This window comes from Bradyrhizobium centrolobii, assembly GCF_001641635.1.
GTDB lineage: Bacteria > Pseudomonadota > Alphaproteobacteria > Rhizobiales > Xanthobacteraceae > Bradyrhizobium > Bradyrhizobium centrolobii.
This window is the reverse complement of sequence record NZ_LUUB01000083.1, coordinates 1-48,265: the sequence shown is the minus strand read 5'-3', so window position 1 is coordinate 48,265 and position 48,265 is coordinate 1. Positions and strand designations below refer to the sequence as shown.

At 61.8% G+C, this 48,265-nt stretch carries 46 protein-coding genes and 6 pseudogenes; 28 read left to right on the top strand and 24 right to left on the bottom strand.

Annotated features, from left to right (window positions below; translation table 11 throughout):
- Both AYJ54_RS31405 and AYJ54_RS31400 read right to left on the bottom strand, forming a co-directional pair.
- On the bottom strand, positions 1-637 hold a 637-nt coding region (locus tag AYJ54_RS31405; RefSeq protein ID WP_063705240.1), incomplete at its 3' end, for an HAD family hydrolase.
- 94 nt (positions 638-731) lie between these two features.
- The gene (locus AYJ54_RS31400; protein WP_063705239.1) at positions 732-1,352 is read right to left on the bottom strand and encodes a histidine phosphatase family protein; all 621 of its coding nucleotides are present in this window, start codon (positions 1,350-1,352) and stop codon (positions 732-734) included.
- 616 nt (positions 1,353-1,968) lie between these two features.
- Between AYJ54_RS31400 and AYJ54_RS52890 the strand changes: the two are divergent.
- From AYJ54_RS52890 to AYJ54_RS31385, 3 genes and pseudogenes are all read left to right on the top strand, one after another.
- Positions 1,969-2,444, top strand: a pseudogene (locus AYJ54_RS52890) (trehalase-like domain-containing protein); the annotation flags it as partial.
- Positions 2,445-2,446: 2 nt separating this feature from the next.
- Positions 2,447-3,880, top strand: a 1,434-nt coding sequence (locus AYJ54_RS31390; RefSeq protein WP_210184082.1) for a glycoside hydrolase family 15 protein, incomplete at its 5' end; no start/stop codon positions are given.
- A 13-nt stretch (positions 3,881-3,893) separates the two neighbouring features.
- Positions 3,894-4,358: a HEAT repeat domain-containing protein gene (locus AYJ54_RS31385; RefSeq protein ID WP_063705235.1), complete on the top strand. Its 465-nt coding sequence runs from the start codon at positions 3,894-3,896 to the stop codon at positions 4,356-4,358.
- A gap of 53 nt (positions 4,359-4,411) precedes the next feature.
- On the opposite strand, the gene AYJ54_RS47985 is transcribed toward AYJ54_RS31385, so the two are convergent.
- Complete coding sequence (locus tag AYJ54_RS47985; protein ID WP_082905927.1) at positions 4,412-4,654, bottom strand: hypothetical protein; 243 nt, start codon at positions 4,652-4,654, stop codon at positions 4,412-4,414.
- Between the two features lie 125 nt (positions 4,655-4,779).
- Here AYJ54_RS47985 and AYJ54_RS47980 point away from each other — a divergent pair.
- Together AYJ54_RS47980 and AYJ54_RS31375 are read left to right on the top strand one after the other, a co-directional pair.
- Positions 4,780-4,890 (top strand): annotated as a pseudogene (locus AYJ54_RS47980) (universal stress protein); the annotation flags it as partial.
- Positions 4,891-5,429: 539 nt separating this feature from the next.
- Positions 5,430-5,897, top strand: coding sequence for a DUF992 domain-containing protein (locus AYJ54_RS31375; RefSeq protein ID WP_063705245.1), 468 nt, complete (start codon positions 5,430-5,432; stop codon positions 5,895-5,897).
- A gap of 276 nt (positions 5,898-6,173) precedes the next feature.
- Here AYJ54_RS31375 and AYJ54_RS31370 read toward each other — a convergent pair whose 3' ends face one another.
- From AYJ54_RS31370 to AYJ54_RS31360, 4 genes are all read right to left on the bottom strand, one after another.
- Entirely contained in the window at positions 6,174-6,599 is a 426-nt protein-coding gene (locus AYJ54_RS31370; RefSeq protein ID WP_063705232.1) for a hypothetical protein, read from the bottom strand.
- A 1-nt stretch (position 6,600) separates the two neighbouring features.
- A complete protein-coding gene (locus AYJ54_RS49950) occupies positions 6,601-6,789 on the bottom strand; it encodes a hypothetical protein (protein ID WP_136624053.1) in 189 nt (62 codons plus the stop codon).
- A 233-nt stretch (positions 6,790-7,022) separates the two neighbouring features.
- Entirely contained in the window at positions 7,023-7,256 is a 234-nt protein-coding gene (locus tag AYJ54_RS31365; RefSeq protein WP_063705231.1) for a YbdD/YjiX family protein, read from the bottom strand.
- Positions 7,249-9,336 (bottom strand): carbon starvation CstA family protein, encoded by a 2,088-nt coding sequence (locus AYJ54_RS31360; RefSeq protein ID WP_063705230.1) that lies wholly within the window; start codon positions 9,334-9,336, stop codon positions 7,249-7,251. The genes AYJ54_RS31365 and AYJ54_RS31360 overlap by 8 nt, the downstream gene beginning before the upstream one ends.
- Positions 9,337-9,738: 402 nt before the next feature.
- Here AYJ54_RS31360 and AYJ54_RS31355 point away from each other — a divergent pair, with 402 nt between their 5' ends.
- The 3 genes and pseudogenes from AYJ54_RS31355 (at position 9,739) to AYJ54_RS31350 (ending at position 13,912) form a co-directional block, all read left to right on the top strand.
- The gene (locus tag AYJ54_RS31355) at positions 9,739-10,275 is read left to right on the top strand and encodes a ParB N-terminal domain-containing protein (protein ID WP_063705243.1); all 537 of its coding nucleotides are present in this window, start codon (positions 9,739-9,741) and stop codon (positions 10,273-10,275) included.
- Between the two features lie 307 nt (positions 10,276-10,582).
- Positions 10,583-10,708 (top strand): annotated as a pseudogene (locus AYJ54_RS54110) (zinc-ribbon domain-containing protein); the annotation flags it as partial.
- A 12-nt stretch (positions 10,709-10,720) separates the two neighbouring features.
- Positions 10,721-13,912, top strand: coding sequence for an ATP-binding protein (locus AYJ54_RS31350; protein ID WP_063705228.1), 3,192 nt, complete (start codon positions 10,721-10,723; stop codon positions 13,910-13,912).
- Positions 13,913-14,196: 284 nt separating this feature from the next.
- On the opposite strand, the pseudogene AYJ54_RS31345 reads toward AYJ54_RS31350, so the two are convergent.
- Together AYJ54_RS31345 and AYJ54_RS31340 are read right to left on the bottom strand one after the other, a co-directional pair.
- Positions 14,197-15,982, bottom strand: a pseudogene (locus AYJ54_RS31345) (peptide ABC transporter substrate-binding protein).
- 283 nt (positions 15,983-16,265) lie between these two features.
- A pseudogene (locus AYJ54_RS31340) lies at positions 16,266-16,517 on the bottom strand (methylisocitrate lyase); the annotation flags it as partial.
- A gap of 55 nt (positions 16,518-16,572) precedes the next feature.
- On the opposite strand from AYJ54_RS31340, the gene AYJ54_RS31335 reads away from it, so the two are divergent.
- From AYJ54_RS31335 to AYJ54_RS31300, 8 genes are all read left to right on the top strand, one after another.
- Positions 16,573-17,523 carry an ABC transporter substrate-binding protein gene (locus AYJ54_RS31335; protein WP_245329169.1) on the top strand — a complete coding sequence of 317 codons (951 nt, stop codon included), beginning with the start codon at positions 16,573-16,575 and terminating at the stop codon, positions 17,521-17,523.
- A 67-nt stretch (positions 17,524-17,590) separates the two neighbouring features.
- Entirely contained in the window at positions 17,591-18,460 is an 870-nt protein-coding gene (locus AYJ54_RS31330) for a branched-chain amino acid ABC transporter permease (protein WP_063705225.1), read from the top strand.
- 20 nt (positions 18,461-18,480) lie between these two features.
- On the top strand, positions 18,481-19,443 hold the full coding sequence (locus AYJ54_RS31325) for a branched-chain amino acid ABC transporter permease (protein ID WP_063705223.1): 963 nt from the start codon (positions 18,481-18,483) through the stop codon (positions 19,441-19,443).
- The gene (locus tag AYJ54_RS31320) at positions 19,440-20,201 is read left to right on the top strand and encodes an ABC transporter ATP-binding protein (protein ID WP_063705221.1); all 762 of its coding nucleotides are present in this window, start codon (positions 19,440-19,442) and stop codon (positions 20,199-20,201) included. The genes AYJ54_RS31325 and AYJ54_RS31320 overlap by 4 nt, the downstream gene beginning before the upstream one ends.
- Positions 20,194-20,901, top strand: a complete 708-nt coding sequence (locus AYJ54_RS31315; protein ID WP_063705219.1) for an ABC transporter ATP-binding protein — start codon at positions 20,194-20,196, stop codon at positions 20,899-20,901. Before AYJ54_RS31320 ends, AYJ54_RS31315 begins: the two co-directional genes overlap by 8 nt.
- Before the next feature lie 34 nt (positions 20,902-20,935).
- The gene (locus AYJ54_RS31310) at positions 20,936-21,826 is read left to right on the top strand and encodes an NAD(P)-dependent oxidoreductase (RefSeq protein ID WP_201724283.1); all 891 of its coding nucleotides are present in this window, start codon (positions 20,936-20,938) and stop codon (positions 21,824-21,826) included.
- Positions 21,827-21,972: 146 nt separating this feature from the next.
- Entirely contained in the window at positions 21,973-22,929 is a 957-nt protein-coding gene (locus tag AYJ54_RS31305; RefSeq protein WP_161491921.1) for a Bug family tripartite tricarboxylate transporter substrate binding protein, read from the top strand.
- 8 nt (positions 22,930-22,937) lie between these two features.
- The gene (locus AYJ54_RS31300) at positions 22,938-23,738 is read left to right on the top strand and encodes an N-acyl homoserine lactonase family protein (protein WP_082905923.1); all 801 of its coding nucleotides are present in this window, start codon (positions 22,938-22,940) and stop codon (positions 23,736-23,738) included.
- Between the two features lie 366 nt (positions 23,739-24,104).
- Here the strand turns inward: AYJ54_RS31300 and AYJ54_RS47975 are convergent, their stop codons facing one another.
- The 14 genes from AYJ54_RS47975 to AYJ54_RS31230 form a co-directional block, all read right to left on the bottom strand.
- Positions 24,105-24,632, bottom strand: coding sequence for a hypothetical protein (locus AYJ54_RS47975; protein ID WP_082905922.1), 528 nt, complete (start codon positions 24,630-24,632; stop codon positions 24,105-24,107).
- A gap of 278 nt (positions 24,633-24,910) precedes the next feature.
- Positions 24,911-25,351 carry a hypothetical protein gene (locus tag AYJ54_RS31290; RefSeq protein WP_136624051.1) on the bottom strand — a complete coding sequence of 147 codons (441 nt, stop codon included), beginning with the start codon at positions 25,349-25,351 and terminating at the stop codon, positions 24,911-24,913.
- 248 nt (positions 25,352-25,599) lie between these two features.
- On the bottom strand, positions 25,600-26,574 hold the full coding sequence (locus tag AYJ54_RS31285; protein ID WP_063705207.1) for a tripartite tricarboxylate transporter substrate-binding protein: 975 nt from the start codon (positions 26,572-26,574) through the stop codon (positions 25,600-25,602).
- 24 nt (positions 26,575-26,598) lie between these two features.
- Positions 26,599-27,312 carry a GntR family transcriptional regulator gene (locus AYJ54_RS31280; protein ID WP_063705206.1) on the bottom strand — a complete coding sequence of 238 codons (714 nt, stop codon included), beginning with the start codon at positions 27,310-27,312 and terminating at the stop codon, positions 26,599-26,601.
- Positions 27,313-27,334: 22 nt separating this feature from the next.
- Entirely contained in the window at positions 27,335-28,075 is a 741-nt protein-coding gene (locus AYJ54_RS31275; protein WP_063705204.1) for an SDR family oxidoreductase, read from the bottom strand.
- A gap of 22 nt (positions 28,076-28,097) precedes the next feature.
- Complete coding sequence (locus AYJ54_RS31270) at positions 28,098-28,868, bottom strand: SDR family oxidoreductase (RefSeq protein WP_063705203.1); 771 nt, start codon at positions 28,866-28,868, stop codon at positions 28,098-28,100.
- 15 nt (positions 28,869-28,883) lie between these two features.
- Complete coding sequence (locus tag AYJ54_RS31265) at positions 28,884-29,264, bottom strand: carboxymuconolactone decarboxylase family protein (RefSeq protein ID WP_063705201.1); 381 nt, start codon at positions 29,262-29,264, stop codon at positions 28,884-28,886.
- A gap of 29 nt (positions 29,265-29,293) precedes the next feature.
- On the bottom strand, positions 29,294-30,532 hold the full coding sequence (locus AYJ54_RS31260) for an ABC transporter substrate-binding protein (RefSeq protein ID WP_063705199.1): 1,239 nt from the start codon (positions 30,530-30,532) through the stop codon (positions 29,294-29,296).
- Between the two features lie 35 nt (positions 30,533-30,567).
- Positions 30,568-31,803, bottom strand: a complete 1,236-nt coding sequence (locus tag AYJ54_RS31255; protein WP_063705197.1) for an ABC transporter substrate-binding protein — start codon at positions 31,801-31,803, stop codon at positions 30,568-30,570.
- A gap of 36 nt (positions 31,804-31,839) precedes the next feature.
- Positions 31,840-32,547 (bottom strand): ABC transporter ATP-binding protein, encoded by a 708-nt coding sequence (locus AYJ54_RS31250; protein ID WP_063705196.1) that lies wholly within the window; start codon positions 32,545-32,547, stop codon positions 31,840-31,842.
- Positions 32,534-34,306: a branched-chain amino acid ABC transporter ATP-binding protein/permease gene (locus tag AYJ54_RS31245; RefSeq protein ID WP_201724286.1), complete on the bottom strand. Its 1,773-nt coding sequence runs from the start codon at positions 34,304-34,306 to the stop codon at positions 32,534-32,536. Before AYJ54_RS31245 ends, AYJ54_RS31250 begins: the two co-directional genes overlap by 14 nt.
- A 2-nt stretch (positions 34,307-34,308) precedes the next feature.
- The gene (locus tag AYJ54_RS31240) at positions 34,309-35,244 is read right to left on the bottom strand and encodes a branched-chain amino acid ABC transporter permease (protein ID WP_063705192.1); all 936 of its coding nucleotides are present in this window, start codon (positions 35,242-35,244) and stop codon (positions 34,309-34,311) included.
- A gap of 112 nt (positions 35,245-35,356) precedes the next feature.
- On the bottom strand, positions 35,357-36,751 hold the full coding sequence (locus AYJ54_RS31235; protein WP_063705191.1) for an MmgE/PrpD family protein: 1,395 nt from the start codon (positions 36,749-36,751) through the stop codon (positions 35,357-35,359).
- Positions 36,752-36,781: 30 nt separating this feature from the next.
- Positions 36,782-37,675, bottom strand: a complete 894-nt coding sequence (locus AYJ54_RS31230) for an NAD(P)-dependent oxidoreductase (protein WP_063705189.1) — start codon at positions 37,673-37,675, stop codon at positions 36,782-36,784.
- 152 nt (positions 37,676-37,827) lie between these two features.
- On the opposite strand from AYJ54_RS31230, the gene AYJ54_RS31225 reads away from it, so the two are divergent.
- The 12 genes and pseudogenes from AYJ54_RS31225 to AYJ54_RS31175 all read left to right on the top strand — a co-directional run bounded on the left by AYJ54_RS31225 (position 37,828) and on the right by AYJ54_RS31175 (position 47,297).
- Positions 37,828-39,258 (top strand): MmgE/PrpD family protein, encoded by a 1,431-nt coding sequence (locus AYJ54_RS31225; protein WP_245329168.1) that lies wholly within the window; start codon positions 37,828-37,830, stop codon positions 39,256-39,258.
- 29 nt (positions 39,259-39,287) lie between these two features.
- The gene (locus AYJ54_RS31220) at positions 39,288-39,674 is read left to right on the top strand and encodes a carboxymuconolactone decarboxylase family protein (RefSeq protein WP_063705187.1); all 387 of its coding nucleotides are present in this window, start codon (positions 39,288-39,290) and stop codon (positions 39,672-39,674) included.
- 27 nt (positions 39,675-39,701) lie between these two features.
- Positions 39,702-40,511, top strand: coding sequence for an N-acyl homoserine lactonase family protein (locus AYJ54_RS31215; RefSeq protein WP_063705185.1), 810 nt, complete (start codon positions 39,702-39,704; stop codon positions 40,509-40,511).
- A 74-nt stretch (positions 40,512-40,585) separates the two neighbouring features.
- Positions 40,586-40,816, top strand: a pseudogene (locus AYJ54_RS52885) (GntR family transcriptional regulator); the annotation flags it as partial.
- Positions 40,817-40,834: 18 nt separating this feature from the next.
- Entirely contained in the window at positions 40,835-41,314 is a 480-nt protein-coding gene (locus AYJ54_RS31210; protein WP_245329170.1) for a GntR family transcriptional regulator, read from the top strand.
- A gap of 52 nt (positions 41,315-41,366) precedes the next feature.
- Positions 41,367-42,332 carry an ABC transporter substrate-binding protein gene (locus AYJ54_RS31205; protein WP_063705181.1) on the top strand — a complete coding sequence of 322 codons (966 nt, stop codon included), beginning with the start codon at positions 41,367-41,369 and terminating at the stop codon, positions 42,330-42,332.
- A 2-nt stretch (positions 42,333-42,334) separates the two neighbouring features.
- Positions 42,335-43,090, top strand: a complete 756-nt coding sequence (locus tag AYJ54_RS31200; RefSeq protein WP_063705179.1) for an ABC transporter permease — start codon at positions 42,335-42,337, stop codon at positions 43,088-43,090.
- The gene (locus AYJ54_RS31195) at positions 43,069-43,875 is read left to right on the top strand and encodes an ABC transporter ATP-binding protein (RefSeq protein WP_063705177.1); all 807 of its coding nucleotides are present in this window, start codon (positions 43,069-43,071) and stop codon (positions 43,873-43,875) included. The genes AYJ54_RS31200 and AYJ54_RS31195 overlap by 22 nt, the downstream gene beginning before the upstream one ends.
- A gap of 7 nt (positions 43,876-43,882) precedes the next feature.
- Positions 43,883-44,680: an ABC transporter permease gene (locus AYJ54_RS31190; protein WP_063705175.1), complete on the top strand. Its 798-nt coding sequence runs from the start codon at positions 43,883-43,885 to the stop codon at positions 44,678-44,680.
- Between the two features lie 9 nt (positions 44,681-44,689).
- On the top strand, positions 44,690-45,355 hold the full coding sequence (locus AYJ54_RS31185; RefSeq protein ID WP_063705173.1) for a polysaccharide deacetylase family protein: 666 nt from the start codon (positions 44,690-44,692) through the stop codon (positions 45,353-45,355).
- Positions 45,352-46,218, top strand: a complete 867-nt coding sequence (locus AYJ54_RS31180) for a fumarylacetoacetate hydrolase family protein (RefSeq protein ID WP_063705171.1) — start codon at positions 45,352-45,354, stop codon at positions 46,216-46,218. Before AYJ54_RS31185 ends, AYJ54_RS31180 begins: the two co-directional genes overlap by 4 nt.
- Positions 46,219-46,253: 35 nt before the next feature.
- Complete coding sequence (locus tag AYJ54_RS31175; protein WP_201724282.1) at positions 46,254-47,297, top strand: cobalamin-independent methionine synthase II family protein; 1,044 nt, start codon at positions 46,254-46,256, stop codon at positions 47,295-47,297.
- A gap of 325 nt (positions 47,298-47,622) precedes the next feature.
- Here AYJ54_RS31175 and AYJ54_RS31170 read toward each other — a convergent pair whose 3' ends face one another.
- Entirely contained in the window at positions 47,623-48,087 is a 465-nt protein-coding gene (locus AYJ54_RS31170) for a cupin domain-containing protein (RefSeq protein ID WP_063705167.1), read from the bottom strand.
- Between the last annotated feature and the right edge of the window lie 178 nt (positions 48,088-48,265).

The following is a 48,265-nucleotide window of genomic DNA, read 5'->3' as shown; positions in this document are numbered from 1 at the left end:
AGTCGAGCAGGTCTCCGATCCGGTCCACCGTCACGTCGGGTATGGCGAAGGAGGCGAGGGCGTTCGCGTCGTGGGCATATTGTCCTTGTCGGGGAAGGACGGTGGTGACGCGGTTGCCCCAGACCTCCTTGACCGCGGCAAGGATACGCGGCTTGTCATCAACTAGAACGTAGTGCAGCGCCGGATAGCGGGCCTCGACATCATCGAGCGCAAGCTCCTTGTGGATGTAGATCAGCACATGTGAGTTGACTGCCTCCGAAAGCCCGGAACGCTCAACCTTGCGGGGTTGAAAGACGACGTCGCCATCGGTGAGAAGGATGGTTGGGCCCCACTGACGTAGTCGTTCGAGCACGTCTAGGGATTCCGGATACAAACGATTGGCGAACGGGTAATCGACCAGGAATGACGACATGGACAACAGGTGCATGTCTTGCGGGTGTTCGACGCGATACCGCTGGAGCGCGCCGAGATAGTCTCGATACCCCAGTTCTTGGAACAGCTCCTCGAGAATTGCCCAGTACCGATCGCGGCATGGGGCACCGTACCGGCGCTCGAGGTAGGCCTTGATGTCAGCCTGGATGCGGTCGTTGTCGAGAAGCGTATTGTCGACATCGACCAGAAAGACGAGCTGGTTCATCGGTCTTACCCTTACGCAACTCTCTGCGATATGCACATCGTGCGCGCGTAGCACGCACGGGCATATTCAAGATGATGTTACTCCGACTAGCGCCTTAGCGCGCGAAGGCTGGTGCGAACCGAACTTCGACGTGCCCGGTGTCATTCCACAGCCGGATCGCTGGTTCTGACTGATCGTGTTCGTACCCGAGTATGCTCAGGCTTGCAGTGTCGAGCGTGAAGAGTCGTCCGGCCTCCGCATCGAGGCCTAACCAGCGTGCCGCCAAAACCCGGAGAAAATGTCCGCTCGAAAACAATAACACGTTACCTGGGACGTTGCGAACGCGCTCCACGATGCGATCGGCCCGTGCACCGACTTCACTCGGTGCTTCTCCTCCCGGACAGCCGTCGCGAAACAGTTGCCAGCCCGGACGCTCGTCTTGGATCTCCTTTGTGCGACGCCCCTCGTATTGGCCGTAATTCCATTCCAGCAGATCGCGGTCGGGTTCCGCTTCGACGCCGAAGCCAGCCAACTCAGATGTCTGGACTGCTCGCTTTAAGGGGCTCGTGAACACTTTTGCAAAAGTGAAACCCAGCAACCGCGAGCGCAAACTCTGCGCATTGAGTTCGCCGCGCTGAGTTAGGGCCAAGTCTGTGAGGCCAGTATGCTGGCCTGAGAGGCTCCACGCCGTCTCGCCATGCCTTGCAAGGCAAATGATCGGAAGGACGGCGCTCATGATCTCTTCCCTTCAGCGTCGTCCTGCCGGCGCGTGCGGCGGAAAGAACTGAACTCGGAAAGCTTCGGACTAACGCATCTCTATCGTCCACGCCGTCAAGGTCCGTGCGCGCACCTGCCCACTGGTAGCGCGCGCCTTCTTCGGAGAAGAAACGAGCCATCACCCTAGCGCTACAACAGTTCGCCACTCGAACGGATGTGAGTCTGAAACGCTGACCTATTTCGCTGGAGAAGCGTTGGCAGCTTTGGCACTTCATCTTCGAGTATTTTGGGCATTGCCGTCCTCATCGAGACCCCAAGCAGCGCCCCAGGAACGACCTCCTTCAACAGCGAAACGCCCTGGTTCGTCTCCGCGTCTCGCAAGACCCTCGGCGCGATCACGGAGGACGTGCTAGGATTGGCGGCATATCAACATCGAAACTCGCACGTTCGTGCCATGGGGCCTGCCATGATCCGGATCGGCGACCTTGGTCGCCCATTTAGGCTCTTGAAAGTGCAGACCAGTTGATCTCGATGCAAACGATGTTTTTCGAATGCCTTAGTGTGTTCTGAATTACAGAAATTTTGCTCGCGAGGAGCCGCGGGCGAGATGAGCGAGGTTGCGAGCAAAAGTGAATATGCAGTGTGTCTTTTCGCCGCCTCAGGGCATTGACGATACGCCCATCGTGGGGCTCGATCAGCGTCGAGCGAGCGGAGGAGACGAGATCATGGGCTACAAGCCGATCGAGTCCTACGGCGTCATAGGCGACCTGCACACCGTTGCCCTGGTTGGCATCGACGGGTCCATCGACTGGTGTTGCCTGCCGCACTTTGACTCGCCGAGCGTCTTCGCGGCGATCCTCGACGACCAGAAAGGGGGCTCATTCCGCATCGCCAGTCTCTACGAGGCGCAGCACAAACAGATGTACATGCCTGACAGCAACGTCCTGGTAACGCGCTTTCTGAGCGACCACGGCGTCGGTGAGGTCGTGGACTTCATGCCGGTCCAAGGCCCGCGCGAGATCAGAAAGATCCATCAGATCGTCCGGGTAGTGCGGGCGGTGCGCGGGTCGGTCCGCTTCCGCCTCGACTGCCGGCCGGCTTTCGACTTCGCNNCGCCGGCCCCATCAGGTCGTGCTGGAGGGGCGGGGAGCGATCTTCGAGGCGCTAGGGATGAAAGTCTCGCTAGTCAGCCGCTTCCCGCTTGGTCGGCAGGGCGACGGCGTCGCTGCCGAGTTCGTCCTCAACCCCGGCGAGACGACCACGTTCATCCTCCGCCAGGTGGAGGAGGACGGCCACGACAGTGTTCATGACGGCGTCCTGCTCGAGGCGCGGCTGGTCGGCACGGAGGCCCTGACGCAGACCCTGGCCTTTTGGCGGCAGTGGCTCAGGAAGTGCAACTATTCAGGCCGCTGGCGCGAGATGGTCCACCGCTCCGCGCTGGTGTTGAAGCTGCTGACATTCGCGCCGACCGGCGCGATCGTGGCGGCGCCGACCTGCGGGCTGCCGGAAGAGATCGGCGGGGTGCGCAACTGGGACTATCGCTATACTTGGGTGCGTGACGCCGCTTTCACCAATTACGCCTTCCTCCGCCTGGGGCTGACGTCGGAGGCAGAGCAGTTCATGGCCTGGTTGGAGCAGCGGGCCGTCGAGGGTGCCCGGGGCGACCCGTTGCAGACTATGTATCGCATCGACGGCGGGCATGAGCTGCCCGAGGAAGTCCTCGGTCACCTCGATGGCTACCGCGGCTCGCGTCCGGTGCGAGTCGGCAACGCCGCTTCCGAGCAGCTGCAGCTGGACATCTATGGCGAGCTGATGGACGCCGTCTACCTGTACGACAAGTACGGGACGCCGACCGCCTATGACTTCTGGTGCCACCTGCGCAAGATGCTGGATTGGGTGGCGAACAACTGGGAGAGAGCTGACGATGGCATCTGGGAGGTGCGCGGTGGACAGCAGCAGTTCGTCTACTCCAAGGTGCAGTGCTGGGTAGCGCTGGACCGAGCGATCCGCCTTGCGAACAAGCGGAGCCTGCCGCTGGACCGCACCCGCCTGGCCGCGGAGCGGGACCGCATCTACGAGGCCATCATGACGCGCGGCTGGGACACGGAGCGGCAGACCTTCGTGCAGCACTTCGCCACCGACGCGGTGGATGCGTCCAACCTGATCATGCCGCTCGTCTTCTTCCTGTCGCCGACCGACCCCCGCATGCGTGGCACGCTGGATCGGACCATGGCCGAGCTGGTTTCCGACAGCCTTGTGCACCGCTACGAGATCGGCAGAGGAGCCGGCGACGGCCTGACCGGGAGCGAGGGGACGTTCAATATGTGTACGTTCTGGCTGGTAGAAGCGCTGGCCCGGGCGGGCCGGGCGGAAGAGGCCCGCTTCATCTTCGAGAAGATGCTGACCTACGCCAACCACCTCGGCCTGTACGCCGAGGAAACGGGTCCGCGCGGCGAAGCGCTGGGCAACTTCCCGCAGGCATTCACTCACATCGGGTTGATAAGCGCCGCGTTCAACCTGGACCGCCGGCTCGGCGTGGGGCCATGAACAGGGTCGGGCCATGAGCGCGCAGGTCGCTTACCTAGGGACGACCGTCCCAGACTGGGTGAGGGAGCTTTCGAGCAGCGATCCGCTCCAGCGCCGCCTCGGCGCATATGCCTTGGGCGAGATCGGCCCCGCGGCAACCGAGGCTATGTCCGACCTCGCCGCGGCCCTCCAGGACCCGGTTGCGTTCGTGCGCGTCTGGGCGGCGGCGGCCCTGGCCCGGGTGGCGCCGTCGGGTGGAGAGTCGGTCACCGTCCTGATCGCGGAGTTGGGCAACGAGCTTGCCTTCGTACGCAGCCTGGCGGCCTGGCACCTTGGTCGCCTCGGCCCGGCCTTCCCGGGGATCGAACAAGCCCTCATCCCCCTCCGACAGCTAGCGGGTGATAAGGATCCGAGCGTGCGGGTGGAGGCCGCGCTAGCGCTGGGGATGCTCGAAGGGAAGGGCGCCCCGCCGCCGGAGCTGAAGTCCTTGTGCACTTGAGCCTCCTGGGCGTCGCCTCGCGCGGACTTGTTCGCGAGCTGGTGCGCTCCAGATCAGCCGCCACCAAACTTGGATGGATCGTCGTAGGCCGGAGGATCGTCGTGGTCGGTCCGCAGACCACCCGGAACGGAGTCGTCGCGATAGATTCGAACGCCATTCGGAGTGACGTAACTTGGGATCACAGCCTGGTTGGGACGAACGATGACGCGTCTCGAATTGGCATGATGCCCTCTTGCGGCGGCGTTGGCAGGAGCACAGAGAACGATCAAAAGACATAAAGCCAAGGCAGAACGCATTGCATCTTCTCCAATCAATTAGCCCGTCCTTACGTGCTGCGCGCACCGTAGTAATGGGTAACGGCCGCTAGATTGGTAAAAGTGCAGTCTAGCAGCCGAACCCGGCGGATTCGTGATTCGGAATCTTAATCGTCATGGCCTCTCACGGGCGTCGCGGCCTCAGGAAGCTGTTGTTGGGGAGTCAAACATCGGAGGTCCTAGCGGACGGAAGCGTGCCGGTGTTGGTAGTGCAGTAGCAGACATAAATGAATTGAGCAAAACTGGTCCGACACCAGTAGGCTGACCTCAATGAGAGATGCCGCTACTTCGCTGTTGGGCCAGAAGACGACATGGCCTAACCGCGACGCGGCCTGCGGTGCAGCCGAAGTCGTCGCAAGCTCGGATATGCGCGGCGTCGCCTCAGACCCCTCGGTGGCGCCGAGCATGGCGAGCGCAACCACCGTCGCGGGCGACGCTCTGGGCGCGCGGCCCGTCGCGCGTCCGGACATTGGCAAAACAGCTGCGTTGGAAGCCATGGCCCGCCATTGCCTGGCCAATTCCCGGAGAGTGTACGCAGTTGAGCGATCGGTGACCTATGTCCGTGAACACCCCATGCCTCTGCTCAGGGTTTCGCCGGATGGAACAACGTAGGCGAGATGCTAGGTTCATGCCCGCTCCAACGCTCCGATCCGCGTCCCCCAACATCATTGAGAGAACTGCGACCGACCAGATTTTCGCGGCGGCAACGACTGAAAGCAACGCTCCGCGCCATCCGACTGACGTGCTGGAGAGACTGATGCTGAAAACACTTCTATCGTTGGCGATATGCACGCTAGCGCTCGTCTTCACCATGCCGGCGCTAGCGCAAAGGCAGCCGGTTCGAGTGGGTGGGCTCACTTGCGATACTGGGCCGAGGGTTGGATTGCTCATCGGCTCAAAGCAGCGAATGAATTGCGTCTTTCGCTCGAATACAGGTCAGCAATACAACTACAGGGGCAGGATTACCCGCCTGGGTTTGGATGTCGGCGTCACCGGAGGGGGAAGGTTATTTTGGGGCGTCTTTGCGCCGACGAGCCATATCGGTCCGGGCGCGCTGCGGGGGACGTTCGTAGGTGCAGGCGGCAATGCGTCGCTCGGCCTCGGCCTCGGCGCTAATGTGCTTATAGGAGGATCCAACCGTACTATCTCGCTGCAACCGTTATCAGTCGAGGGCCAATTCGGCATCAATCTGGCGCTGGGGGTAGCGGGCCTGAGGCTCTATTAACCATCGGCGCCTGTCCGGCGCCAACCGCCGTTTGCCGTCATTCCACTTGGCTGGCGCCGCATTGCCACTGGCAATATACGGCGCGCGATATCGGCCTGGGTGAAGCGTGCGCGCCGCCAGGTTCTTCACAGAAGGGAGCTCAGTGACGGCCGCGACGCTGCCGACAGACTCCGTTCACTATGAAACAGGGAGGCTGGCTGGACGGTACTTTGGGGATGAGTGACGAGCGAGCTGAGCTTTCGACGGGTTACCGCAGAGGTCGATGAGGTCCGAGTGTCAGACCACATATACCCCTGCAGAAGATTGGACGACGCGGTCGACGGTCAGACCGCATTTGTCACCGATCGTGATCCCGTTGATGCGTTCGGCAACCACTTCGATCAAGTGATCATCGAACCGATGTGGCGAACCTTCTGAAGTAAAAATCCAAGCGTCATGGACCTCACCATTGGCCAACGTAAGCGCGATTTTAGTGATCCCGAAGCGCTCACCTGTTGGATTGCTCGGATGCCAAGCAAGGGGTGGCGTCACGATGTCCGGAAGCCTAACCTGAAACGCTATCTCGAGCACGAAGTTCATCGTACCGAGGTGGCATCTTGAGATTTCGGGAAAGTATGGCCTCAGCAGTGGAGCCTGCATCCTCACTGTATTCGTTGCCCTGCCGAGGCCGCTCCTGACCTTCCCAATGAAGTTGAATGCCATCTCATGCCCTCTTTGGGGGACGCAAGCCGGGCGAATTGATCCATCGCTCCATGACTTCACTCACCTCGATGTTCATTGCCCGCAACAGCAATATCTCTCTTGCTCTATCAGCTCTATCAGGCGGCCATTTCTCTGTTTCTGCCACCAATGCCGTGCTGCCAGCGACTCCGTATTCTTCCAGTTCACGCATGACACGCCTCAAGCCGATTTGGTGTGTAGTTTTGAGTGTGCGCCTTAAGGCTGATAACGCCTACGCACAAAAACGCCGAGTCAGACATGCAGTCCATGCCGGGCACGGCAGCGCCCGCCGCCTACCTCTCAGCCTCGGCGAATTTCGCCGTCAGCGGACGCCAGCTGTGGGTTCACCCTGCCGCAGGCACAACGCCACTCACGCGCGGGTGGCAGCTGAGTTGTTATCGGCTTTCAGCAGCAGCCTCTAAAGCGACCTTTCCCGACCGCGTATCGCGCCTGCTGGCGTTCGCGAAAGAATTCAACATACGTCATGATCGGCTGGTCGGGATGCTTCGCCTGGCGGTGCGCAACATATGTCTCGTAATCGGGAACGCCGATCATCAGACGCGCAGTGCGCGTGCTCCAATAGCGGGCGGCTCGCACCGCGTTTGCGGATTGGTCAAACAAGTCCTGCAGGTCAGGCATGGCCACCTCCCGCCGCTACTTGAGCGAGCCCGATTTCCGCTGCGGTCGGCTGCGGATTGCCCAGTGCTCGCCAGATATTGATCAGGCCATAGATCACTGTCGCAACGACCACTAGCACGAACAAAGCTGCCAGCGATGCATCGATGTAGTCGTTGAACACGATCCGGTTCATCTCGCCGAGCGTCTTTGCAGGTGCCAGCAACTGACCCGCTGAGATCGCGTCGCGGTATTTGAGTGCGTGGCTGATGAACCCCACGTTTGGATTGGGGCTGAGTACCTTCTCGAGCCCCGCGGCGGTCGTGCAGACCACGAGCCAAGTGGCGGGCACAATAGTCACCCACGCGAACCGCTCGCGCTTCATCTTGAACAGGACGACGGTGCACACCGTCAACGCGATTGCCGCCAGCATCTGGTTGGCGGTCCCGAACAGAGGCCATAGCGTCCATATACCACCCAATGGATCGATCACCCCGACATAGAGAAAGTAGCCCCATAGGGCGCACGAAAGGGCCGAACCGATAAGGTTATTGGTCCAGGACGCAGTCTCCTTGAACGCCGGAACGGCGTTGCCGATGAGATCCTGAATCATGAACCGGAGCACGCGTGTTCCGGCGTCAACGGTCGTGAGGATGAACAGCGCCTCGAACAGGATCGCGAAGTGGTACCAGATACCCATCAGGGTACGGCCGCCAAGGAACGACGACAGGATTTGGGCCATGCCGACGGCGAGCGTTGGTGCGCCGCCGGTGCGCGACATGATCGAGGTCTCGCCGACGTCCCTGGCCATTTGATTGATCTCGTCCGGGGTCACCACGAACCCCCATGCCGAGATGACCTGTGCGGCTTGCTCAGCCGTGGTGCCGATCATTCCTGCCGCACTGTTCATCGCAAAATAGACGCCGGGATGGATGATGCTCGCGCCGATCATCGCCATTATGGCGACGAACGATTCCATCAACATTCCGCCGTAGCCGATGAATGCGATCTGCGTTTCGTTCTCGATCATCTTCGGCGTCGTTCCTGACGAAATCAGAGCATGCCATCCGGAAACGGCGCCGCAGGCGATTGTAATGAAAAGGAAAGGGAACAGGCCGCCGGCCCAGACTGGTCCGCTGCCGTCGACGAATTTTGTGACCGCCGGCATCTGGAGATCGGGACGAACGATGATGATGCCGATAGCCAGGAGTGCGATGGTGCCGATCTTAAGGAACGTCGAAAGGTAATCGCGCGGGGCCAGAAGCAGCCAGACCGGCAGCACGGATGCGACGAAGCCGTATCCGATGATGATCAGCGCGAGCGTCTCCCCTCGTAGATCGAAGTACGTGGCCAGCTCAGGCGTCTCGGACACGGTCTTGCCATAGATCAGCGCTGCGAGAAGTAACACGCAGCCGAGTAGCGACATTTCGCCGACCCTGCCCGGGCGGATAAACCGGCTATAGACACCCATTAGAAGCGCGATCGGAATCGAGCAGAACACCGCGAAAGTTCCCCACGGACTGCCGATCAATGCCTTAACGACAACGAGAGCGAGGACCGCAAGTACGATGACGCAGATCAGGAGAATGCCTACCCCTGCGATCGTGCCGGCCACCAGTCCCATCTCGGCACGCACGATGTCGCCGAGAGAGCGACCATCGCGCCGTGTCGATAGAAACAGCACGGTCATGTCCTGGACCGCACCGCCGAACACCGCACCAACGAGAATCCAGAGCGTGCCCGGCAGATAGCCCATTTGCGCGGCAAGCACCGGACCGACGAGCGGACCCGCGCCGGCGATCGCCGCGAAATGATGGCCATAGAGCACATACCGATTGGTCGGCACATAATCGAGACCGTCATTGTGGCGAACGGCAGGCGTCGGTCGCCTACCATCGACACCGAGCGCGCGGTTGGCGACGAACAACCCATAAAAGCGATAGGCGATGAAATAGATGCAAATCGCAGCGACCACTAGCCACGCGGCGTTGACCGCTTCACCTCGATTGAGCGCCACGATCGCAAATGCCACCGCACCCAGAAGAGCAACCGCGATCCATAAAAGCTTCGTCTGCGGCGCGCTTGAATTGTTGACGGTATTCATGGATGTCCTCCCGCACTGCAGGAAGCCCAGCCAAGCAAAGTACACCCTGACGGGGAGACCTTGATCAAGACAAGAGTGTATTGGCCGGGATCCTTCCTTTCCGTACACCAGGGTCAGAACTGGACATATCGCCAGGCCCGAAACTCAATAGTGGTTCCGCTTGACGATATAATTCTACGACTCCGTTTCTTCGTTGGGAAGGGATTGGAATGATGCGCAGAATGTCGGTTGGCCGGGGCGACGAACGGACGATTGGCGCGTCATCGGGAGACTGGCGCACCGACAACGACCTTCGGGACCGGCCCGAGGAAATTGCCTTGGCGGTAGAGCGCTTCATCCTTAAAATCTCGCCACCGCCGCCAGATGCTTCGGATCGAGCTCAGTCACTACGGAGTAGAAGCTATGCCCAAGCCGGAGAGCTTCGCAATCGACAAGATCTACGTTCCGGTGAAGAGGAAGAAGGCTCTCAAGCCTGAGCTCGTTCGAGAAATTGCGGAAAGTATTTTAGAAATCGGACAACAAGCCCCCATTCTCGTCCGGCCCGACGAAGGCCGGTTCGTTCTGGTCGAGGGACTGCATCGGTTCGAAGCCTGCAAGGCTCTTGGCGAGAAAACTATCATCGCGATCTTGGTCTCGGCTGAGATCGTTCACCAAAAGACGCTTTTGTCCGACAGCGCTGAAGCAGAAGCAGAGCGCGACAAGATGGCGCGATTGAAAAGACTGCGTCTCGAAAAGGAGGCTGCCGCGAGATTAGCCGCCGCTTCAGAGGCAGTCATGCAGACGCAATCAGCTGAGCCTCTGCGAAAACCTTCTGAGAAGGATATCCGGAGCAATCCCAAGGCATCACGAAGCCAATCAAATCGCGGGACTTCAGGATCAACACCAAGAACCTTGTCGGAATGGCTCACGCAACAAAAGCGCGATGGCGGTCGTTATTGATTACCCGCTCCGGCCGCGATCACCGGCCTCGAGCGAGCTTGAGTTCAATAACCTGATGATAAGCGATGGGATGTTTCGTGAGCGTGCGGAGTACGAATGATAGGACACTGCGCTGGTCAACCACGCGGAGTGTAGCGATGAGCTAATCGGGACTCTCCGTGAAGCAGTTCATACCGATCTGCCAGCGAAAATGCCAAGATATTCATGATGGCCGCTTCCATGGATCTCGTCGCGGTCGTTGCGTAAATCCTCCGGACGTTCAACGCCCGAAGTAAGTTACGATGACCCCTACATCGCGAGGAAGCTCATGAGGTGTTCGAGCTGCGGGGCCGAGATCAAGGCGGGCAACAGGTTCTGCATCAGATGCGGAGCACCGTTTGCGCCGACCTGCGCCGCTTGTGGTGCGCTGAACGAACCGAGCGCAAGGTTCTGCGGCCAATGTGGCTTGGGGCTTGCGAGCGAGGTTCGAGTAAGTGGCCCTGCGACGGAGAAGCGGCCCGGCTTCGAACCGTCTCCGCAGGCCGCCGAGCGCCGCCACCTGACGGTTATGTTCTGCGATATGGCCGGCTCGACGGCGCTTTCGACTCGCCTCGATCCGGAGGACCTGAGCGAGGTTATACGGGGATTTCAGGAGGCGTGCGTCCGGGCGATCCGTCGATTCGACGGCTTTATCGCGAGGTTCATGGGCGACGGCGTGCTGGCTTATTTCGGCTATCCAAGGGCCCATGAAGACGATGCCGAACGCGCGGTCAGAGCGGGCCTCGCGGTCGTCGATGTCGTCAGCCGGCTGATGCTGCCGACCAAGGTCCTGCTAGAGGTCCGAGTGGGCATCGCCTCGGGTCTCGTGGTGGTCGGCGAGACGTTGGGCGAAGGTTTGTCTCAGGAGCAGGTAGTCATCGGCGAGACGCCGAACCTGGCGGCCCGGCTCCAGACCATTGCCGAGCCGAACACCGTTGTCATTGCCGACGGAACGAGACAGCTGCTCGGCAGACGATTTGACCTCGAGGATCTCGGGTCGCGCTTTCTGAAGGGAATGGCCAATGCAATTCCGTCGTGGCGGGTCGTTGGCGAACACGCGGCCGAAAGTCGCTTCGAGGCCGGGCAGGCTCAGCGTGCGAGTGGCTTTTTTGGCCGCGAACGCGAGGTCGACCTTCTGATGGACCGCTGGGTCCAGGCACAAAATGGCGAAGGTCAGGTCGTGCTCTTATCGGGCGAGGCCGGAATCGGCAAATCGCGGGTCGTCGCGGCGCTCCGGCAGAAGATCGCCGACGGGGCCTATACGCGCATTCTGTATCAGTGCTCGCCTCATCATACGAATAGCCCGTTTTATCCCGTGATTTCCCAACTCGAGCGTGCGGCCGGGATTGCGCCTGATGACTCCGCTGAGACCAAGCTCGACAAATTGGAACAGGTTCTGGCACGTTCGTTCTCGACGATCGATGATGTGGCGCCACTCTTTGCGACGCTGTTGTCGCTGCCAATCGAGGGCCGGTACGTAGCACTCAACCTCACGCCCCGAGAGCAGAAGGAGCGCACTTTACTGGCGCTCAACGAGCTGCTCGGCGGCCTAGCGAAGCAACGCCCAGTCTTGTTCATCCTGGAAGATGCGCACTGGATTGATCCGACGACTCTTGAATCGTTTACGCGAACTATCGACCGGCTGCGGTGCTGGCCGGTCCTGCTGATCGTCACGTTCCGCCCCGAATTCGAAGTGCCATGGGACCACTACGCCCACGTGACCAGACTCGCTTTGAATCGACTGGCACAGAGCCATGTGGTGGCAATGATCGACAGATTAACGGACGGCAAGATGTTGCCGGCCGACGTCCGAGACAAGATCATCGCGAAGACGGACGGGGTGCCGCTGTTTGTGGAAGAGCTCACCAAGGCAATCCTGGGATCGGGGCTCATGGAGGAAACCGCCGACCGCTATGTTCTGCAGGGCCCGCTGCCTCCTCTGGCGATTCCAGCAACACTGCACGACAGTTTGTTGGCCAGGCTCGACCACCTCGCGCCCGTGAGGGAGATCGCCCAGATCGGGGCTGTCATTGGAAGGGAATTTACCTACAAGCTGCTGGATGCCGTGGCGCCGGTTCACGACAAGGCGCTGGAGAACGCACTCGACGAGCTTAGCAACGCGGAACTGATCTTTCCAAGGGGAGTGCTGCCCGAAACGACCTACATCTTTAAGCATGCGCTCGTGCAGGACGCCGCCTATCGAAGCCTTCTGCGCTCAACGCGTCGACAGCTTCATGGCCGCATCGCTGTAGCGATCACGGAGCTGATGCCCCAAATCGTTGAGACCCAACCCGAACTTCTCGCGCATCACTATGCGCAGGCGGGGCTCATCGATGATGCCATCGCTTATAGCCTGAGAGCAGGACGGCGCTCTGCGGCCCGTTCCGCCAACGAAGAGGCGATCACGCACTACACCAAAGCACTGGAGTTGTTGGGGACGAAACCGGCGGGACTGGAGCGAGATCGGCAGGAGCTTGAGCTGCTCATCGCCCTCGGCGTACCGACGATCGCAGCGCGCGGCTACATGGCCGCTGACGTCGAAAGCATCTACGGCCGGGCGGGCGACCTATGCGGCAGCGTGACCGAGACTCCGCACGCCTTTACCGTGTTGCGCGGCCTCTGGAATAGCGCATTCCTGCGCAAACCGCTCCTGAAAGCGCAAGCACTGAGCGCCGAATTGGTGGCTCTGGCGGATGCGCAAAGTGACGATACACGTCGGGCGCTCGCTCATCGGGCGCAAGGCTGTGCCCTGTTTTTCAGCGGCGAATTCGAGTCCGGCTGGGAAAGCTTTCGTCAGGCCATCGAGTTTTGGGATGCCGACAAGGCGCGCGCAGAGATCCTCGTCTACGGCGAGGATCCGAGCGTGGTCTGCAGAGCCTATGGCGCGTGGCTGACATGGTTCCTCGGCTATCCGGACAAGTCGAGCATACTGATCTGCGAGGCGTTGGCCGATGCCGAGCGGCTATCCAACCCTTTCATCAATGCCATGACCCTCGGCCTCGCATCCGCGCTACACGTCTATCGTAACGAATTTTCTCAGGCATTAGAGCGCGCCGACGCCTCCTCAGTTATCTGTGCCACGTACGGTTTCCCGCAGTGGACGGCCTACGCCATGATAATGAGAGGCCGAGCTCGGGCGGCGCTCGGTCGAACCGATGACGGTATCGCCGAGATGGAACAAGGTTGGGCCGACTGGCAGGCATTGGGCGCCAAGCTCGCTACGACACAAATGAGCGTCGGGCTAGCGGATGCCTGTGTGAAGGCAGGCCGTATCGCGGCGGGCCTCGACTGGATCAAGGTCGCGGCCGAGCATGCTCGTACGTTCCACGAAGAGCTTCTCGGCGCCGAGATCCATAGGGTGCACGGTGAACTGCTGCTCGAGAGTGCTGCAACGGGGAATGCTGAGGCGTGCCTTCGCCGCTCGATAGAGATCGCCCGACACCAAGAGGCTAAATCTCTGGAACTGCGGACAGCGATGGTCTTGGCGCAACTCTGGCAGCAGCAGGGCCGGCGAGACGCTGCGTACGACCTACTCGTGCAGATATACGGCTGGTTCAGTGAGGGATTCGACAGCCCGGATCTGCGGAATGCGAGGGCGTTGCTGGATGACCTGGCATGAACGATACGGAGCGGTACGCGCCATCATCCCCACGCGCCAGGGTGCATGGACAAACCGCTTCTCGCCGTGGGAGCCGGCCGGCACCCGGTCTTCCCTTTGCCCTCTTGGAACGAAGAGGGTGGAGCGATGGAGCAAAGCTCCGGCGAAATGCGCCGCGAGAATGCGATGGCGTGTCTGCTGTTTGACAGTTCAATGTTGCGGCCAAGGGGCGCCCATTGAAGACCAGCGGGGGCGGGCGTGTCCGGTTTGGCAACGTCCACTCGGTCGCGATCCTGTTTCCGGTGTCAGCTCCGATACCAACTCGCCAGATTCCACGTTGTGACGTCCCACCCCGAGATGTCGGCCATGAGGTTATTAGCGGCGCCGCCGACGATGTTGCGCGAGAGGATCGGCACGAGCACATTGGCCTCGCAGAAGATCTCGCCAACCTTGATCAAGAGTGCGGTGCGTTTGACCGGGTCGAGCTCTTTCTGCGCGGCCTTGTAGGCCTTGTCGGCCTCGGGATCGGACCAGCGCGAGACGTTGCGGCCCAGCCACTTGTTGTCCTTGGTCGAGATCTCCCAGGAAACGCACTGGTTCAGGAATCTCTCCGGGTCGGGCTGCGGCTGTGTCGTGTTGTACATCTCCATGTCGCAATAGAGTTTCGAGTAGGTGTCGGGGTTGCCGACGTCCGACGAGAAGAACACCGATGCGGTGACCGACTTGAGCTCGATCTCGATGCCGGCGCGCTGGCATGCCTGCTTGATGATGGCCTGCGTCTTCTGGCGCGGGGCGTTGATCGATGTCTGGAAGACGTATTTGAGCTTCTTGCCGTCCTTCTCGCGGATGCCGTCCGCACCCCTCTTCCAGCCGGCCTCGTCCAGGATCTTGTTCGCCTTGTCGACGTCGAACTCGTATGTCAGCTTGCTCGACTTGAACTGCGAGGGCTGGTTGACGAAGCTCGCCGTGGCGACGCCGCCGCGGCCGTAGATGAATTTCTGGATCGCTTCGCGATCGATCAGGAGGTTGAACGCCTGGCGAACGGCCGGATCGGACAGTGTCGGGTGCTTGGTCTTGACGCTGGAACGCTCGCCGTCGACCTCGGTCCAAGGGTCCGTCGTGTTGAGGATGATGAACTCGACGTTGCCGGAGGGCGTGACATCGACCTTGCCTTTCCCGCTGGTCTCCATGCGCTTGAGGACCTCATCCTCCACCAGCAGGTTCCAGGCATAGTCGTATTCGCCGGTCTGCAGCACCGCGCGCGCCGCGGAGACCGCGTCGCCGCCACCCTTGAGTTCGAGCGTGTCGAAATGCGGCTGGTTTCTGACGTGATAGTCGGGGTTGCGTTCGGCTCTGATCATGTCGCCCGGCTTGAACTCGACGAACCTGTACGGGCCGGTGCCGACCGGCTTCAAATTGCCCGGCGCTTCGCGCGACTTTGCGCCGACATAGTCGCCAAAGTGATGTTTCGGCAGGATCTGGCCGACCGAGCCGACGAAGGGATCGGCCCAAAACGGCGTCGGGTTCTTGAAGATCACCTTGACGGTGTGGTCGTCGATCTTCTCGACATTGATATCCTTGTAGGATCCCGTCGTGTACGCGGCGGTCGCCAGATCTGCGGCGTATGTCCAGGTAAAGACGACGTCGTCGGCGGTGAAGGGCTTGCCATCATGCCACCTCACCTTGTTTCAGCTTCCAGGTGACGCTCATGCCGTCCGGCGAGAGGCCGCCGTTCGTCTTGGTCGGGACATCAGCGGCGAGGCAGGGGATGAGGTTACCTTCCTTGTCCCAGCCGGCGAGCGGCTCGAAGAAGATGCGCGAGGCGACCTGATCCTTGGTGCCGATCGCGAAATGCGGATTGAGCAGGGTGGGGGCCTGCCAGATCAGGATCTTGAGCGCGCCGCCGCCGCCGGCTTTGGTCGGCTTGTATTGCAGCGTGGCGTCCGCCATCGCCACGTCGTTCCAGATCAGGATCTGGCTCGCGACCGGCGCCGCGATTCCGACCGCAGCTACTTTCTGGATGAACGAGCGTCGCGATAGCTTGCCTTCCTTCACCTCCGCGATCAAACCGCGGATGTCGTTCTCGTTCATCAGATGACCTCCACCTCTCAAAGATAAGTTGTCACCGGCTGTAATTTACATGCACGCTAACTTGCGACGTCGGACCCCGTGGAGTCAAAGGCGATTGTTTTGAGTAGTGTGCTTCAGAAGAGTGTGGTAGTGCGTCCCTCCTCCGCTGCCACGGTTAGCTACCAATGTCCAAACGGCGGCCGCCAGTCATTTTGGAAGGGGCGCGCGACGCTTGGCCGCAGCCTGATGAGCGCGGGCTGGGCGAACGCCATCTCGCCATGAACCCAGTGATTCTCGTCGGCAATTAGGCCGGCGAATTTTGGGGGATCCCTTCAGGAATGATGGTACGGACGATACTCTGATCAAGCGCTTCGTAGTCTGAATAGCCGATCGTGCGGTAAAGCTCCGCGCGCGTCTGCATCAAATCGAGCACTCCATGCGTGCTGCGGTCACGCTTCAGAGCAGCGTAAAGGGTCTCTTGCGCGCGTGCAGCAACCCGCAGTGACGAAACCGGCCAGATCACCATCTTGTAGCCCATCGCCTCGAACTCGGGTGCCGCCGAAGATGTCAATAAAGACGGCGGTCTCGAAGTCGCTGGCAAGCGCTACAAGGTGCTGATCAAGCAATATGACGACCGATATCGCGCCCAGGATGCGGTAACGGCCATGGATCGCCTCATGATCCAGGACGGAATTCGTTTCGTGGTCGGACCGATGGGCTCGGCAGCGGCGGTGGCGACAAAAGATCAGACCACGTCCGGAAAAGTCATCACAATGACGCTGGCCTTCACGCCGCGGGCGCTAGGGGTCGACGCGCCGTTTGCATATCGCCCAGTGATCACCACCGGCGAATTCTCTGACCCGCAGGTGGCATGGCTCATGAAGAACACCTCGGCCAAACAGGTCGTATCGCTGCTTCCCAACGATGAAACCGGGCAGCAAATCGGTGTGGCGAACTTCAACTCATACGCCAAGGCCGGAGCAAAGCTGCAGGTCGAGTATTTTGAACGTGAGCGCGTCGACTTTGTGCCCATCCTTACGCGCATTCTGATGAAGGCCGATGGTCTCGAACTTGGCGGCAACTCTCCGACCACCGCCGGTCTCATTCTGAAGCAGGCACGTGAGTTGGGTTACCGCGGTCCGGTGTTTGTCACCGGCGGCGATGTCGCTGCCGAGATGCTCAAGGTAGCGGGCAAGGATGCGGCTGAAGGCACCTACGTCCATCTGCCCATCGATACGAGCCTGCCGGATACGGCGGCCTACGTTGCTCGCTTCAGGGCCAAGTATGGGCCGAACATGAACGGGTTCAGTCCGTTCTTCTATGCCGGCTTGCAGATGTTGTTCACAGCCATGAAGAAGGCCGGGACCGTGGACGACACGACGAAGATTGCAGCGACGCTCGATGGATTGTCCGACGTTCCCACTGCGATGGGCAAAGCGGGCTGGACCGGCGAGCAGAAGTACGGAATCAGGCACCAGATCGATCTTCCATTCTACGTGGGCCAGATCAAAGACGGCATTGTAGCCAAGGTAGCGACCTGCGACGTCAACGCGTGCCGATAAGCGACCGCTGGAACTGGCGAGGCGCTTCGCGCCTCGCCGATGCGATTGGAGTTGGCGTCCCGTGAGCATGGAAATCATTTTGGTCCAGACGGTCGTGAACGGCCTCATGGTGGGCATGATCTATGTGCTGATGGCCATCGGCTTCACCATGGTGTTCGGCATCATGCGCATCGTGAATTTCGCGCATGGTGAGTTTTACATGGTCGGCGCGTTTCTGTTCGCGATCCTCTATGGCAGTAACGACGTGCCGTTCTCCATCAGCGTCTTGCTCGCCGTAGGCGCCACGGCGTTGCTCGGATTGTTGATGGAGCGGATCGTCTTTCGCCGGTTTCGCGGAAACGAGCTGAACGGCATGATCGCCTCCGTCGGCGTCGCTCTCATCCTGCAGAATAGCGTGCTGCTGATGTGGGGATCGTCGTCACGCACCGTGCCGCCTGTTATCTCCGGGGTTCTGTCCGTCGGCGGCATCGTATTCCCCTGGTCGCGGCTGGTGGTCATCATCGGGGCGATCGTTGCTGTCGTGTCGCTCAATCTGTTGATCGGCCATACCCGAATTGGTCGGGCCATGCGCGCCGTGGCCCAGGACGCAGAGATCGCACAGGTACAGGGCATTCGCGTCGACGTCATATTTCCCGTCGCATTCGTATTGGGGGTAAGCCTCGCGGCATTCGCCGGCGTTCTCATGGCGCCGGTTCTATCGGTCTCGCCCTTCATCGGATTGGCGCCGACGTTGAAAGCCTTCGTGATCGTCGTCATCGGGGGGCTTGGTAGTGTTCCCGGCGCCGTGGCGGGCGGATTGCTTATTGGGTTGATCGAGAGCTTCGCGGGCACTTTTGTAAGCGCTTCGCTGTCCGAGATCCTTCAATTCCTGGTCGTGATTGCCGTCGTGCTGCTGCGCCCGCAAGGCTTGTTGGGCCGAAAGGAGCGTGAGGCGTGAATCCCCCAACAATCAAGCCGATGTATTATGTCGGAGTCGCAGTGGCAGTTGTCCTTGCTGCGCTACTGCCCTGGTTCGCGCCGAACCAGTTCTATATCCACCTGGCGACGCTCGGCTGCATGAATCTCATGCTCGTGCTGGGCCTCGCCATCATTGCGCGAGCCGGACAGCTATCCATGGGCCATGGCGGTTTTGCGTTGGTCGGCGGGTATGTCTCGGCACTGTTGTCAATGAGGGGGTGGTCGCCTCTGCTAAGCCTGTTCATCGCAGGGCTGGTCGCGGCCGCTATCGCTGCCGCCCTTGGCTGGATCATCCTGCGTTTGCGCGGCGTGTATTTCGTGCTGGTGGCATTCGCGTTCAGCCAGATAGCGGTGTTGCTGGCGCTCGACATGAGTTTCGTCACGGGCGGGGCAAATGGACTTGTCGGTGTGCCGCCCATTTCGATCTTCGGGCACGTCCTTCTCACCAAACCGCAATTCTATCCCTTTGCGCTCGTCTGTGCGCTGACGACGCTGCTCCTGACCTGGCTGCTCTACCGGTCGCCGCTGGGTACGATGATGGCGGCCACCGCCGAGAATCAGCGCCTCACCGAATCGAGCGGCATTGATACGCATCGGGTCCAGGTGATTGCCTTTACGATCGGATCGGGCATCGCGGGCTTCGCGGGGGCGTTGTCGACGCACTATCTCCGATTTATTTCGCCGGATTCATATACGTTCTGGGAGTCCGTTTCCTACCTGACCATGCTGGTCGTTGGCGGACGTGACGGCGTGCTGGGACCGGTCGTCGGTGTTCTCGTCCTGACGCCCTTGCCGGAGCTGCTTCGAGCTACTGAAGGGCTACAGCATATCATCTACGGGGCCATGCTCGTGCTCTGCCTGATGTTCGTTCCGAACGGGTTGGCAAGCCTTGTCCAGACCTGGCGATCGCGACAACGGGTTGCAGGGACCGGCGCAGCGATCGTGGCCGAGGAAGTGACATGAGCATGCTCGAAATCGAGAGCTTGAAGCGTTCCTTCGGCGGGCTTGTTGCCGTCCGAAACGTAACCTTTAACGTCAACGAGGGGGACTTTCTCGGCCTTATCGGCCCGAACGGTGCGGGCAAGACCACGTTGTTCAATGTGATTTCTGGCGTTCTGAGACCATCGGCGGGGACAGTCCGCTTTCTGGGCCGCGACATCTCAGGGAAGCCAGCCAACCAAACGGTTCGCCAAGGGCTTTCACGGACATTCCAGGCTGCAACCATCTATCCGGAGGCGAGCGTCATTGAAAATGCCGCTCGTGGCACCTTGGCTTCGAGCCTGACCGGCTTATGGGGAGGGTTTCTCTCGAGCAAATGGCGGGTGGCAGCGGAGGAGAAAGCGTTTCACGTGCTTGACCTCTTCGGTCTGACGCGCCGCGCAGCCCTGAAGGCCCGCGAGCTTTCTTATGGCGAGCAACGTCGCCTGGGCGTCGCAATAGCACTCGCCAGCGACCCGAAGCTTTTGATGCTTGATGAGCCGGTCGCCGGGCTCAATCCGGAGGAAGCGGCTGAGCTCGCTTCGGTTCTCCGTCGGGTAAAGTCGGAGCGCGGCGTCACGATGGTGATGGTCGAACATCACATGCGTACCGTCATGGGCCTTTGCAATCGCGTCGTGGTGCTGGATCACGGGACGTTAATCGCAGAGGGAACTCCCGCGGAAGTCGTGTCAAACCCGCTCGTGATCGAGGCGTATCTCGGCAAGGAAGCGGTCCATGCTTGAAGTTCGCGGGATTAGCGTCACCTACGGTGCCCTCACAGCGGTCCGCAACTTGAGCCTTTCCGTTGCCGAGGGGGCCATTGTCTCTCTCATCGGCTCGAACGGTGCGGGTAAGACCACCACCATGAAGGCCATTATTGGCCTCAAGCCCGTTAGCTGCGGAGAGATCTATTTTGACGGCGAGCGCATTGATGGCGCCTCCGCTCCTCACCGCGTCGGGCGCGGTATCGCGCTTTCACCTGAAGGACGGCGTGTTTTCCCGCAGATGAGCGTGCTCGATAATCTCTTGGTCGGTGGCTATTCGCAGCGAGACAAGGCTCACCAAAAGAAGACGCTGGAGCAGATATACGGATATTTCCCTCGCCTTGTGGAGCGAAGGAGCCAAATGGCTGGTTCGCTGTCGGGCGGCGAGCAGCAGATGGTTGCCATTGGCCGTGCTCTCATGGCCAAGCCGCGCTTGTTGCTCCTGGACGAACCCTCGCTCGGGCTTGCTCCGATCATAGTCGAAGAGATCGCGCGCATTATCGTCGACATCAACCGCGATATCGGCATGTCGATCATACTGGTCGAGCAGAATGCGAAGCTCGCCCTGAATCTCTGCAACGAGGCTTTTGTATTGGAAACCGGCGCGGTCGCGCTGAGCGGGAAGGGGAAAGACCTGCTGGCTAGTGACTACGTGCGGCGGGCCTATCTCGGCATCTGAGTTCTGTCTGACAGGAAATCCCGGAGTTATGACTATGACTGGCTCTTCTACGTTCGGTTTCATCGGTTTGGGCGTTATGGGTGAACCGATGTGCCGGCACCTCGTGCAGAAGACGAGAGTAAAGGTGCTGGTTCACGACATCAATGCCGAACCCGTGGCTCGATTGGTTCAGACCGGCGCCATCGATGCCGGCTCGATCTCCGGGTTGGCGAAGGCCAATGTCATCTTCATTTCGATGCCCAGCGGCGAGCACCTCAAAAAAATATGCGAGATGGCTGGGGGGCTTCTTGAGTTCGCACGCCCCGGTCAAACCATCGTTGATCTCTCCACAAGCCCGTTGAAATTGACACGCGAACTGGCCGGTACATTCGCCGCAAGAGGAGCCGATTATGCCGATGCACCTGTCGCCCGGACACGTGCGGCGGCCGAAGCGGGCACGCTGGCGATTTCGGTGGGGGCAACACCAGAGGTGTTTACCCGCATCGAACCGCTGTTGCGTTGCTTTGCTTCCGAAGTGACCCACTGCGGTGATGTTGGATCGGGTCAGGTCGTGAAGATCCTCAACAACATGGTTGTCGTGGGGACCGTGACCGCGCTGTGCGAAGCCGCCGCGATTGCGGAATCGGCAGGCGTTTCGACCAGGACCCTGTTCGACGCATTCTCCAAGGGCTCCGCAGACAGCTTTGCGCTGCGAAATCACGGGTACAAGGCTGTCGCCGCGCGAGAATTTCCCGAACGGGTCTTTTCGACCGACTATATGCACAAGGACATTTCCTACGCTCTCGATATGGCGAAGGACGCGGGGATCGAGGCGAGGGAGGCCGCACTCGGCGCCAGTCTTCTGACCGAAGCCTCTCAGAGCGGCTTCGGAGCGAACTACTGGCCGGTCATTGTGAAGATCATTGAGCGCTCTTCCAAGCAATGATGATGAACGCATGAGGGCGGCCTGCGGCAACGCTCACCGACTAGCCGTCCGCTGCAGGCCGTCTGGACCGGATTTCCGCGAATGGCGAGCCAAACGCCGACCTTAAGGTCGGATCAATAACGACAAATAATCAATGGGAGGGATTTGTGCGGGTGTTGTTGTTGACGATCGCGCTGCTTCTTTCAAACTGGAGCAAGGCAGCAGCGGAACACTATCCCTCGCAACGAATTACGGTCATCGCCCCCTTTGCCCCTGGCAGCGGCACCGATGGCGTTGCGCGCATCGTGTTTAAACGGCTGTCGGAGCTGTTGAAAGCAACGATTGTTATCGATAACCGCGTCGGCGCGAATGGGGCGCTCGGTGCGACGGCTGCTGCTCGTTCAGCGCCAGACGGGTACACATTGCTGGTTGGTGGAACATCCACGCACGCGGCCAACCCCAGCATGCTGAAGTCGATACAATACGATCCCATAACCGACTTCGTTCCGATTTCGCAGTTTGGCCTGTTTCCCTACTTTCTGATCGTTGATCCGGGACTCCCTGTAAAAAACGTGGCTGATCTCGTGGCGCTCGCGAAGAGCAAACCGGGCTCGTTGACGTTTGGTTACGCCAACGCGCTTGGTCAACTTTCCGGCGAGGCATTCAAGCGAAGGGCTGGCATTGATATTGCTGCCGTGCCCTACCGAAATAGCCCGCAGGTCGTTACCGACATCATCGCAAAGCGCGTCTCCATGACGTTCATGGATATGGCGCCCGCAGTCTCCCAAGTTGAGGCCGGGTCAGCTCGCGCGCTCGCAACCACAAATCTGGTGCGTAGTTCGCATTTCCCGGCGATCCCGACCATGAAGGAGGGGGGACTCGAGTTCATCAATATCTCCGCATGGACGGGACTGTTCGCTCCCAAGGATACGCCGCCCGAAATCGTTGCGAAGCTGTCCGAAGGGGTGCGCGAGGTGTTGGGAGAAGCCGAGATACGAAGTCGTCTCGCCGATATCGGCTTCGAGGCTCAATGGATTGGTCCGGCGGAGTTCGCCAAGCATGTCAAGGACGACATGGAATTGTGGGCCAGCACAACAAGGGAAGCTGGCATCGAACGCCAGTGAACAATGAAATGTCCGAATACGAAATCTATGCGATCCGATACGCCAGGAAGGATGACCGACGCTCGTCGGACAACTTCATCGAGAACGACGGGCCGGATACGGAAATGCCGATGGATTTCTTCATCTGGGCGTTGGTCAACCAGGACCGGACGGTCATCGTCGATACCGGCTTCGACGAGAAGGCGGGCAAGGCCCGCGGGTATGCCGTAACGCGGCCAGTTGCCGAGGGCCTGAAGCAAATCGGTATCAGTCCCGATGACGTCAAGGATGTCATCCTTACCCACATGCATTGGGACCACGCTGGTAACCACGACCTCTTCCCGCAGGCCCGGTATCATGTGCAGGAGCGTGAAATGCATTTCTGCACGGGTCGCTGCATGTGCGATGCTCAGCAGAAGAAAGCATATAATGCGGAAGACGTCAGTCATCTCGTCAGGCGGAATTTCGAAGGGAGCGTGACTCTTCACGATCCAAATTCCGATCTCGCTGACGGAATATCCTTGCACTGGTTGGGTGGACATACGGCGGGGCTTCAGGTTGTAAGGGTCAAGACGCGACGAGGCCATGTCGTCCTCGCTTCGGACGCCTCGCATTACTACGCCAACATTCTGCAGCGTCGCCCGTTTCCGGTGTTGTTCGACACGGGCCAGATGCTGAATGGCTTCGCGGTCATCCAGAAATTAGCCGATGGCCCGTCCCACATCATTCCAGGTCACGACCGGCAGGTTCTGTCGCTTTTCCCCGCTGCTCGAGACGGGCTCGACGGCATCGCGCGACTGGACGCCGATCCCCGCGGAACCCCTGCCTAAATCCCGACCGAAGCCGGAAGCGAAGGCCGGCGTAGGACACGCTGTCTGGATCAAGGAACAAGGGTTCGCGAGTTGCTCGCTGCACCGTTTGCCCGATGACATCAAGGCACGCACAAGGGCGGTTATCTCAGCTTTCAGCCGCTTTGGGACTGGATCACCGAAGCGGAGCCGGACTTGTTCAACTAGGCCGTGAACCCATAAATCTGCCGGGCGAAGGTCTTGCCGGAGCCCGCTATGCACCAATAGCGACCAAATTCTGCAGCGCGGTTAAGTGACGGGATGGGCAATAGGCGACATCACGTCCTTCTTCGATCATAGGTGAGCGCGTCGCGTATCAACTAATCAGGTGCGTTGGTCAACACACGCTCACATGCCTCGCGCGTCCCGCATCGCCTGAGCGACTTTCGTCGCTTGCGACACTCGTCCGATTTTTGCGCCTGTAATGATCCTTCTTCGAGGTGTGCTCGCGTTCGGGACCATGCCTTCGTTCGCGGTGGCTCCGGCAGGAGGATAGGTCATGAAGTTCGCGGCTCGATGCAGCGCGAGAGCCTTTCGAGCTGCTTCGACATGTGCGGTGCGAGCTGCCAGATTATGAAGACGCCTGAGCTCCTTGTTCACCCGCTTCAGGGCCGCGGCGAAGACTTGCTTGCGTTCTGATGCATGCTCGGCGGTTCCTGGAAAGCTTGCTCCGCGAGCCTCGGTCTTTCCGCGCCCCTCCCGTCGCCTTTGTCGGCCGAGCGTACGCTCCTTATCACGCATCTTGCGCAAGCGGGGGCGCATGGCTTCAAGTTCAGCCACCTCGACGTCATAAATGGCAGGATGGTGCGTGAGGCGGATCGTCTCATACTCTTCGTGGCTGAGAAGGCTGCGTTCGAACTTGCAAGGGACCGGCATACCATTCCTCCGTTTGATGTCTTCAAGTGAAGGCAGAAGAACCCGTCTACTGGCGCCCCCGACGCCTGACCTGAACCGGCGCGCGGAAGCCAGGGAGATCGAGCAGATTGAACGCCCGACAGGCGATCTGATCGACGCCTCGGCGAGCGATTGAGATTCTATCAGGCACGGCTGGCACGATCATCGCGCCGCAACGTGGATGTCGGCTCGCGCGAAGCAGGAGACCATTGAGTTGGCTCCTCAGGCCAGGCTCGCCAGCGCAGAGCATGGGCATCTGCTCAATAGTCGAGTCGCACCCACCAGCAATTGTCGGCCGATTCAGCCGGCGGTTCTTTCGTCTCGCCTGACGGGCCAAGATCCCACTTTGTCGCCGGATCGATACAAAACAGGGTCAGCCCGCCGCTCGTCCACTCGTAAACCTTTTTGACCCGGTACATCGTGCCGCTTGGTCCGAAGCGGCTGCACACGTTGGTGAACATGCCGGTCCCCGGGGCGTGGTTGTCCGGTAGGGGATGGCGGTCGACAAAGTGCAAAGCAGCCGAGAGGCCATCCATGGCGCGCCTACGTTCCAGCTCCTTGGTGTTCTCCAGATCGGAGCAGGCGAGCGTTTGGACCTGCAACGTGAAGATGTCGCCGACTTGGAGCGGCTTGGCAGCATGGACTGAGGTGATGACTGCAGCGGCAGCCACAACTGCAATTGGCAGAGGTGATGGTTTCACGGCTGTGGGCTCCCTTTTGCGATTTTCAGCCCTTTGCCTTCCGCGAGCGCCTCTGATCTCACGCCCACAGGCGCGTTTGCGCGGATCCTATCCTTCGCCTCGAATGCGACGCCATTGTGGTCCGAAATTTTAACGGTTGTTTTTTACGACTTGGCCAAGCAGAAGTGGCGCGATAGCAAGACCGCTTCGCGCTACTCGCCAACCTGTTTTTTGCAGGTGAGGCGCTAGTTGTCCGTCGATGCTGATATCTACTGTGGCTCGATTCCTGCTGCTTTGATAATCCGTCCCCACTTGAGGACCTCGGCCTTCAGGAAAGCTTCGAGGGCTTCCGGCGTCGCGCGCCCGGTCTCGACCGGAGTCATGCTGAGTTCGGCAAAGCGGCTGATCAGCGCGGGGTCCTTGAGAGCTGCCTGTAGCGCGCCCACGAGGTGGTCGAGCGCGGGCTTCGGCGTGCCGCGCGGCGCGTAGAGACCGTACCAGGTCGTCACATCGAACGCGGGAACGCCCGCCTCGGCCGACGTCGGTACATCCGGCAGCGTCGCGACACGCATCTTGCCGGTGATGGCATAGCCTTTGATGGTGCCCGACTGGATATAGGGCGTCGGTCCGGTCGCCGGATCGCAATAAACGTCAATGTGGCCGGCGATGACGTCGTTGAGCGCGGGCCCGCCTCCCTTGTAGTAGATCGGCGTAAGCTTCGTATCGGTGGCGCTCATGAACATCAGGCCGCAGAGCTGCGAGGCCGAGCCGAGACCGACATTGCCGAAGGTGATCTTGTCGCCGGCGTTGCGAATGTGCGCGACGAGCTCGCTGAGGTCCTTGGCCGGAAAGTTCGGCCGCGCCACGAGAAGCATCGGGACGTCTGTGACGAGTCCGATCATGGCGAAGTCGCCGACGGGGTCGAACGGCAGCTTGGCGTAAAGGGCGGGTGCGGTGGCCTGGCCGACATGCATCAGGAGCAGGGTGTAGCCGTCGGGCGCCGCCTTGGCGACGCGATTGGTGCCGAGCGTGCCGCCGGCGCCGACGACATTCTCGATGACGATGGATTGCTTCAGCGTCGCGCTCATGGCGTTGCCGAGGATCCGCGCGATGACGTCGCCGGGACCGCCGGCGGAGAAGGGCACAATCATCGTAACCGGGCGGGCGGGGTAGTCGTCTGCGACCGCCGCGACGCAAGGGCAGAACAGTAAGAGCAGGATCAGCGATCGTACGAGATACTTCATCGAACACTCCCTGGCGTTATCTTTTTAGTCGTCGGAAGGCGCGGCCCCCTTGGCCGCAGACCGCTCGATCATGTCGAGAGCGGCCACAGCAGCCGCGTTGATGTGATCGACGCAGCAACGTTCGGCTAGATCCGGATCTCCGTTCTGGATTGCGCGCCAGATTGCGGTCACCTCGCGCAGGCTCTTGTTGATCCGCTTCGGTTGCGACATGGAGGTAATCCGCAAGAGCTGGATGCGGTCGTGGAGCGGCTTGAGCATGCGCTCGATGAACGTATTGCGGCAGCCGCCGATCAGCGCGGCGTAGAAGTCGGTCTTGGCTTCGAGGCATCCGACGAGATCTTGCTTGGCTGCGGCAGCCTTCAGCCGCGTCAGGGCTTCCCCAATCCGGCGTGCGACCTCCGGGTCGTGAAGCCTGGCGCATTCGCGGCCGGCGAACCCCTCCAGAACCGCACGCGCCGCGTAGAGCTGTCGGGCTTCCTCCAGGCTGATTGTGCTGACTACGGGGCCGCGATGAGGGACCGTATTGACGAGCCCGTCGGCCTCGAGCACACGCAGTGCTTCGCGAATCGAAGGGCGGCTGACGCCCATCATCTCGCAGAGCTCGCGCTCGACCAGGCGTTGGCCCGGCTTGAGCGTTCCGGACATGATTGCCTCGCGCAGCTTTTGCGCGACCATCGCCCGGACGGTCGGGACGTCCTCGATGCGGAGTGTCGACTGCAATTCGCTACGTCTTTCCATGTCCGGGCCCTAGGTGGCTGATTCAGTACCGGTTTACAGGCAGAATCATCATTTCGGCAATTTGAACGTGGGCGGGCTGATCCAGGGCGAAGACGATCGACCGGGCGATGTCGGCCGGCTCGAGCGCCATCCTGAACTGGTCGAAATAGTCCTTTTCTTTCCGCTTATCGCCGCGGTAGCGGGTCAGGATGATATTGGTCTTGGTCAGGCCGGGCTGGAGTTCCGTCACCCGTATCGCCGTTTCCGCCAGCTCGCCGCGGAGGGTCTCGGTGAACATGTGCACGCCCGCCTTGCTGGTGCTGTAGGCGGCCATGTCCGGGACGATCCGGACCGCATTGATCGAGCTGATGTTGACGACATGGCCGGCGTTGCGCCGAACCATCTCGGGGAGAATCGCACGCGTCACGCGCATCAGGCCGATCAGGTTGGTCTGGATGATGTTGGACCAGTCATCCGCGGAGCCGGCATCGAAGCGCGTCCGCCCGCCGATATCGTGCCCGGCATTGTTGATGAGGACGTCGACCGGCTTGAAGTGACCTGGAATGGCATCCGGCAGGCGATCCACGGAATGCGGATCGCTCACGTCGAGCTGGACCGGAAAGACGGCGTTGCCCGCCGTTGCCGCCAGCTCCTGGAGTGCCTTGGCGTCGCGGTCGACCAGCACGACGCGACGACCGCTCTCCAGCAGCGCCTTGGTGATGGCGCGCCCCATACCGCCGGCGGCACCCGTCAGGACGACGGTCTGGCCCGATTGTTCAGTCATCGCAACACTCCCATTCCAATGCTCATGCGACTGACCAGCCTCCGTCGATAGGCAGGCTGGCCCCGGTGATGTCGTTAGCGGCCGCGCCACAAAGGAAGACGATCATGGCCGCGACGGCGTCCATGGCGATGAAGCGCTGCGTGGGCTGACGCTCGCCGAGATACGCGCCGGTCACGTCCTCGACGGGACGACCGCTCTCCGCCGCCATCGTCGCGATCTTGTTCAGGATCGCGGGCGTCGGCAGTGTGCCGGGGCAGAGCGTGTTGCAGGTGATGCCGCTGCGGGCCGTCTCGATGGCGACAGCGCGGGTCATGCCCAGGATCGCCGTCTTGGTGGTCACGTAATCGATGCGGTCCTCGACCGCTCGCGTTGAGTAGATCGAGCCCATGTTGATGATCCGGCCCCAGCCGCGCTGCTTCATGGCCGGTAGCGCCAGGCGGATCAGATGGAACGGCGCCGAGAGGTTGACGGCCAGTGCCTGTTCCCAGCGGTCGGGCGGAAACTGCTCGACCGCGGCGAAATGCCTGACCACGGCGTTGTTGATGAGGATATCGACAACGCCGCAGCGGTCCAGCAAGTCGGCCATCATGGCCTCGATGGCGTGGCGCTGGGACAGATCGACGCCGGCCGCGATGACCTTGACGTCGAAGCGGGTACGAAGGTCATCCGCTGCCTGCTTCGGCGCAACGAGATCGTGGAGGACAATGTTGGCGCCCGCACCGGCCAGGCCTTCCGCCACAGCCAATCCGAGGCCTGCCGTCGCACCGGTCACGAGCGCCCATTTACCCTTCATCGCAGTGTCGCTCCGCTATTTCTTGTCGAGCTCCGCGAAGACCTCCTTCGCGTTTCGGAATGCGTCCACGCCGGCCGGCACGCCGCAATAGATCGCGACCTGCATGAAGACCTCGCGGATTTCCTCGCGGCTTGCGCCGTTGGCGAGCGCGCCGCGGACATGGGTCTTCAGTTCGTGCGGCCGATTGAGCGCACAAAGCATCGCCAGATTGAGGAAGCTGCGGGTCTTTCGCGTCAGACCCTCGCGCCCCCAGACGTAGCCCCAGCAATATTCGGTGGTCAGGTCCTGCATCGGGCGGTTGAACTCGTCCGCGGATGCGATCGCCTTGTCGACGAACTCGTTGCCGAGCACGCTCTTGCGGATTTCGAGACCGCGGTCGTAAGTCGCTTTGTCCATCTTGCTCTCCGTTTCTCTTTCGGGCGGTGTCAGTTCTTCGGCCAGAATGGCTGCGCCAGCGCGAGCTCGGGCGGGAACACGGTCACCGGCACGCCGGACTGCCACTGCACGATGGTCATGCCGGCGCCGACACGGCGGCCCTTCTCGTCGAACCTGATCTCGCCCAGCGGATAATATTTTGAGGGACCCGCATCCATGGTGCGCAGCGCCTCACCCACGGCGACGCGGTCGGCCTTGCCGGCCTTCTCCAGCGCGTCCTTGATTACCCACATGTCGCCATAGGTGGAGATCGCGTTCTGCGTCATCCACGGCTCCTTGTAGCGTGTTTTCAACTCAGCGATCAGCGCCTCGTGGCCCTTGGCACCCCAGCTCGCGACACAGGTCAGGACGCCCTGCAGTAGCTCGGGGCTCACGGTCTGCAGCATGTCGGGCTCGGCGATCGCGATGCCGAACGAGATTGTCGGCACTTTGCCTTGGCCGAGGCCGAACTCGTTCATCTTCTCGAGCAGCAGCTTTGCGTCCGAGATCACCGTTGGCAGGAAGAAGAGCAGATCGGGCTTCGCCGAGCGGATTTTCTGCACCAGCGATGTCGCGTCCGCCAGCGGCGGCGTGAACGTCTCGTCGACGATCAGCTGCAACTGGTTCTCCGCCAACAGGCCTTCGCGCATCGATTTCGCGGAGGCGATGGACGCGGCCGTATTGTCGGTGAGGATCGCGACCGTCTTCGGCCGTTTGCCGGATGCCGTCTCCGCCAGCTTGATGATCTGCGGCAGGGCCTGCCGCGCCTGTGAGCCTGCCGTTGCCGAGGTCTGGAACACGTACTTGAAGCCGCGATCCGTGATCAGATCGGAGTAGGAGAGGGTGAGGACGGGGAGGTTGGCGCGCTCGGTGACCTCCGTCACCGCGAGCGTGAACGAGGACAGATAGGCACCACTTGCCGCGACCAGATCGCTCTCCTGTGCGACCATGCGCTGGGCAGCATTCTTGGCCTTTTCCGTAGTGTCGCCGGAATCGAGCACCACCAACTTCAGTTTGGCGCCCCCGAGCGCTTTGACACCGCCTTGCGCGTTGATGTGGTCGACTGCCATCTCGGCGCCCTCGCGCATCACCGTTCCAGGGCGGGCATAGAGCCCGGAGATCGGCACCAGCAGGCCGACCTTGACCTCCGCAGGTTGCTGTTGCGCCCAGACGCGGGACGCAATCAGCGTGCCGGACGCGCCGGCAAGGAGCGTGCGCCGGGTAATCGTGGTTTTGTTCGTCGCAGCCATAACAATTCTCCTCCCTGAAAAATTGCGCGACGCTATTAGGACTTCTTCGGCCAGAACGGCTGCGCCTGCGCGAGTTCGGGCGGATAAACGGTGACAGGCACGCCCGATTGCCACTGCACGATGACGACGCCGGCGCCGACGCGACGGCCTTTCTCGTCGAATTTGAGCTGGCCGCCCGGATAGTAGTTCGAGGGTCCGGCATCCATGGTGCGGAAAGCCTGCGCGACCGCGTTGCGGTCTGCCTTGCCGGCCTTCTCCAGCGCCTCCTTCATCAGCCACATGTCGCCGTAGGTCGAGATGACGTTCTGCGTCATCCAGGGCTCCTTGTACTTGGACTTGAGCTCGGCGATCAGGCTCTCGTGCCCCTTCGAGCCCCAGTTGGCGACGATGGTCATGATGCCTTGCACGGTCTCCGGGCTCACGCTCTGGAGCATGTCCGGCTCAGCTATGGTGATGCTGAAGGAGACGGTCGGGATCTTGCCTTGGCCGAGGCCGAACTCGCTGATCTTCTCGAGCCCGAGCTTGGCGTCGGATACCGCGTTTGGCATGAACAGCAGCAAATCGGGCTTTGCGGAGCGAACCTTCTGGATCAGAGGGGTGGCATCCGACAGCGGTGGGGTCCAGACTTCCTCGACGACGAGCTGGAGGCCATCCTGCGCGAATAGCTTTTCCTTCAGCGCCTTGGCGGTCGCGACCGACGTCGCGGTGTTGTCCATCAGCATCGCCACGGTCCTTGGCTTCTTGCCTGAAGCATTCTCGGCCAGCTTCATCAGCGTCGGCAATCCGAGCTCGGACTGACGGCTCGCGGTCGCGGCGGTCTGAAAGATGTATTTGAAGCCGCGGTCGGTCAGCAGGTCCGAATAGGACAGCGTCAGCACCGGTAGTTCGGCGCGCTCGGTCACCTCGGTCACAGCAAGCGTGAAGGAGGAGAGATAAGCACCGGTGGCGGCGACGAGATCGGGCTCCTGCGCCACCATGCGCTGCGCCGCGTTCTTGGCCTTCTCGGTGGTGTCGCCGCAGTCGATCACGACCAACTTCAGCTTGGCGCCGCCGAGTGCCTTGATGCCGCCCTGCGCGTTGATGTGGTCGATGCCCATCTCGGCGCCCATCTTCATCACCTGGCCCGGACGGGTATAAATGCCTGATAGCGGTACGATCAGCCCGACCTTGATTTCGGCGGGCGCCTGCGCGCGTGCCACCTGCGACAGGCCGAGCGCGGCAGCGCCCGACAGCACAGTCCGGCGCGTCAATCCTCCGGATGCCTTGTTCATCTTGTTCTTCTCTCCCTGCTCTTTGTTCTTTGTCCGTTACATGCCGAGATAGGCCTTGCGCACGCGGTCGTCGGCGCGCAGCGTATCGTTGTTGCCTTCGAGCACGACATGTCCGGCTTCGAGGACGTAGCCGTGGTCGGCTGATTCCAGCGCTTCCGCCACGCGTTGCTCGACAAGCAGCATTGTCAGCCCCGACTGACGGCGGATCTCGATCAGCCGCTCGAAGATGAAGTCCGCGGTCGACGGCGCTAGCCCCATCGAGGGCTCATCCAGCATCAGGAGCTTTGGCGAGGAGGCGAGCCCGCGGCCGATCGCTAGCATCTGCTGCTGGCCACCGGACATCGTGCCGGCAAACTGATTGCGGCGTTCCTTCAGCACCGGCAGCCACTCGAAGATGCGCTCGATGTTGGCCTGCCAGTCGCGCCGGCCGCTTTCGGTCATCGCGCCCATTTCCAGGTTCTCCATCACAGTCAGCGATGGGAAGACCTGGCGGCCCTCGGGGACGTGGGCGATCCCGAGATGGGCGCGCTGCGGCGGCGGCACCGCGAGGAGATCGACACCGTCAAACGAGATTCCGCCGCCGCTCGGCTTCACAATGCCCGAGATGGTCTTGAACAGGGTGGTCTTGCCGGCGCCGTTGGGGCCCACGATCGCGACGAACTCGCCGGCCTCGACATTGATCGAGACGCCGTTCAGGACGGGCTTGGCCGAATAGCCCGCGCTCAATCCCTCAATTCGCAGCATGGCCCACCCATTTCTTGCCGAGATAGGCCTCGATCACACGGCTGTCGCGCGTCACTACCTCCGGCTCGCCCTCGGTGATGACGGCGCCGTGGTCGAGCACGAGGAAGCTGTCGACCAGCCGGACCATCGCCTGCATGGTGTGCTCGATAATGGCGATGGTCATGCCGTCGCGCGCAAGCTGCTGGATCACGGCAACGACTTCGTCCGCCTCGCCGTGGCCGAGGCCCGCGAGCGTCTCGTCGAGCAGCAGGATGCGCGGCTGGCCGGCGAGCGCGCGGGCAAGCTCCATCAGCCGCAGTTCTTTGGTCGAGAGTTCGCCCGCGACGCGATCAGCTACGGCAGAGAGCCCGACGCGGGTGACCGCATCGGCGGCCAGCTTGCGTGCCTCCTCGTCGGACCGCGCCCGCACATAGGCTCCAACCACGACGTTGTCGAGGATCGACATGCGCAGGAATGGCCGCATGACCTGGAAGGTGCGGCCGATGCCTGCCTCGCAGATCGTGTGCGGCCGTTCGCAGGACATGTTGCGGCCGTCGATCAGAACCTCGCCTTGGCTGGGCTTCAGGAAGCCGTTGAGGAGATTGAACAGCGTCGTCTTGCCCGCGCCGTTGGGCCCGATGATGCCGAGGATCTCGTTCTTGTGAAGCTTGAAGCTTACATCCTGCACGGCCCTGAGGCCGCCGAAGGAGCGCGAGAGTTTGCGGACCTCGAGCACGACCTCGCCGGTTGCGGCGCGCTGCCGTGACGTCGGCTTGAGCACCTTTGTGTTGACGGCCGATACTTCCGGGACGTCGATGTCATCCGCCTTCGTCGCGAGCCGCTTGCGCAGGAGATCCCGGAGCTTCCAGAACAGTCCCTCCGGCGCAATCAGGATGACGCAGACGATGGCGAAGCCGAAGATCACGCCCTGGATGCCGGGGAAGCGCGCGCCGGCTTCGGCATGCAGGATCTCGGCGAGCGGGATCAGGATCACCGAGCCGATGACTGGGCCCCATACCGTGCCGACGCCGCCGAACATCGCAACCGTGAGCGCCTGCGCCGACACCAGCATGCCGAATACCGATTGCGGGGTCACGACCAGTAACACCTGTGCATAGAACGCGCCGATGGCGGCGGCGATTGCGCCGCTCAGCGTGATCGCGCGCAGCTTCCAGGCCAGCGTGTTGATACCAGCGGCTTCGGCTGCGGCCTCATTTTGCTTGATCGCAAGCAGCGCCATGCCGAAGCGCGATCGCTCGATCACCTGCGTCACCACGATGATGGCGAACATGATCACCAGCGCCAGCAGCGTGTAGAGGTGGGGATCGGCGAACTGCATGTAGGCGATCGGCGCATCGCGCTTGATAGGAAGCGTCACCTCCTGGAAGCCGAGCCATTCGAATACGTAGAGAATGGCGAGCGGATAGGCGAGCATCGCCAGGGCGAAGTAGTGACCCTGGAGGCGGAAGGTCGGAAATCCGATCAGGAGTCCGGCAATGCCGCCGAGCATCGCCGCGACCGGAATTAGCAGCCAGGGCGAGAGGTCGAAATAGATCTGTCCGAGCGCGGTCGTATAGGCGCCGATCCCGAAAAAGGCCGCGTGACCGAATGAGATCAGCCCGGTGTAGCCGCTGAGCAGATTCCATGACAGGCCGAACACCGCCCAAACCGGCACCAGCGTCAGGATGAGCTGGTAGTAGGAGTTGGTGACACCGAGCGAGATCGCGGCATAGGCGATGGTGAAGAGCAGCGGACGAAGCAGCGAGCGCATCCGGAGCATGGTCACGTCCTCTCCACCATGCGCCCGAAGAAGCCTTGCGGGCGGAAGAAGATGATGAGGAGGAAGACCGCGAAGATCGCGGCGTTCTGCAACTGCGTCGGCAGGATCAGCGTCGACATCTGCTGCACGAGGCCGATCGTCATGCCGCCCCAGAAAGCACCGATGATGCTGCCCATGCCGCCGAGCACGACGCCGGCATACATGACGATCACATATTCGAGCCCGACGAAGGGATGGAACGGATAGTTGGTGGCGAGCAGGCCGCCGGCAACCGCGGTAATGCCGCAGCCGAGCGCGAATGCGGTGCGGTGCGCGCGGTCGACGTCGATGCCCATATAGGTCGCGGCGGTGGGATTGTCCGCGGCGGCCCGGAGCGACTTGCCGATCCGCGTGCGCGTGATCAGAAGCGAGAGCAGCGTCATGATTGCCAGCGAAACGATAGCGTCGATGCTGCGGGCCTTGTTGAGGAAGATGCTCATGTCGAAGAACGGACCGAGCTCCCAGGCCGAACTCGACAATGGCGTGCGGATCGAGGCCAGCACCGATCCGAAGATGATGAGGCCGCCGTTCTGCAGGATCAGCGCGATGCCGAGCGTGAGAATGAGCTGGGCATAGTGGCCTTCGCCTTCGAGCGAGGCGGTGCGCGTGCCCGAAACGTGCGAGATCAGGGCGAGATGGACGAAATAGCCGAACACGGCGAGTGCAGGACCGGCCAGAAGGATGGCGACGAACGGCCCCACTGTATTGCCAAACAGCGCCTGGATGCCGACGGCAGTGAAGAGATAGAAGGCGACATACATGCCGAGCATCATGAAATCGCCGTGGGCGAAGTTGATGACCCGCATGACGCCGAAGATCAGGCCGAGCCCGACGCACATCAGGCCATAGACGGCGCCGATCAGGAGGCCCGCGGCAAGTGCTTGTAGAAATCCTTCCATCAGCCCCGCCCCCGTGCGGCGCTCACGCCGGCCTGCCGGCGATCGTGCGCCGGTGGCGCTGCTAGGCTGGTCTCCCGGTTCGCCATGTTTTCCCCGTACTATTTGGCGTTTCTTATGACGCCGTTCGCATAGCTCGTTCCGTCGTGTCCAAGCGGCACTGTGCTGCGATAACACCGGCATCGCCGAGCTGTTCGCAACCGTCGATGAGTTGCTCGAGCTGCTGCGCCCGGGCTTCGCCGATCACGCGGCCGGCGGCTGCTCGAAAACGCGCGCGGATGTCTGCCGGCGTTGCGGCGATGACATCGGGTAGGGCGTGCCGGATCATCCGGCCGTCGCGCAGGTGCACGGTCACATCCGCGCCCTGCTTGCCGGGAAAGGCGGCAGTGAAGCTGTCATCTGCATTGAGATCGGTGACCGCAACCAAACGCAGGATGGCGGCATCATCGAGCTCGGCGTAGTTCGCTTCCTCGATCTCGCCTCGCGCCAGTGTCGCGGCGACGCTGAATGGAATGCTCATCTTGGCCTGGAGCGCGTTGCGATACGGTCCCGTGGAGTCGCAACCGGGATAGCGAACGGCGGCAACGGGGGCGCGAATGACGACACGATTGATCTCGTCAGTGTCTGCGAGCTCGTGCGAGACGCGAAGCGCGGCCTGCGCTGCGGTCTGCGCGAAATTGCAGGCCGGGACCGGCTTGTTGTAGACGGCCATAATCTCGCTCTCGCCATTCGGGAAGAGCGCAATGCTGTCGGGTGCGGCCTGGCGCCGGTAGGCGGCAAACAGGCCAGCTTCACCCTCCAGGATCGTCTCCGAACCGAAGGCGCCGGCCGCGGCAAGGCCGATCGCCTTGATCGCGTTGCCGGCCGCAAAACCCGGATGAAAGTACATGTCCGAGCCGCCGGCATGCGGCCATTCGTTCAGTCCGCTGGAGGTATTGGCTGCGATCGCGATGGCGCTGGTGGCGGCGTTCTCGGAGAGGCCGAGCGCATAGCTTCCTGCGAGCGCCGCGCCCGGCGGCGCCACCAGTCCGGTCGGACGGTAGAGGCGCGCGAGGTCGGAGGTCAGGAGCGCGCGGCCGATCCGGGCGCCGGTCTCATACCCGATGATGGCGGCGGCCAGCAGCCTGGTCCCGTGCAATGGCGCCTGTTCCGACAGCGCGAGCAGGGTCGGCCAGATCACAACGCCATGGTGTGCGATGCTGGCTGCATGCATGTCTTCCCGCACGAGACCATGTCCCATCACGGCATTGACGAAGGCGGCGTCGGCCGGTGAGGAGAGATGCGAAGTCCCGATGATCGACGCGTTGCCACCGCCCTGCGCGATCGCAACGGCCTGACGGCTCCACGGATGACTGCCGGCCTCGAAAGCGCAGGACAGAAAATCGAGCAGACAGATTTTTGCCTTGGCGACAACCTCGGGCCCGAAATCCCCGAGATCGAGGGCAAGCGCGCTCCGCGCCATCTGGCGCGCGAGCGATACCTTGCCGGATCCGGTCGGGCCGATCGTCATCGCAATCGCTCTCCCTGAAGGCTCGCGCAGTCAACCGCGCATCTCGACCCCTGCCCACTCCTCGAGCACCTTGGCGATCGAGGTGAAATCAGATGATGCGCCGTACTTGGCGTTGGTGATTGCGAGCATCTGTCGCACCACCGCGCCGCAGACCATCGGCACGCCCATGGCCTCGGCCTCGTCGACGCACAGGCGGACATCCTTGTAGGAAAGGCCTGTCGTGAAGCCGAAATCGAAGGTGCCGGGCAGCACCGAGCGAGGGAATTTGTCTTCGGAAGCGCTGTTGCGCCCGCTGCTGGCGTTGATGATGTCGATCAAAATCTTCGCGTTGACGCCGCCCTTGACGCCCATCGCGACCGCCTCCGACGTGATCACCAGCGCCGCGGCCGCCATAAGGTTGTTGGCGAGTTTGGCCGTCTGCGCCACGCCGGGCTTGTCGCCGGTGTAGAACAGCTTGCCGAAATTCTTCAGGATCGGCTGGACGGTCTCATATGTCGTTTGCGGGCACGACACCATCACGGCCAGCGTGCCGTTGACGGCACCCTTGATGCCGCCGCTTACGGGCGCATCGACCAGCGTCATTCCTTTGGCTTTCAGGCCTTCCGCCACGAGTTTCGCCGCGCCGGGGCCCGAGGTCGACAGATCGATCACGATCTTCGAGCGGTTGCCGCTGCTGATGCCGTCTTGTCCGAGCGTGACAGCCTTTACGATATCGGGCGTCGGCAGGCTGGCGAGAACGATATCGGCGCGGGAGGCGACATCCGCCGGCGACTTACACAATTGTGCGCCGCGCTTGACGAGTGGCTGGGTCGCCTCGGTTTGCGTGTCATAGACGACGAGCGAATAGCCCGCGTCCATCAATCGCCCTGCCATGGGGCCGCCCATGCGGCCCGTACCGATCACGCCGAGCGTCTCTCCCGCCATCGTTCACTCCCTCTCGCGCGACCCCCGAGGAGGGTGCGCCTTTTTGTCGATCATTCTTTTGCCGATCGGTTTCGTCGATCGCCGTCGTCGCGGCGGCGGGGATTGTTATGATTGTCAGACAAGCTGTCAAGCATAACATTTGGGTCGACAGTTTGCCGCGGATCGGCATAAGGTTCGGGAAAACGAGGACGACGCCCCGCGTGCCGCAAGATGAAATTTCAAGTGTAAGCCGAACGCTTGCCGACTTCGTCGCCGCCTCGTCTTGGGCGGACGTGGAGGCGCAGAGCCACGAGGCACGGCGATCGATCCTTAATTTTTTCGCGACGGCACTGGGCTCCGCGCGCGATCCGGTGGTCACTGCTGCGTTGCGGACGCTGTCGCCGTTCAGCGGTGCCGCGACTGCAACCGTTATCGGCCATTCAGAGCCGCTCGATGCGCTATGCGCCTCGTTTCTCAATGCCGTCTCGGCGAACTTGCTCGACTTTGACGACACGCATCCCGAAACGATCATTCATCCGGCCGCGCCGGTCGCTGCTCCTGTGCTGGCGCTCGCAGAGACGAACAAGCTGTCGGGGCGCGACGCGTTGACGGCGTTTGTTCTCGGCGTGGATATCGAGTGCCGGATCGGCAATGCGGTCTCGCCGCGTCATTACGCGCGCGGCTGGCACATCACCTCGACCTGCGGGATTTTTGGCGCGGCGGCGGCCTGCGCCAAATTATTGGGACTGCCGGCGGAAGGGATTGCGAACGCGATCGGGATTGCGGCGGGTCAGTCGGCAGGCAACGTCGAGAACCTGCCGAGCGCCGCCAAGAATGTCAGCGTGGGCAACGCGGCGCGTAACGGTTTGTTCGCCGCATTGCTTGCGCAGCAGGGCTATGAGGCTGCGCCCCGCGCCATCGAAGGCCCACTCGGCTGGGCGCGCACCATGGGGGAGGAGCCCGATCTCGTCCGCCTGCTGGACGGTCTCGGCAAGACCTGGGAGATCGCGAAGAATACCTACAAGCCGTACCCTGCCGGTATTGTTTTTCATTCGGTGATCGATGCCTGCCTCCTCTTGCGTGAACGGATTAGCCGACGGGTCGACCGGATCGTGTCTGTCACCGTGCAGGGCTCGGCGTTGCTCCTCGCGCGGGGCGACCGGGCCGTCAACAACGAGCGCGATGCGCGCGTCAGCATCCATCACTGTGTGGCCTGCGGATTATTGCTCGGCGCAGCCGGCGTTGCCGAATTCGCGCACGAGACCGTGGTCCGGCCCGATATCGCGCAGTTGCGGCAGAAGGTGAGGGCGGAACTCGACGGGACGATGCCCGACGGTGCCGCGCGCGTCTCTTTGCGCCTGTCCTCCGGTGAGGTCCTCACCGAGGCCGTCACCTCGCCGCGGGGCAGTCTCGCTGCTCCGCTCGGAGATCGCGACATCGAGGAGAAGCTGCACGATAGCGTGCGGGTGGGCGGGAGCGACTGGGACGCAGGCCGGGTTATCGAGGCGGTCTGGCGGCTCGACACGGTCGGTGACGTTTCCGACTTGCTGCAATCGCTGCGACCGCCGCTGGCATCGGACCATACCGCTTTCAATCGCCTCTAGACATGCTCTCAAGACCTGAAAGGACGATCATGAGCAAGACCGAACTGTTCGAAAAGGGCCTCAAGGTCCGCAAGGAAGTGCTCGGCGAGGATTACGTCAACAAGTCGATCGCCGGCGCCGACGAGTTCACGCGCACGATGGCGGAGTGGTCGACCGAGTTTTGCTGGGGTGCGTTGTGGACACGGCCCGGCGTCGACCGGCGTACGCGCTCGATCGTCAATCTGGCGATGCTCGGCGCTCTGAACCGGCCGCACGAGCTGAAGTTGCACGTCAAGGGCGCCCTGAAGAACGGACTTACGAAGGAGGAGATCAAGGAGATACTGCTCCAGGTCGCGGTTTACTGCGGCGTTCCTGCCGGCATCGACGCGTTCCGCAATGCGCGTGAGGCCTTCAACGAAGTCGACACGAGTTCCTGAAGACGCGTCCGTTCGAACGGAGGCCTCATGACCGACCCGGAATACGAGCTCTTTGCCATCCGTTACGCAACGCGCGATGCGCAACGGAGCGAGCACTTCATCGGCGGTGATCCGCATGACGGGCCGATGCCGATGGACTATTTCGTGTGGTTGGCGAGGGGAGGCGGCCGCACCTTCGTCATCGACACCGGTTTCAACGCGGAGATCGCAAAGCAGCGCAGGCGGACGTTCCTGCGCTGCCCGGTGGAGACGCTTCGTGCGTTCGATATCGACGTAGCCGACGTCAAGGATGTGATCCTCACGCATTTGCACTACGACCACGCCGGCAATTTCGACCGGTTTCCAAATGCCCGATTTCACCTTCAGGAACGCGAACTCGCGTACGCCACCGGACGCTACATGCAATATCCGAGGCTGTCGCATTCATTCGAGGTCGAGGACGTCTGCGGGATCGTGCGGCTCAACTACGCGCGCCGGGTACTCTTCTACGATGGCGACGCCGAGATTGCGCCCGGACTGACGGTCCATGCAGCGGGCGGGCATTCGGCCGGTCTTCAGTTCGTCCGTGTCAACACGCGCCGCGGCTTTGTCGTGCTCGCCTCCGACGTCAGTCATTTCTACGAGAACATGACCAGCGAGCGCCCTTTTACGACGGCGTTTCACGTCGGGGACATGCTGGTGGGCTTCGATAAGCTGCGAGCCGCGGCTCCGGACGCGGACCACATCGTTCCCGGCCATGATCCGCTGGTCATGAAGCTCTACCCGTCGCCAAGCCCGGATCTAAATGACGTTGCGGTTCGGCTCGATGTGGCGCCTTCCGTAGCCGTTCAGTCCTAGGACGTTCGACCGGGCAGAAAATCGATTTTCGATTTTCTATTGACCCCGGCGCGCTGCCTTGCAATCATCCGACGATGGGTCCGCTTCAATTCCATGTGTCCGGAAGCCCCGGGGATGGTCCCCGCAGCCTGACCTCGGCGCTGCACGAACGCCTGCGCGCCGACATTCTGGCGACGCGGCTGCTTCCGGGTCAGAAGCTCCATATCGCGGGTCTCGCCAAGCAGTTTTCCGTGAGCCTTGCCGCTGTCCGCGAGGCGCTCTCGCGTTTGGTCGCCGACGGACTCGTGCAGGCTTCCGACCAGCGTGGCTTCCGGGTGAGCCCGGTGTCGCTCGCCGATCTTGCCGACGTGACGCAGACGCGGATCGACATCGAGGGGCTTGCACTCCGTCGCTCGATCGAGCGGGGGGACGATGCCTGGCTCGCGTCGGTGAAATCGGCCTGGGCGGATCTGAAGGCTGTTCCCTATCGCTATCCCGACGATCCGACCGTGCACTACGAGGAATGGGTGATCCGTCATCGCATTTTCCATCGTGCACTAGTCAATGCTTGTGGTTCGCCATGGCTGCTCGGATTCCGTGACGTGCTGCATGAGCAAAGCGAGCGATATCGCCGCCTCTCGATCCGCAGGGAAGTTGGCGGCAAGCCGCGCGACGTTGAGGCTGAACACAAGGCAATCGTCGCCGCCGTGATCAAACGCGATGCGGATGCGGCAGTTCGCGCGTTGTCAAAACACTTCGGCATCACCAAAGAGTTCGTCGAGCTCGCCGCCTCTCGAATTGCGGAGGTGAGCGGCGCGACCTGACGATCCGGAAAAATCCGGCAAACAAAAAACAGAGACCGGGAGGAAACCAAGAATGAAAATCAATCGCCGTCACGCGTTCATGTCGCTCGTCGCAGCAGCAGTTCTTGCTGGGCCCGCAAGCGCTGCCGAGACCATTCGCGTTGGCCTGCCCACGAAAACCTATTGGCCGACGACGATCGCGGAGACGGCCGTGCGGCAGAAGCTGTTCGAGAAGGAAGGTATCCAGGCCGAGCTGACCATCTACCGCAGTGGTGCGGAGACGTTCGAAGGTATGGCTGCGGGTGCGGCCGACATCATTCTCGATCCGCCGTCGCTGGTCTCTGCCGGACGCAAGAAGGGCGTGATGTCGCGGATCGTGGCCAATGCCGCGATGGGCAATTTCGGCTGGCAATTGATGGTGCCGACCAAATCGACGCTCGACGTCAAGGACCTCAACGGCAAGAAGGTTGCGATCACCGCGGCCGGGTCCGGCTCCGACCTGCTCGCGCTCTGGACCATTCAGGACAAGAAGATCGACTTCACGCGCGTCCCCGTCGGTGGCGGAGGCCTGGTGCCGAACCTTCTGGCTGGCAACGTCGAAGCTGCCGTGGTCTATTCACCGCTCAGCTTCCAGATCTCGAAATCTGGCGAGGCCCGCACCATCCTCGATTACGCGACCGCGGTTCCGCCGAACCTCACCGCAGGCTGGATCGTGCTCGACAAGCTCGCGGAGTCAAAGCCTCAGCTGGTTCAGAAGGCCGTGAACGCCCTTTACGGCGCGGTCGCGTTCATGCGCGCCAACCGCGATGTCACTGTCAAGCTGATCGCCGAGCTCTACGAAATGCCGACGGAGATCGCCGGCCTGGAATACGACAATACGATCATGAAGCTCGAAACCGACGGCAACATGGGTGCGCCTGACGTGAACCCGGCCGTGCAGCTCTCGCTCGACCTCGCCAAGCTCGGCGGGCTGAAGGACATCGTGTCGGTCGAGGACGTGATTTCGACCAAGTTCAAGCCGGTTCCGACCAAGCCGTAACGATGCAGAACACGTTGGCCATCAACCTTGCCAGGATCGCGATCATAATCGCGGTCCTGATACTATGGGAGGTGCTGTCCCGCACCGGCATGGTCAATCCGCGCCTGCTGCCGTCGGCGTCCGATACCTTCGCGACGCTCGGTGATCTCCTGCAGCGCGTGGCCGTGCGGAAGGATTTGATAGTGACTGCGACCGAAGTGCTGGCCGCGTTCGCGCTTGCCGTGCCCTTAGGCGCAGTGATCGGCTTCCTGGTCGCGGAGAACCGCTACTTCGGCGAAGTGGCCAAGCCGCTGCTGTTTTTCGCCTTCAGCATCCCGAAGTCGATCTTTCTGCCGATGTTCATCCTGGTGTTCGGCGTGGGATTTGCCGAGAAGGTCGGCTTCGGCTTCTTCTCGACGATCTTCATCGTGATCATGTCGACCACGACGGCGGTGGAGTCGGTCAAGGTCGAGCATCTGACGGTGGCGCGCTCCTATGGTGCCACGCCGATGCAGACCGCGTTCCGAGTCTATCTGCCGAGCATGCTGCCGGTGCTGCTCGAAGCCTTGCGCATCTCCATGATCTTCAACCTCACCGGCGTGATCCTCGCCGAGATGTACGCCTCGCGCGACGGCATCGGCCATCAGATCGCGACCTGGGGCGAGAATTTCCAGATGAAGCAGCTCCTCGCCGGCGTCGTGATGGTCGCCGCGATCGCCATGACCTTCAACGAACTTGTCAGATGGGTGGAAACGCGATGCAGCCATTGGCGAACGTGACACCGTTGAAGCCTCCGGCGCGCGCCGGCGCGATCGAGGTCAAAAATGTCGGCCAGGTCTTCAGGACGAAGTCCCAGGACGTGGTTGCACTCGATGATGTCTCGCTGGAGATCAAGCCCGGTCGCTTCGTCGTGTTGGTCGGGCCGAGCGGCTGCGGCAAGTCGACCCTTCTGATGATGATGGCAGGGCTGCGCCAGCAGACTTCGGGCACGATCACCATCAGCGGGGCGCCGATCCCGCAGCCCGACCCTGACAGGGTCGGTGTCGTGTTCCAGGAGGCCAGCCTGTTTCCGTGGCTGACGGCCGAGGACAATGTCGAGTTTCCGCTGGCGCTGCGCGGCGTACCCAAGGCCGAGCGCCGGGCCAAGGCACAGGACGCGCTGAAACTGGTAGGGCTTGAAGGCTTCGGCAAACGCCATCCGCATGAACTTTCCGGCGGCATGAAGCAGCGTGTCTCGATTGCGCGCGGGCTGGTGCAGGACCCGCCGGTGCTGTTGATGGACGAACCGTTCGCCGCGCTCGACGAGCAGACGCGTATGACCATGGGTGACGAGCTCCTGCGCATCTGGGCTGCCACCGGCAAGACGGTTGTGTTCGTCACGCACAGCCTTACCGAAGCCGTCTATCTTGCCGACGAGGTGATCGTGATGTCGGCGCGGCCCGGCCGGATCGTCGATCATCTCCAGGTCCAATTGCCGCGGCCCCGCACCTACGAGATGCTGAGCGGAGACGCCTTCGGCGCGCTGCGCGACCGGATCTGGCGGCATATCCGAAAGTCGGCGTGAGGCGGACATGAGCGCCAAAAAGCTGCGATATCTGATCGTGATCGGCCTGATTGCGTTGTGGGAGCTGCTGCCGCGCACCGGTCTCATTCCCGAGTTGTTCCTGCCGTCCCTGTCGGCGACGCTGATGGCCGGATGGACGGAGGCGGCCGAATACGGTCATGCGCTGGCGGTGACGCTCTACGAAGTTGTGTTCTCCATGGCGTTCGCCTGCGGCGGCGGCATCCTGCTCGGCGCCATCGTCGGCAGCCTGCCGCGCCCGCGCATCCTGATCATGCCGATGGTGTCGAGCCTCTATGCAGTGCCGCTCGTGATCCTCTATCCCGTCTTCACGGTGTGGCTCGGCATCGGCTCCGAATCCAAAATCGCCTTCGCCTCGATTTACGGCTTCCTTCCGACGATGCTCGCCACCGCCGCCGGCATCCAGACCATCGACCCGCAGCTCCTGCTCGCGGCGCGCAGCATGGGCGCCACGCTGAGTCAGCGACTGGTCCGCGTCATCATTCCCGCGGCGATACCGACGGTGCTGTCGGGGCTGCGTGTCGGCGGCGCGCTGGTGATTGTCGGCGTCGTCGTCTCGGAGATGCTGATCTCCTCGGCTGGCATCGGCTATCTGATCTCGCGTTATCGTACGATCCTCGACAGCCCGCACGTGTTCGCGGGCGTGCTCCTCGTGCTGTTCCTTGCGATCGCCTTCAACGCCGCGATCCGGTGGATCGAGCGCAAGGCGGCGATCTGGCAGACCGGCACGCGCGCCGCCCAGGCCAACGATGAAATCACGTCAGGCGCGATGCAGCCGGCGACCTGAGGTATTGGCGTGTACGACCTGACCCTGACATTCGACAACGGCCCCGATCCCGACGTGACGCCGCGCGTGCTCGACATCCTCGGCGAGCGCGGGGTCAAGACCACCTTCTTCGTCATCGGCGAGAAACTTGCCGACCCCGAGCGGCGCGACCTTGCGGTGCGCGCGCACGGGGAGGGGCACTGGATCGGCAATCACACCTTCACGCATACCATTCCGCTCGGCGAGCAGCCGGGTCGTGGAACGGCAGAGAATGAAATCGGCCGCACGCAGTCCGCGATCGGCGATCTTGCGCATCCGCAGCGCTGGTTCCGGCCGTTCGGCGGCGGTGGCAATCTGGATACGCGGCTGTTGAAGCTATCCGTCATCGACCATCTCACCCGCAACAAGCACAGTTGCGTGCTCTGGAATGCGATCCCGCGCGATTGGGACGACCCCGACGGCTGGACCGAGCGCGCGCTGGACCAATGTAGCCGGCAGCCCTGGACGCTCATGGTGCTGCACGATCTTCCGACCGGTGCGATGGATCACCTGGAGCGCTTCCTCGACCGCGTCGAGGCGAACGGCGCTCGCTTCCGTCAGGATTTCCCGCCACAATGCGTTCCGATCCGCAGCGGCGAGATCGCGCTTCCGATCAACGATTATGTTTCCTCCATCGAAGAGAGCATCGAGCAATGAGAGTCGCGAGTTTCACCATCGCCGGCACGGCGAGCTATGGCATCGTCACCGACAGGGGCGTCGTCGATGCCGGTAAGCGCCTCAAGGCATTTCCAACGCTGAAGACCCTACTTGCGAAGGGATCGCTCGACGAATTGAAGAAGCTTGCCGACCAGCCTGACTACGCGCTGCAGGATGTCACGCTGCTCCCGACGGTGCCCGATCCCGACAAGATATTCTGCATCGGCGTCAACTACGCCACGCACCTGGCCGAGAGCGGCCATCCAACGCCGGCGCATCCGATGATCTTCACCCGCTTCGCCAACAGCCAGGTCGGCAGTGGCCAGCCGATGATCCGGCCGCTGGAGTCGGAACGCTTTGATTATGAGGGCGAGATGGCCGTCGTCATCGGCAAGGGCGGCCGCCGCATTTCACGTGACGCTGCGTTCAGGCATGTCGCCGGCTACGCCTGCTACAATGACGGCAGTATCCGCGACTGGCAGCGCCACACCTCGCAATTCGCGCCGGGCAAGAACTTCGCCGGAACTGGCGGCTTCGGGCCCTGGATGGTCACGACCGACGAGTTGACCGACATCAGCAAGCAGACGCTCATCACCCGGCTCAACGGTGTCGAGGTGCAGAAGGCGCCAATCTCCGATCTCGTCTTCGACGTACCGGCCCTGATTGCCTACTGTTCGACCTTCACTGAGCTTGCCCCCGGCGATGTGATCGTTACCGGCACGACCGGCGGCGTCGGCGCCTATCGCAATCCGCCGCTGTGGATGAAGGGCGGCGACGTCGTGGAGATCGAGATTTCCGGCATCGGCATTCTGCGCAATCCCGTCAAGGACGAGATGCCCGCCACGGCGACGCGCGCGGCCTGACAGCCGCGATCAACAACAATAAGAAGGATAGCCCCATGCCAATGCCAACCCATATCCTCCCGACCACGGTGGTCGGCAGCTATCCGCAGCCGGAATGGCTCGTCAATCGCGCCATGCTGTCGAAGGTGGTGCCGCGCAACCGCCTGCACGACATGTGGCGGTTGCCGGCGGAGCATCTGGAGGAGGCGCAGGACGACGCGACCATCGTCGCGATCCGCGACATGGAGCGCGCCGGTATCGATATCGTGACCGATGGCGAAATCCGCCGCGAGAGCTACTCCAATCGCTTCGCCACGGCGCTCGACGGCATCGACGGGGACAATCCCGCGATGATCGTGGCGCGCACCGGCAACACGCAGACCCCGGTGCCGCGTGTCGTCGGGCCGGTGAAGCGCAAGGGACCCGTGGAGCTGCACGACATGCAGTTCCTGCGCAAGAACACCGATCGTGCCGCGAAGATCACCCTTCCAGGCCCGTTCACCATGAGCCAGCAGGCCAAGAACGAGTTCTACAAGGACGACGAAGAGCTCGCGATGGCCTTTGCCGAGGCCGTCAATGCCGAGGCGCTCGATCTGCAAAAGGCGGGTGCCGACGCGATCCAGCTCGACGAACCCTGGGTGCGCAACAATCCGGATCTCGCGAAGCGCTATGCCGTCAAGGCGATCAACCGCGCGCTGAAAGGCATCACGGTGCCGACCGTCGTGCATCTCTGTTTCGGCTATGCGGCGGTCGTGCCGGGTTCGACCAAGCCGGCCAGCTATTCCTTCCTCGCCGAGCTCGACGACACCACTGCCGATCAGATCTCGATCGAGGCCGCGCAGCCAAAGCTCGACCTTGGTGTCCTGAAGGACCTCTCGTCGAAGAAAATCATGCTCGGCGTGCTCGACCTTGGCGATCCCGAGATCGAGAGCGTCGACACCGTGGCCGACCGCATTCGCAACGGCCTGAAATATGTATCAGCGGATCGTCTGGTTCCGGCGCCCGATTGCGGCATGAAATACATGCCGCGCGCAATCGCATTCGGGAAATTGAAGGCAATGTGCGACGCGGCTGCCAAGGTTCGGCGGGAGATTGGCTGACGAGTTTCCGATGGGCTTTTCGATGCTCGACGTCGGCTCGGGTCACGAGCCGAGGTCGGATTGGCCCCACCCTTAGTCTGCTCCCACCCTAACAGCGGTCCATCGCAGCGCCTTCAACCAAGGTCAGCTCAGGGCCAGGACCCGACATACCGCTTAGGCAAACGCAGCGGCAAGACTTTCGCTCAATATCTAAAGCCCCCCGCTTGGCCTCGGCCGCAGCGGGGCCGGTCTAGAGGCGGTCTCATGCAGGTGGTGCCAAGGAGGCTCGCTTCCAGACACGATGAGTGATGAATACCACCGGCTTGCAAATTGGAGTTGGTATGCTTCACTGCGTCTTCTTGCGGGGATCATCAGCCGGGTCGATGTAGTCGATGCCTCCTGGGCCGATGAACTGAATTTGGAGGATCGCCTCCTCGTTCCCCGTCCAAACATAATGAGCGTGCTTCGCCGGCAGCGCCTGCAAGGCACCCGCCCTGACCACCTCGCCTTTCGTAGGGTCAAACTTTTCGCCCATGCCCCAGCCGACGCTACCGCTGATCACGGTGACGGTCTCGGCATAGGGATGAGTGTGCGGCGGAACCTTATAGTTGGGCGGAAACTTGACGCGCTGGACCACCACGCTGCCAGCTTTCGTTGGATCGCCTACCAGGAGCGCGACTTGGCCACCCTTCGGAATGTTCGGATTGTCCTTCCACGTCAGCGCATCTGGTTTGACGAGGGTCACGGCATCTTGCGCCAGTGCCGAACCCGCAAGCGCGATCAAGGCTGCCAAAGTCAGAAGCTTTTTCATGGGGATCCTCCTTACGATTTTTGCTCCATTTTTCAGAGTGCGATTGCTTTCACGATGATCACTGCCCAATCCCCCAGCGAGCATTTCGGCACGTCCCGCTTCAGGGCAGCTCGCGATAGTCTACTCGACGTCGTCGCGGCACGATAGGGAACAAAAGGGCGATGTCGGGTCAGGGTCA

Bases quoted from the DNA above. Each gene is read 5' to 3' on its own strand.
- AYJ54_RS31400 (WP_063705239.1), bottom strand. From the start codon at position 1,352: ATGAGCGCCGTCCTTCCGATCATTTGCCTTGCAAGGCATGGCGAGACG.
- AYJ54_RS31385 (WP_063705235.1), top strand. From the start codon at position 3,894: ATGAGCGCGCAGGTCGCTTACCTAGGGACGACCGTCCCAGACTGGGTG.
- AYJ54_RS47985 (WP_082905927.1), bottom strand. From the start codon at position 4,654: ATGCGTTCTGCCTTGGCTTTATGTCTTTTGATCGTTCTCTGTGCTCCT.
- AYJ54_RS31375 (WP_063705245.1), top strand. From the start codon at position 5,430: ATGCTGAAAACACTTCTATCGTTGGCGATATGCACGCTAGCGCTCGTC.
- AYJ54_RS31370 (WP_063705232.1), bottom strand. From the start codon at position 6,599: ATGGCATTCAACTTCATTGGGAAGGTCAGGAGCGGCCTCGGCAGGGCA.
- AYJ54_RS49950 (WP_136624053.1), bottom strand. From the start codon at position 6,789: ATGCGTGAACTGGAAGAATACGGAGTCGCTGGCAGCACGGCATTGGTG.
- AYJ54_RS31365 (WP_063705231.1), bottom strand. From the start codon at position 7,256: ATGCCTGACCTGCAGGACTTGTTTGACCAATCCGCAAACGCGGTGCGA.
- AYJ54_RS31360 (WP_063705230.1), bottom strand. From the start codon at position 9,336: ATGAATACCGTCAACAATTCAAGCGCGCCGCAGACGAAGCTTTTATGG.
- AYJ54_RS31355 (WP_063705243.1), top strand. From the start codon at position 9,739: ATGCCCAAGCCGGAGAGCTTCGCAATCGACAAGATCTACGTTCCGGTG.
- AYJ54_RS31330 (WP_063705225.1), top strand. From the start codon at position 17,591: ATGGAAATCATTTTGGTCCAGACGGTCGTGAACGGCCTCATGGTGGGC.
- AYJ54_RS31325 (WP_063705223.1), top strand. From the start codon at position 18,481: ATGTATTATGTCGGAGTCGCAGTGGCAGTTGTCCTTGCTGCGCTACTG.
- AYJ54_RS31320 (WP_063705221.1), top strand. From the start codon at position 19,440: ATGAGCATGCTCGAAATCGAGAGCTTGAAGCGTTCCTTCGGCGGGCTT.
- AYJ54_RS31315 (WP_063705219.1), top strand. From the start codon at position 20,194: ATGCTTGAAGTTCGCGGGATTAGCGTCACCTACGGTGCCCTCACAGCG.
- AYJ54_RS31310 (WP_201724283.1), top strand. From the start codon at position 20,936: ATGACTGGCTCTTCTACGTTCGGTTTCATCGGTTTGGGCGTTATGGGT.
- AYJ54_RS31300 (WP_082905923.1), top strand. From the start codon at position 22,938: ATGTCCGAATACGAAATCTATGCGATCCGATACGCCAGGAAGGATGAC.
- AYJ54_RS47975 (WP_082905922.1), bottom strand. From the start codon at position 24,632: ATGCCGGTCCCTTGCAAGTTCGAACGCAGCCTTCTCAGCCACGAAGAG.
- AYJ54_RS31285 (WP_063705207.1), bottom strand. From the start codon at position 26,574: ATGAAGTATCTCGTACGATCGCTGATCCTGCTCTTACTGTTCTGCCCT.
- AYJ54_RS31280 (WP_063705206.1), bottom strand. From the start codon at position 27,312: ATGGAAAGACGTAGCGAATTGCAGTCGACACTCCGCATCGAGGACGTC.
- AYJ54_RS31275 (WP_063705204.1), bottom strand. From the start codon at position 28,075: ATGACTGAACAATCGGGCCAGACCGTCGTCCTGACGGGTGCCGCCGGC.
- AYJ54_RS31270 (WP_063705203.1), bottom strand. From the start codon at position 28,868: ATGAAGGGTAAATGGGCGCTCGTGACCGGTGCGACGGCAGGCCTCGGA.
- AYJ54_RS31265 (WP_063705201.1), bottom strand. From the start codon at position 29,264: ATGGACAAAGCGACTTACGACCGCGGTCTCGAAATCCGCAAGAGCGTG.
- AYJ54_RS31260 (WP_063705199.1), bottom strand. From the start codon at position 30,532: ATGGCTGCGACGAACAAAACCACGATTACCCGGCGCACGCTCCTTGCC.
- AYJ54_RS31255 (WP_063705197.1), bottom strand. From the start codon at position 31,803: ATGAACAAGGCATCCGGAGGATTGACGCGCCGGACTGTGCTGTCGGGC.
- AYJ54_RS31250 (WP_063705196.1), bottom strand. From the start codon at position 32,547: ATGCTGCGAATTGAGGGATTGAGCGCGGGCTATTCGGCCAAGCCCGTC.
- AYJ54_RS31245 (WP_201724286.1), bottom strand. From the start codon at position 34,306: ATGCTCCGGATGCGCTCGCTGCTTCGTCCGCTGCTCTTCACCATCGCC.
- AYJ54_RS31240 (WP_063705192.1), bottom strand. From the start codon at position 35,244: ATGGAAGGATTTCTACAAGCACTTGCCGCGGGCCTCCTGATCGGCGCC.
- AYJ54_RS31235 (WP_063705191.1), bottom strand. From the start codon at position 36,751: ATGACGATCGGCCCGACCGGATCCGGCAAGGTATCGCTCGCGCGCCAG.
- AYJ54_RS31230 (WP_063705189.1), bottom strand. From the start codon at position 37,675: ATGGCGGGAGAGACGCTCGGCGTGATCGGTACGGGCCGCATGGGCGGC.
- AYJ54_RS31220 (WP_063705187.1), top strand. From the start codon at position 39,288: ATGAGCAAGACCGAACTGTTCGAAAAGGGCCTCAAGGTCCGCAAGGAA.
- AYJ54_RS31215 (WP_063705185.1), top strand. From the start codon at position 39,702: ATGACCGACCCGGAATACGAGCTCTTTGCCATCCGTTACGCAACGCGC.
- AYJ54_RS31205 (WP_063705181.1), top strand. From the start codon at position 41,367: ATGAAAATCAATCGCCGTCACGCGTTCATGTCGCTCGTCGCAGCAGCA.
- AYJ54_RS31200 (WP_063705179.1), top strand. From the start codon at position 42,335: ATGCAGAACACGTTGGCCATCAACCTTGCCAGGATCGCGATCATAATC.
- AYJ54_RS31195 (WP_063705177.1), top strand. From the start codon at position 43,069: ATGCAGCCATTGGCGAACGTGACACCGTTGAAGCCTCCGGCGCGCGCC.
- AYJ54_RS31190 (WP_063705175.1), top strand. From the start codon at position 43,883: ATGAGCGCCAAAAAGCTGCGATATCTGATCGTGATCGGCCTGATTGCG.
- AYJ54_RS31180 (WP_063705171.1), top strand. From the start codon at position 45,352: ATGAGAGTCGCGAGTTTCACCATCGCCGGCACGGCGAGCTATGGCATC.
- AYJ54_RS31175 (WP_201724282.1), top strand. From the start codon at position 46,254: ATGCCAATGCCAACCCATATCCTCCCGACCACGGTGGTCGGCAGCTAT.
- AYJ54_RS31170 (WP_063705167.1), bottom strand. From the start codon at position 48,087: ATGAAAAAGCTTCTGACTTTGGCAGCCTTGATCGCGCTTGCGGGTTCG.